At 73.3% G+C, this 57671-nt stretch carries 43 protein-coding genes, 1 tRNA gene and 1 pseudogene (1 of these 45 running past the window's edge); 17 read left to right on the top strand and 28 right to left on the bottom strand.

All coding sequences use genetic code 11. The annotated features are described in order from the left end of the window. Positions 1-353: the 3' end of a trypsin-like serine peptidase gene (locus ACI2LW_RS15350; RefSeq protein ID WP_404731675.1), read on the top strand. It extends 880 nt beyond the left edge of the window; 353 of the gene's 1233 nt are visible here — the last part of the coding sequence; the start codon falls outside the window, past its left edge; the stop codon is at positions 351-353. A 154-nt stretch (positions 354-507) separates the two neighbouring features. Here ACI2LW_RS15350 and hflX read toward each other — a convergent pair whose 3' ends face one another. The 6 genes from hflX to miaA all read right to left on the bottom strand — a co-directional run bounded on the left by hflX (position 508) and on the right by miaA (position 9385). Next, entirely contained in the window at positions 508-2007 is a 1500-nt protein-coding gene (hflX, locus tag ACI2LW_RS15345) for a GTPase HflX (protein WP_404731674.1), read from the bottom strand. 261 nt (positions 2008-2268) lie between these two features. Then, the gene (locus ACI2LW_RS15340; RefSeq protein ID WP_404731673.1) at positions 2269-3765 is read right to left on the bottom strand and encodes a M1 family metallopeptidase; all 1497 of its coding nucleotides are present in this window, start codon (positions 3763-3765) and stop codon (positions 2269-2271) included. A gap of 124 nt (positions 3766-3889) precedes the next feature. Continuing rightward, complete coding sequence (locus ACI2LW_RS15335) at positions 3890-6424, bottom strand: HD domain-containing protein (protein ID WP_404731672.1); 2535 nt, start codon at positions 6422-6424, stop codon at positions 3890-3892. 301 nt (positions 6425-6725) lie between these two features. Beyond that, positions 6726-7613: a diaminopimelate epimerase gene (gene dapF, locus ACI2LW_RS15330; protein WP_404731671.1), complete on the bottom strand. Its 888-nt coding sequence runs from the start codon at positions 7611-7613 to the stop codon at positions 6726-6728. 227 nt (positions 7614-7840) lie between these two features. Beyond that, complete coding sequence (locus ACI2LW_RS15325; protein WP_404731771.1) at positions 7841-8338, bottom strand: hypothetical protein; 498 nt, start codon at positions 8336-8338, stop codon at positions 7841-7843. Between the two features lie 108 nt (positions 8339-8446). Next, positions 8447-9385, bottom strand: coding sequence for a tRNA (adenosine(37)-N6)-dimethylallyltransferase MiaA (gene miaA, locus ACI2LW_RS15320; protein WP_404731670.1), 939 nt, complete (start codon positions 9383-9385; stop codon positions 8447-8449). 183 nt (positions 9386-9568) lie between these two features. On the opposite strand from miaA, the gene ACI2LW_RS15315 reads away from it, so the two are divergent. Together ACI2LW_RS15315 and ACI2LW_RS15310 are read left to right on the top strand one after the other, a co-directional pair. Then, entirely contained in the window at positions 9569-9907 is a 339-nt protein-coding gene (locus ACI2LW_RS15315; RefSeq protein ID WP_404731669.1) for a hypothetical protein, read from the top strand. Positions 9908-9931: 24 nt separating this feature from the next. After that, the gene (locus ACI2LW_RS15310; protein WP_404731668.1) at positions 9932-10213 is read left to right on the top strand and encodes an antitoxin; all 282 of its coding nucleotides are present in this window, start codon (positions 9932-9934) and stop codon (positions 10211-10213) included. A 120-nt stretch (positions 10214-10333) separates the two neighbouring features. Here ACI2LW_RS15310 and ACI2LW_RS15305 read toward each other — a convergent pair whose 3' ends face one another. Beyond that, positions 10334-11056 carry a class III extradiol dioxygenase subunit B-like domain-containing protein gene (locus ACI2LW_RS15305; RefSeq protein WP_404731667.1) on the bottom strand — a complete coding sequence of 241 codons (723 nt, stop codon included), beginning with the start codon at positions 11054-11056 and terminating at the stop codon, positions 10334-10336. Between the two features lie 47 nt (positions 11057-11103). Beyond that, complete coding sequence (gene miaB / locus ACI2LW_RS15300; protein ID WP_404731666.1) at positions 11104-12624, bottom strand: tRNA (N6-isopentenyl adenosine(37)-C2)-methylthiotransferase MiaB; 1521 nt, start codon at positions 12622-12624, stop codon at positions 11104-11106. A 348-nt stretch (positions 12625-12972) separates the two neighbouring features. Between miaB and ACI2LW_RS15295 the strand changes: the two genes are divergently transcribed. Next, positions 12973-14205, top strand: a complete 1233-nt coding sequence (locus ACI2LW_RS15295; protein ID WP_404731665.1) for a glycosyltransferase 87 family protein — start codon at positions 12973-12975, stop codon at positions 14203-14205. 513 nt (positions 14206-14718) lie between these two features. Here ACI2LW_RS15295 and ACI2LW_RS15290 read toward each other — a convergent pair. Next, a pseudogene (locus tag ACI2LW_RS15290) lies at positions 14719-15114 on the bottom strand (MazG nucleotide pyrophosphohydrolase domain-containing protein); the annotation flags it as partial. A 117-nt stretch (positions 15115-15231) separates the two neighbouring features. Here ACI2LW_RS15290 and ACI2LW_RS15285 point away from each other — a divergent pair. Further along, on the top strand, positions 15232-16230 hold the full coding sequence (locus ACI2LW_RS15285; RefSeq protein ID WP_404731664.1) for a TAXI family TRAP transporter solute-binding subunit: 999 nt from the start codon (positions 15232-15234) through the stop codon (positions 16228-16230). Between the two features lie 80 nt (positions 16231-16310). On the opposite strand, the gene ACI2LW_RS15280 is transcribed toward ACI2LW_RS15285, so the two are convergent. Both ACI2LW_RS15280 and ACI2LW_RS15275 read right to left on the bottom strand, forming a co-directional pair. Then, entirely contained in the window at positions 16311-17729 is a 1419-nt protein-coding gene (locus tag ACI2LW_RS15280) for an ATP-binding protein (protein ID WP_404731663.1), read from the bottom strand. Positions 17730-17743: 14 nt separating this feature from the next. Continuing rightward, a complete protein-coding gene (locus tag ACI2LW_RS15275; protein WP_404731662.1) occupies positions 17744-18430 on the bottom strand; it encodes a response regulator transcription factor in 687 nt (228 codons plus the stop codon). Positions 18431-18717: 287 nt separating this feature from the next. Between ACI2LW_RS15275 and ACI2LW_RS15270 the strand changes: the two genes are divergently transcribed. From ACI2LW_RS15270 to ACI2LW_RS15235, 8 genes are all read left to right on the top strand, one after another. Beyond that, the gene (locus ACI2LW_RS15270) at positions 18718-19494 is read left to right on the top strand and encodes an amino acid ABC transporter ATP-binding protein (protein ID WP_404731661.1); all 777 of its coding nucleotides are present in this window, start codon (positions 18718-18720) and stop codon (positions 19492-19494) included. Between the two features lie 224 nt (positions 19495-19718). After that, a complete protein-coding gene (locus tag ACI2LW_RS15265) occupies positions 19719-20558 on the top strand; it encodes a glutamate ABC transporter substrate-binding protein (RefSeq protein ID WP_404731660.1) in 840 nt (279 codons plus the stop codon). A 76-nt stretch (positions 20559-20634) separates the two neighbouring features. Further along, a complete protein-coding gene (locus ACI2LW_RS15260; RefSeq protein ID WP_404731659.1) occupies positions 20635-21300 on the top strand; it encodes an amino acid ABC transporter permease in 666 nt (221 codons plus the stop codon). Beyond that, complete coding sequence (locus ACI2LW_RS15255) at positions 21297-22214, top strand: amino acid ABC transporter permease (protein WP_404731658.1); 918 nt, start codon at positions 21297-21299, stop codon at positions 22212-22214. Before ACI2LW_RS15260 ends, ACI2LW_RS15255 begins: the two co-directional genes overlap by 4 nt. A gap of 175 nt (positions 22215-22389) precedes the next feature. Next, the gene (locus ACI2LW_RS15250) at positions 22390-24117 is read left to right on the top strand and encodes an FAD-dependent monooxygenase (RefSeq protein ID WP_404731657.1); all 1728 of its coding nucleotides are present in this window, start codon (positions 22390-22392) and stop codon (positions 24115-24117) included. A gap of 71 nt (positions 24118-24188) precedes the next feature. Beyond that, complete coding sequence (locus ACI2LW_RS15245; protein WP_404731656.1) at positions 24189-24476, top strand: putative leader peptide; 288 nt, start codon at positions 24189-24191, stop codon at positions 24474-24476. A gap of 88 nt (positions 24477-24564) precedes the next feature. After that, positions 24565-25113 carry a cysteine dioxygenase gene (locus ACI2LW_RS15240; protein ID WP_404731655.1) on the top strand — a complete coding sequence of 183 codons (549 nt, stop codon included), beginning with the start codon at positions 24565-24567 and terminating at the stop codon, positions 25111-25113. Further along, positions 25110-25526: a rhodanese-like domain-containing protein gene (locus tag ACI2LW_RS15235; RefSeq protein ID WP_404731654.1), complete on the top strand. Its 417-nt coding sequence runs from the start codon at positions 25110-25112 to the stop codon at positions 25524-25526. The genes ACI2LW_RS15240 and ACI2LW_RS15235 overlap by 4 nt, the downstream gene beginning before the upstream one ends. A gap of 129 nt (positions 25527-25655) precedes the next feature. On the opposite strand, the gene recX is transcribed toward ACI2LW_RS15235, so the two are convergent. From recX to ACI2LW_RS15215, 4 genes are all read right to left on the bottom strand, one after another. Then, positions 25656-26486 (bottom strand): recombination regulator RecX, encoded by an 831-nt coding sequence (gene recX / locus ACI2LW_RS15230; RefSeq protein WP_404731653.1) that lies wholly within the window; start codon positions 26484-26486, stop codon positions 25656-25658. A 3-nt stretch (positions 26487-26489) separates the two neighbouring features. Continuing rightward, positions 26490-27614: a recombinase RecA gene (gene recA / locus ACI2LW_RS15225; protein WP_404731652.1), complete on the bottom strand. Its 1125-nt coding sequence runs from the start codon at positions 27612-27614 to the stop codon at positions 26490-26492. 353 nt (positions 27615-27967) lie between these two features. Further along, positions 27968-29317, bottom strand: coding sequence for an AI-2E family transporter (locus ACI2LW_RS15220; protein WP_404731651.1), 1350 nt, complete (start codon positions 29315-29317; stop codon positions 27968-27970). Positions 29318-29377: 60 nt separating this feature from the next. Further along, on the bottom strand, positions 29378-29572 hold the full coding sequence (locus ACI2LW_RS15215) for a DUF3046 domain-containing protein (protein WP_404731650.1): 195 nt from the start codon (positions 29570-29572) through the stop codon (positions 29378-29380). Positions 29573-29651: 79 nt separating this feature from the next. Between ACI2LW_RS15215 and ACI2LW_RS15210 the strand changes: the two genes are divergently transcribed. Further along, positions 29652-30659, top strand: a complete 1008-nt coding sequence (locus tag ACI2LW_RS15210; protein WP_404731649.1) for a hypothetical protein — start codon at positions 29652-29654, stop codon at positions 30657-30659. 26 nt (positions 30660-30685) lie between these two features. On the opposite strand, the gene ACI2LW_RS15205 is transcribed toward ACI2LW_RS15210, so the two are convergent. The 3 genes from ACI2LW_RS15205 to ACI2LW_RS15195 are packed head-to-tail and all read right to left on the bottom strand — an operon-like array spanning position 30686 to position 32834. Next, a complete protein-coding gene (locus ACI2LW_RS15205; RefSeq protein ID WP_404731648.1) occupies positions 30686-30994 on the bottom strand; it encodes an AzlD domain-containing protein in 309 nt (102 codons plus the stop codon). Beyond that, a complete protein-coding gene (locus ACI2LW_RS15200) occupies positions 30991-31941 on the bottom strand; it encodes an AzlC family ABC transporter permease (RefSeq protein WP_404731770.1) in 951 nt (316 codons plus the stop codon). Before ACI2LW_RS15200 ends, ACI2LW_RS15205 begins: the two co-directional genes overlap by 4 nt. Beyond that, complete coding sequence (locus ACI2LW_RS15195; protein ID WP_404731647.1) at positions 31839-32834, bottom strand: AraC family transcriptional regulator; 996 nt, start codon at positions 32832-32834, stop codon at positions 31839-31841. The genes ACI2LW_RS15200 and ACI2LW_RS15195 overlap by 103 nt, the downstream gene beginning before the upstream one ends. A gap of 188 nt (positions 32835-33022) precedes the next feature. Between ACI2LW_RS15195 and ACI2LW_RS15190 the strand changes: the two genes are divergently transcribed. Further along, positions 33023-38080, top strand: a complete 5058-nt coding sequence (locus ACI2LW_RS15190; RefSeq protein WP_404731646.1) for an ATP-dependent helicase — start codon at positions 33023-33025, stop codon at positions 38078-38080. A 35-nt stretch (positions 38081-38115) separates the two neighbouring features. Continuing rightward, positions 38116-38961, top strand: coding sequence for an Fpg/Nei family DNA glycosylase (locus ACI2LW_RS15185; RefSeq protein ID WP_404731645.1), 846 nt, complete (start codon positions 38116-38118; stop codon positions 38959-38961). Here ACI2LW_RS15185 and ACI2LW_RS15180 read toward each other — a convergent pair. From ACI2LW_RS15180 to ACI2LW_RS15140, 9 genes are all read right to left on the bottom strand, one after another. After that, positions 38943-39374 (bottom strand): hypothetical protein, encoded by a 432-nt coding sequence (locus ACI2LW_RS15180; RefSeq protein ID WP_404731644.1) that lies wholly within the window; start codon positions 39372-39374, stop codon positions 38943-38945. The two genes, ACI2LW_RS15185 and ACI2LW_RS15180, sit on opposite strands and share 19 nt — an antisense overlap. 301 nt (positions 39375-39675) lie before the next feature. Continuing rightward, entirely contained in the window at positions 39676-40050 is a 375-nt protein-coding gene (locus tag ACI2LW_RS15175; RefSeq protein ID WP_129306211.1) for a helix-turn-helix domain-containing protein, read from the bottom strand. A gap of 109 nt (positions 40051-40159) precedes the next feature. Continuing rightward, positions 40160-40705: a CinA family protein gene (locus tag ACI2LW_RS15170; protein ID WP_404731643.1), complete on the bottom strand. Its 546-nt coding sequence runs from the start codon at positions 40703-40705 to the stop codon at positions 40160-40162. Next, on the bottom strand, positions 40702-41502 hold the full coding sequence (gene pgsA / locus ACI2LW_RS15165; RefSeq protein WP_404731642.1) for a CDP-diacylglycerol--glycerol-3-phosphate 3-phosphatidyltransferase: 801 nt from the start codon (positions 41500-41502) through the stop codon (positions 40702-40704). Before pgsA ends, ACI2LW_RS15170 begins: the two co-directional genes overlap by 4 nt. Beyond that, positions 41499-42971, bottom strand: coding sequence for a 30S ribosomal protein S12 methylthiotransferase RimO (rimO, locus tag ACI2LW_RS15160; RefSeq protein ID WP_404731641.1), 1473 nt, complete (start codon positions 42969-42971; stop codon positions 41499-41501). Before rimO ends, pgsA begins: the two co-directional genes overlap by 4 nt. 113 nt (positions 42972-43084) lie before the next feature. Continuing rightward, complete coding sequence (locus ACI2LW_RS15155) at positions 43085-43921, bottom strand: helix-turn-helix domain-containing protein (RefSeq protein ID WP_404731640.1); 837 nt, start codon at positions 43919-43921, stop codon at positions 43085-43087. 309 nt (positions 43922-44230) lie between these two features. Beyond that, on the bottom strand, positions 44231-47056 hold the full coding sequence (locus ACI2LW_RS15150; RefSeq protein ID WP_404731639.1) for a DNA translocase FtsK: 2826 nt from the start codon (positions 47054-47056) through the stop codon (positions 44231-44233). Between the two features lie 428 nt (positions 47057-47484). After that, positions 47485-48165: a two-component system response regulator gene (locus tag ACI2LW_RS15145; RefSeq protein ID WP_404731638.1), complete on the bottom strand. Its 681-nt coding sequence runs from the start codon at positions 48163-48165 to the stop codon at positions 47485-47487. Positions 48166-48484: 319 nt separating this feature from the next. Continuing rightward, a complete protein-coding gene (locus tag ACI2LW_RS15140) occupies positions 48485-54028 on the bottom strand; it encodes a HAMP domain-containing protein (RefSeq protein WP_404731637.1) in 5544 nt (1847 codons plus the stop codon). A gap of 423 nt (positions 54029-54451) precedes the next feature. On the opposite strand from ACI2LW_RS15140, the gene ACI2LW_RS15135 reads away from it, so the two are divergent. Next, positions 54452-57205 carry a SpoIIE family protein phosphatase gene (locus ACI2LW_RS15135; protein WP_404731636.1) on the top strand — a complete coding sequence of 918 codons (2754 nt, stop codon included), beginning with the start codon at positions 54452-54454 and terminating at the stop codon, positions 57203-57205. An 84-nt stretch (positions 57206-57289) separates the two neighbouring features. Here ACI2LW_RS15135 and ACI2LW_RS15130 read toward each other — a convergent pair. Continuing rightward, positions 57290-57362 (bottom strand) — tRNA-Thr (locus ACI2LW_RS15130). Between the last annotated feature and the right edge of the window lie 309 nt (positions 57363-57671).

Here is a 57671-nt window from a genome sequence, read left to right as displayed (position 1 = left end):
CGGCGCTGCCGGTGAACTTCGACGCCCCGGCGGTGCCCAAGGTGCAGAGCGTCACCGCGATCGGCTACCCGGCCGCGCCGCCGTACGACGGCCGGCTGCTGTACCAGTGCCAGGACAAGCCCGGCCGGCTGTCCCTGAACGCCTCGGACCCCACGATGTACCGCATCGGGTGCACCATGACCGGCGGTTCCTCCGGCGGCGGCTGGATCGGGAGGGGCGCGGACGGCAAGCCCGCCCTGGTGTCCAACACCTCGATCGGCCCGGTGACGGCGGGCTGGCTGGCGGGCCCCCGGCTGGGCCCGGTGGCCAAGGGGGTCTACGACTCGGTCAGCAGGAAGTTCGCCGGTCAGTAGCCGGTTCCGGCCGACGGACCCGTCAGGCGGCCGGCGGACCCGTCAGGCGGCCGGCGGGCGTACCCGACGGCCGCCGGGTACGCGGAAAGGCCCACCCCGCGCGATGCGGGGGCGGGCCTTCGTGCTTGCCGGCCGCGGGTTGTCGCGCGGCCGGTCAGAGGGCCGGAGCCGGTACGTACGGCGCCAGGTCCGCCGCCAGTTCCTCGTGCACCCGGGCCTTGAGCAGGGTGCCCTCCGCGGTGTGCTCCTCGGAGATCACCTCGCCCTCGGTGTGCGCACGGGCGACCAGCTTGCCGTGGGTGTAGGGCACGAGCGCCTCGATCTCCACGGACGGCCGCGGCAGCTCCTCGTCGATGAGCGCGAGCAGCTCGGGGATGCCCCGGCCGGTGCGGGCCGAGACGGCGATGGAGTGCTTCTCCACCCGCAGCAGCCGCTGGAGCACCAGCGGGTCGGCCGCGTCCGCCTTGTTGATCACGACGATCTCGGGCACGTCGGTGGCGCCGACGTCCCTGATCACCTCGCGCACGGCGGCCAGCTGCTCCTCCGGGTCCGGGTGCGAGCCGTCCACCACGTGCAGGATCAGGTCGGAGTCGCCGACCTCCTCCATGGTGGAGCGGAACGCCTCGACCAGGTGGTGCGGCAGGTGCCGGACGAACCCGACGGTGTCGGCCAGCGTGTACAGCCGCCCGCTCGGGGTCTCCGCCCGGCGCACGGTCGGGTCCAGGGTCGCGAACAGCGCGTTCTCGACCAGGACGCCCGCGCCGGTGAGGCGGTTGAGCAGGGAGGACTTGCCGGCGTTGGTGTAGCCGGCGATGGCGACGGAGGGCACCTTGTTGCGGCGCCGCTCCTGGCGCTTGATCTCGCGGCCGGTCTTCATCTCCGCGATCTCCCGGCGCATCTTCGCCATCTTCTCGCGGATCCGCCGCCGGTCCGTCTCGATCTTGGTCTCACCGGGGCCGCGGGTGGCGAGGCCGCCGCTGCCGCCGCCCATCTGCCGGGACAGCGACTGGCCCCAGCCGCGGAGCCTGGGCAGCATGTACTGCATCTGGGCGAGGGCGACCTGCGCCTTGCCCTCCCGGGACTTGGCGTGCTGGGCGAAGATGTCCAGGATCAGGGCCGTACGGTCGATGACCTTGACCTTGACGACGTCCTCGAGGTGGATCAGCTGGCCCGGGCTCAGCTCACCGTCGCAGATGACGGTGTCCGCGCCCGTCTCCAGGACGATGTCGCGCAGCTCGTCGGCCTTGCCCGAACCGATGTAGGTGGCGGCGTCCGGCTTGTCGCGGCGCTGGATCACACCGTCCAGCACCCGCGCGCCCGCGGTCTCCGCGAGGGCGGCGAGCTCGGCCAGGGAGTTCTCGGCGTCCCGCACGGTCCCCGAGGTCCAGACGCCGACGAGCACCACCCGCTCCAGCCGGAGCTGCCGGTACTCGACCTCGGTGACGTCCTCGAGCTCGGTGGACAGGCCCGCGACGCGGCGCAGAGCCGCGCGCTCGGAACGGTCGAACTGCTCGCCGTCCCGGTCCGTGTCGATCTCGTGGCTCCAGGCGACGTCCTCTTCCATCAGGGCATCGGCCCGAAGTCCTTCGGGGTACGTGTGCGCGAGGCGCTTGGTCGCCTGGGACGCCTGGGAAGAGGAAGAAGAGGAGGTCATTGGGTCCTTACGTCGTTGGAACACTCATGTGCGGCGTGGGAGCCGCGGCGGCGCCTCCGAGGAGGCCCGGCCGCCGTCCGGCGGCCTTTCCGTCACTGTCCACAACGCACGGGTGCCCCGGGGGATTCCCGTACGCCGTGCCGCGCCGACCGGACGATGGTCCCACGGCACGGCACGCTGCGTCACGGTGTTATTCGGGGGCGCCGCCGTCCGGGGGTGCCGTGGCCCGCGGGTGCCGTCGTCCGGGAGTGCCGCGGCCGGTCACTTCTTGGCCGTCCTCGGCCGCTCGGGCTTCCAGTCCGGGTGGCCGGGCATCGGCGGGGTCTTCTCGCCGTACAGCCAGGCCTTGAAGAAGGAGGTCAGGTCGCGTCCGGCGAAGTCGGAGGCCAGGCGCTCGAAGTCGGCCGTGGTGGCCGTGGAGTCCCGGTGGGCGCTCACCCAGGCGCGTTCCAGCCGCTCGAAGGCGGGCACGCCGATCTCCTGGCGCAGCGCGTACAGGACGAGCGCGGCGCCGTCGTAGACGTTGGAGCGGAAGATGCCGATCTTCTGGCCGGGCTTCGCCGGCTTCGGGAGCGCGGGCGGCCCGCCGGCGGCGCGCCAGCCGTCGGAGGAGGCGTAGGCGGCCTTCATCCGGGACTCCATCGACTGGTGCGCCTTCTCCTGCGCGTACAGCGCCTCGTACCAGGTGGCGTGCCCTTCGTTGAGCCACAGGTCGGACCAGGAGCGCGGGCTGACGCTGTCGCCGAACCACTGGTGGGCCAGCTCGTGCACCATCACCGACTCCACGTACCACTTCGGGTAGGCCGACCGGGTGAACAGGTCCTTCTCGAACAGGGAGAGGGTCTGCGTCTCCAGTTCGAAGCCGGTGGTGGCGGAGGCCATGAGCACGCCGTAGGTCTCGAACGGGTAGCCGCCGACCTTGCTCTCCATCCAGGCGATCTGGCCGGGTGTCCTGGCCAGCCACGGCTCGAGCGTCTTGCGGTCCTCGGTGGGCACGACGTCGCGCACGGGCAGGCCGTGCGGGCCGGCGCGGTGCAGCACGGTGGAGCGGCCGACCGACACCTGGGCGAGCTCGGTGGCCATGGGGTGCTGGGTGCGGTACGTCCAGGTGGTGGCGCCGGCGGCGCGCCGGGTGCCCTGGGGCAGTCCGTTGGCGACGGCCGTGTAGCCGTCGGGGGCGGTGACGCGGATGGTGAACATCGCCTTGTCGGAGGGATGGTCGTTGCACGGGAACACCAGGTGGGCGGCGTCGGCCTGGTTGGCCAGGGCGAGCCCGTCCGCGGTGCGCACCCAGCCGCCGTCGCGGCCCTTGGCCGCCACGGGATCGCTGGTGTGGCGCACGGTGATGCGGGTCCAGCGGTACTCGGGCAGCGGTGTGCGCGGGGTGATCACGAGGTCCTCGCCGGCGCCCGCGAACGTGGCCGGCTCGCCGTCGACCGTGACGGAGTCGACCCTGCCGTGCGCGAAGTCGAGGTTCACCCGCTCCAGTGCCTCGGTCGTCCAGGCGTCGATCGTGGTGACGGCCTGCAGGGGCTTGCGGTTGTCCCCCTGGTAGGTGAAGGACAGGTCGTACGACGACACGTCGTACCCCGGGTTGCCCAGGTGGGGGAAGAGCCGGTCGCCGACGCCCAGCGGGGCGGGCGGGGCGCTCGCCGCGACCAGGCAGGCGCAGAGGGCGGAGGCGGCCGAGGCGAGGAGGGCCGTCCTCGGCCGGCGGGGCACACGCGTACGAACACGGGAAGCGGGGGGAAGCGGCATGCCCCACCGCTACCAGCGCGCGTGCCCACCACGGCGGCGGCGCGCGACCGTCCCACCCGAACGGGTTCCCGCGCGGCACGCCGGAGGAGCGCGCGGGGACGGTGTGCGCCCCGGCGCGCGCGGCTCAGGCGCCCGGAGGCTGGGGCTGGGTGCGGCTCACGTCGTAGACGCCGGGGACGTTGCGCATGGCGCGCATGAGGGCGGGGAGGCCGGCGGCGTCGGGGAGCTGGAGTGTATAGGTGTGGCGGACCCGCTGCTGGGTCGGCGGGGCCACGGTCGCCGAGACGATCTCGACGCCCTGGAGGGCGATCGCCTCGGTGAGATCGGCCAGCAGATGGGGGCGGCCGAACGATTCGGCGAGCAGCGTGACCCGGCACGCGGTGGTGTCGCCCCAGCGCACGGCGATCGGTGCGCGCCCCGCGCTGGTCATCCGGGTGACGGCGGCGCACTCGACACGGTGCACGGTCACCATTCCGCCGCGCACGGCGAAGCCGGTGACCTCGTCGGGCGGCACGGGAGTACAACAGCCCGCGAGCCGTGCGGCCGTGCGCGGCCGGTCGACGACCACGACGCTCGCCCTGTCGGGCCGGGGCCACCGGGTGTCCGCCGCGGCGCCTTCCGCGCTGGGGGCGGGGCCGGGGGTGGTGGCGGCCGCGCTCGCGGTGTTCGAGCCGGTGGTGGTCGAGGCAGTGGGGCCGGTGGTGGTCGAGGCAGTGGGGCCGGTGGTGCCGGTGGGGCCGGGGCCGGCCGGGTCCGCGGCGGTCCGCGGGGTGGCGCCCGCCGTGCCGCTGACCACGCCCACGGCTTCCGCCCGGTCCGCCGAGTCCACCGGGCCCGGCCCGCCCGCCGCGCCCGCCCGGTCCGCCGGGGCCGCCGGGGCCGTCACGGCCGCGGGCTCCGCACGGCCGGTCCCCTCCCCCGGACGCGACCGGCCCGGCCGGTCCGCCGGGTCTCCCGGGGCGGAGGTCGCGCCGGCCCCGGCCGTGCCCGGCGCCGTGCCGGGCCCCGCGGCCGATCCGTCCGTCGCGCCCGTCGCGCCGGGCGCCTCGGGCGCCGGGGTCCCCGGTGCCGGCTGGGCGGCCAGGCGGCGCTGGATGGCGATGCGCGCGGCCGGGGTGTGGGCGTGCTCGAGCCATTCCCGGGAGGGCTCGGAGGCGGGGTCCTGCCCCATGAGGAGCTGGACCGAGTCCCCGTCCCGCAGGACCGTGCTCAGCGTCGCCAGCCGGCCGTTGACCCGGGCGCCGATGCAGGCGTGCGCGTCCTCGCCGTACTGGGCGTACGCGGCGTCCACGCAGGTGGCGCCCTCGGGCAGGCCGATGGTCCCGCCGTCGGGCCGGTAGACGGTGATCTCCCGGTCCTGGGCGAGGTCCTCGCGCAGCGTGGACCAGAACGTGTCGGGGTCGGGCGCCGCCCGCTGCCAGTCGAGGAGGCGGGAGAGCCAGCCGGGCCGGGTGGGGTCCACGCGCTCCCCGTCGCCGGCCGCGGACTGCTCCTCGGCGGGCGCGGCGTAGGGGTTGCCGAGCGCGACGACGCCGGCCTCCGCGACCTTGTGCATCTGGTGGGTGCGGATGAGCACCTCGACCATCTGGCCGTCCTCGCGGACGACGGCGGTGTGCAGCGACTGGTAGAGGTTGAACTTGGGTACGGCGATGAAGTCCTTGAACTCCGAGACGACCGGTGTCATGCACGTGTGCAGCTCGCCCAGCACGCCGTAGCAGTCGGCGTCCTCGTGGACGAGGACCAGCAGCCGGCCGAAGTCGCAGCCGCGCAGCCGGCCCCGCTTGCGGGCGACGCGGTGCACGGAGACGAAGTGCCGGGGTCTGATGAGCACTTCGGCGGTGATGTCCGCCTCGCGGAGCACCCCGCGGACCTGTTCGGCCACCTCGGCCAGCGGGTCGTTGGCCCGGGCGGTGTTCTCGGCGATCAGCTCGCGCGTGTGCGCGTACTCCTCCGGGTGCAGGATCGCGAAGACGAGATCCTCGAGCTCGGTCTTGAGCGCCTGCACACCGAGCCGCTCGGCGAGCGGGATGAGCACGTCCCGGGTCACCTTGGCGATCCGGGCCTGCTTCTCCGGGCGCATCACGCCGAGGGTGCGCATGTTGTGCAGCCGGTCGGCGAGTTTGATCGACATCACCCGCACGTCGTTGCCGGTGGCGACGAGCATCTTGCGGAAGGTCTCGGGTTCGGCGGCGGCCCCGTAGTCGACCTTCTCCAGTTTGGTGACGCCGTCGACGAGGTAGCGGACCTCCTCGCCGAACTCCTCACGGACCTGATCGAGCGTCACATCGGTGTCCTCGACCGTGTCGTGCAGCAGCGACGCCGTCAACGTCGTGGTCTCGGCGCCGAGTTCGGCGAGGATGAGGGTCACTGCGAGGGGGTGCGTGATGTACGGCTCGCCGCTCTTGCGCATCTGGCCGCGGTGCGAGGACTCGGCCAGCACGTAGGCGCGGCGCAGGGGTTCGAGGTCGGCGTCGGGGAAGTGGGCGCGGTGCGCCTCCGCCACGTGGCCGATGGCGTCGGGCAGCCGGTCGCGGGCGGCGGGGCCGAGCAGCGCGGCGCGGCCCAGGCGGCGCAGGTCGATCCGTGGGCGGGCCCTCCTGCGGGCCGGCGCGGGCGCCGCCGGTCCCGGGGCCGCGGGATTCGTGGCATCCGCACTCATGGGCACCTCCGGCTGCGTGGACCGGCGGACGGGGTGCCCCAGGGCGTACGCGGCTCAGGGGTTGGCGTCGGATCCCCCGTCCGGGCCGGTGCTTGATGCTACCGAGCCCAGCGCGTCCGGCAGACCGCCTCTCGGAGAGCGTGAAACGGATCACCCAATCGAGCGATGGCCTCGGAGGTTTACGGTTTCCGGCCATCTGACGGGCGGTCGGCCGTGGACCCACGGCCGCACCCCGCCCGCGGACCTGTATGTCCCAGGAGCGCACCGGCTCCTCGGACCGAGGAGCCGGCCGGGCGGCACGTCAGGCGACGGCGTTTTCCAGCCATCGCGCGTCGATCTCCCCCTCGGCGACGATCACCGCGGGGCCGGTCATCTCGATCTCGCCGTCCGGCCGCTCGGTGATCACGAGCCTGCCGCCCGGCACGTCCACCGTGTACGTCACCGGCGTCCCGGTGACGGCCGGGTCGGCGCCGTCGCGGCGGGCCGCCGCCACCGCGACGGCGCACGCGCCGGTGCCGCAGGAGCGGGTCTCCCCGGAGCCGCGCTCGTGGACGCGCATGGCGACGTGGCGGGGGCCGCGGTCGGCGACGAACTCCACGTTCACGCCGTCCGGGTAGGCGGCGGCCGGGCTGAACGGGGGCGCGGAGAGCAGGTCGCCGGCGTGCGCGAGGTCGTCGACGAAGGCGACCGCGTGCGGATTGCCCATGTTCACGTTGCGGGCGGGCCAGGTGCGCGCGCCCACGCTCACGGTGACCTCGCCCTCGGGCAGCCGGGCCCGGCCCATGCCGACGGTGATGTCACCGGCGCCGCCCGCGGACGACGGCTTGGCCAGGTGGACGGCCTTGACTCCGCCGCGCGTGGCGATCGCCAGGTCGCCCTCCGTCACGTGCCCGGCGTGCTGGAGGTAGCGTGCGAAGACCCGCACGCCGTTGCCGCACATCTCGGCGACCGACCCGTCGGCGTTGCGGTAGTCCATGAACCACTCGGCCTCGGCCGCCATCTCCCGCGCCTCGGGGTGCGCGGCCGACCGTACGACGTGCAGCACGCCGTCCCCGCCGATGCCGGCGCGGCGGTCGCACAGGGCGGCGACCGCGGCGGGCGGCAGATCGACGGCGTTCTCCGGGTCCGGGACGATCACGAAGTCGTTCTCCGTGCCGTGGCCCTTGAGGAAGGGGATGCGCGTGCTCATGCCTCGATCGTACGGGCTGGGCCGGGCGGCGGACGGCGCCGGACTCCCGGGCGGGCGACGGGCCCGGCGCAGCGTCGGGACCGCGCGGGGGCTGGTGGCCCGGGCCGAGCCGGGCGGTCCGGCGGAGGCGGGAGGCCCGGCCGGCCGGCGGAGGCGGGACGCCCGGGCTGAACCGGGCGGTCCAGCGGAGCCGGGAGGCCCCGGCTGAACTGGGCCGTCTAGCCTAGCTAGCGGAGGCGGGCGACGCGCCAGACGCCGAGGAAGACGACCAGGGCGACGAGCAGGACGTAGGCGCCGATCACCCGCCAGTCGGGGCGGCGTCCGCAGCCGCGCGGGGGCAGGCCGGGCAGCGTGTTGCCGACCCGGCGGGCGGCCATCATGCCCCAGCCCGCCGCGCAGAAGCAGATCAGCAGGCCCAGCATGGCGATCACGGCGCCGCTGTCGCCGTCGAAGGCCAGCGGGAAGGCGAACATCAGCGAACCGACCGCGGCCAGGCCCACGATGGGCGCGAGCTGCCAGATGCGCAGCCGCCGCTGCGGGCGCAGCTCGACCTCCACCTCGGGCCCGGGGAACATCTCCTCGGGCTCCGGTCCGTCCGCGGTCACTCCGCCCTGCGTCTCGTCCGGCCCGTCGGGGCTCAGGGAGCCCTCGTCCGGGTCCGTTCCGGCGCGCTCCACGGTGACGCGCTCGGTGTCTGCTGCGGTGTCGCGAGGGCCGGCCTCCATCGCCACGCGCCCTCCCAACTAGGACTCCACTTGGTCGATCGAAGCTCGATGATGGCACGGCGCCGGAGGTCGGGATGACGGCCTGGGCGTCCCGATGCCATCACGTGATCAGGCTGTGACCCGTCCTTCGACCAAGGCGAGGGCGCGCCCGGGAAGTTCCGTGGCGTCGGCGGCGGCGCCGCTCAGCCAGTGCACCCGCGGGTCGCGCCGGAACCACGAGTCCTGACGGCGGGCGAAGCGCTTGGTGGCGCGCACGGTCTCCGCGCGCGCCTCGTCGAGCGTGCACTCTCCGGCGAGCGCCGCGAGTACCTGCTGGTAGCCGAGCGCTCGGGAAGCGGTGCGCCCCTCGCGCAGGCCGCGCGCCTCCAGCGCGCGCACCTCGTCCACCAGTCCCGCCTCCCACATCCGGTCGACGCGGCGGGCGATCCGCTCGTCGAGTTCGGGGCGCGCCACGTCGACGCCGATCTGGACGGTGTCGTAGACCGAGTCGTGCCCGGGAAGGTTCGCGGTGAAGGGCCGCCCGGTGATCTCGATCACCTCCAGGGCCCGGACGACGCGGCGCCCGTTGCTGGGCAGGATCGCGCGGGCGGCCTCCGGGTCGGCGGCGGCCAGACGGGCGTGCAGGGCGCCCGAGCCGCGCAGGGTGAGCTCCTCCTCGAGGCGGGCGCGCACCTCGGGGTCGGTGCCGGGGAACTCCAGGTTGTCGACCGCCCCGCGGACGTACAGACCCGAGCCGCCGACGAGGACGGGCCAGCGCCCCTCGGCGAGCAGCGCGTCGATCCGCGCGCGGGCCAGCCGCTGGTACTCGGCGACGGAGGCCGCGACCGACACGTCCCAGATGTCCAGCAGGTGATGCGGTACGCCGCCGCGTTCCTCGGGTGTCAGCTTCGCGGTGCCGATGTCCATCCCCCGGTAGAGCTGCATCGAGTCGGCGTTGACGACCTCGCCGCCGAGGCGCTGGGCCAGGAAGACGCCGAGATCGGACTTTCCGGCCGCGGTGGGGCCGACAACGGCGATGACGCGGGGGGCGGGGGGTGCGCTGCTCACCGCACCAGTCTCCCAAACGCCACGGGGGCGCCACGAACGAGTTACGTGACGTCACGCTCGCGGGGTCGTTGCCCGTTGCGAGGTTTCTACGGCCGGTTCGCGGCGGGCGGTGGTCCGGGCCGCGCACAAGGGTGCGCCGGGCCACGCGGGGTCGTGCCCGCACGAGTAACGTATGGAGTTGATATGGGCGTATTTGCTCGGCTTTTCCGGAGGCCGAAGAGCGCGGGGCCGGGTGGCGCGCAGGAGGGCGCCGCCGCGCCGGAGGCGGAGCAGGGCGAGGTGGTGCGCCTCGGCTCGGAGGCGGCCGGCGCGGCAGCGGCGGCCGGGACGGCGAGGGAGGCGGCCGAGGGCCCGGCACAGGAGTCCGCGCGGGAGTCCCGGCAGGGCTCCGCGAGGGAGTCCGGGCGGGATTCCGCTTCCGGAGGCGCCGAGCCGTCCGGGGCCGAAGGGGTGGAGATCCCCAAGCAGCAGGCCGCGGGCGAGCCGGCCGGACAGGAGACCGGCGAGGGCGCCCGCACGTAACGGTCCCGCCAGGGAAGGTGAAGCATGGGTCTGCTGAACAACATGAAGGCCAGGCTCGGACCGGCCAGGGAGAAGGTGTCGGGCCTGGCACAGCGGCACGGTGGCTCGATCGAGCACGGTCTCGACAAGGCCGCGAAACTGGTCGACGAGAAGACCAAGGGCAAGTACAGCGACAAGATCCACGCGGGCACGGGCAAGGCGAAGCACGCCATGGACCGGCTCGCCCACAAGGACGGGACCGGCACGGGCACGGACACCGGCGGTGCCACCGCGCAGCCGCCGCAGGGCCCGCCCCCCATGTCCTGACCCGCGCGCCGGGTACGGCGGAGGGCCGGGTGCCGTCCGCCGTGCCCGCGGCCGGTCCCCCGGACCCGCCTCAGGGCCAGGTGGCGACGAACGCCTCAGGACCAGGCGACGGCGACCGCCTCAGGACCAGGTGGCGACGAGGTATCCCACCCCGTACGGCGCGTCGTCGTGCAGCAGGGCGCCGGAGAGGCCGGCGACTTCGGCGGCGCCCGCCAGCACCTGCCAGGGAGCCCGGCCCGCGGCCTTGAGTGCGGACGCCGTTTCCACGTCCAGGGCCTGGAGCGCGGCCACGTCCGCCGCGCCGAGGGCACGGGCCACCGCCGCGTCGAAGGGCTCGGCGCGGTCGTCGAGGTACCCCGGCGCCTTGACCGAGCGGCAGGCGCTGGCGTCGCCCATCACCAGCAGCGCCACCCTGCCGGAGCGCGCCGCGATCTCCCGGCCGGCCTCCGCGCAGCGCGCGGCCGGCAGCGTCCCGGCGACCGCCAGCCCCTCGACCGGGGCGTCGGACCACCCGGTCCGCTCCAGCAGCCACGCGCCGACCGCCAGCGAGAGCGGCAGCGGGCGCCCGGACCCCGCCCCGGTGTCCCGGCCCAGCCGTACGTCCAGCGCCACGCCGAACCCGCGGAACGAGCCGTAGGCGCCCTCCGCGTACGGGCCGTCCCGGCCGTCCTCGGACGGCCCGGTGGCTCCCACGACCACGAGCAGATCGGGCCGGGCGGCGGCGAGCACCCCCAGCGCGTCCACGCACGCGGCCCGCGCGGCGTCCATCTCCGGCGCGGCTCCCGCGGCGACCTCGGGCACCAGCAGCGGCGGGCAGGGGCAGACTGCGGCGGCGGCAAGCATGATCGGCAGCGTAACCCGCCGCGCCCGGCCACCGCACGGGCCGCGGCTCAGTCGCAGCCGCAGCCGCTGCCCGCCGTCGCCGGCAGGGGGGCGGGGGCGCCGATCTTCGGCAGGCCGAGCATGACACCCGCCGGCTTGGCGGCCTCGGCGGCGTTGCGCTTCTCCCAGGCGTCGCCCGCGCGGGTGCGGCGGACCCCGAGGACCGGGCCCTCGGCGAGCAGGTGGTGCGGGGCGGCGTAGGTGACCTCGACGGTGACCACGTCGCCGGGGCGCACGTCCTGCTCGGGCTTGGTGAAGTGGACCAGGCGGTTGTCGGGGGCGCGGCCGGACAGGCGGTGGGTGGCGCCGTCCTTGCGGCCCTCGCCCTCGGCGACCATCAGCTCCAGCGTGCGGCCGACCTGCTTCTTGTTCTCCTCCCAGGAGATCTCCTCCTGGAGCGCGACCAGCCGCTCGTACCGCTGCTGGACGACGTCCTTGGGCACCTGGTTCTCCATCTCGGCGGCGGGGGTGCCGGGCCGCTTGGAGTACTGGAAGGTGAACGCCTGCGCGAACCGCGCCTCACGCACCACGTGCAGGGTCTGCTCGAAGTCCTCCTCGGTCTCGCCGGGGAAGCCCACGATGATGTCGGTGGTGATCGCCGCGTGCGGGATGGCGGCGCGCACCTTCTCGATGATCCCCAGGTAGCGCTCCTGCCGGTAGGACCGGCGCATCGCCCTGAGCACGGTGTCCGAGCCGGACTGGAGCGGCATGTGCAGCTGCGGCATCACGTTCGGGGTCTCGGCCATGGCGGCGATCACGTCGTCGGTGAAGTCGCGCGGGTGCGGCGAGGTGAAGCGGACGCGCTCCAGGCCCTCGATGGTCCCGCAGGCGCGCAGCAGCTTGCTGAACGCCTCGCGGTCGCCGATGTCGGAGCCGTAGGCGTTGACGTTCTGGCCGAGCAGCGTGATCTCCGAGACCCCCTCGCCGACCAGGGCCTCGACCTCGGCCAGGATGTCGCCGGGGCGGCGGTCCTTCTCCTTGCCGCGCAGCGCGGGCACGATGCAGAAGGTGCAGGTGTTGTTGCAGCCGACCGAGATGGACACCCAGGCCGCGTACGCGCTCTCGCGGCGTGTGGGCAGCGTGGAGGGGAACGCCTCGAGCGACTCGGCGATCTCGACCTGGGCCTCCTGCTGCACCCGGGCGCGCTCGAGCAGCACCGGCAGCTTGCCGATGTTGTGGGTGCCGAAGACGACGTCCACCCAGGGCGCCTTCTTCACGATGGTGTCCCGGTCCTTCTGCGCCAGGCAGCCGCCGACCGCGATCTGCATCCCGGGCCGCCTGGCCTTCTTCGGCGCGAGATGGCCGAGGTTGCCGTAGAGCCGGTTGTCGGCGTTCTCCCGGACGGCGCAGGTGTTGAAGACGACCACGTCCGCGTCGCCGTCCGACCCCTCGGGCGCGCGCACGTACCCCGCGTCCTCGAGCAGCCCGGCCAGCCGCTCGGAGTCGTGGACGTTCATCTGGCACCCGTAGGTGCGGATCTCATAGCTGCGAGTGACGCCCACTTCATGGCTCCGGTCGATGCTGCTCATGCCCTAAGGGTAGGCGGTCGCCGGGGTGCACCCGGACGGCGTAACCCTCCGGGGTGGCGCGTACGGCGGCGCAGACGTGGCACGGGCTGCCGCCCACCGCGGGACGGGCCGCCGTACACCGCGACACGGGCCGCCGCTCACCGCGGCAGGGCGGCGATTGATCCACAATGGGGCGCATTCGTGCGGCGGTGCCGTTCCGTTCGCGGCGCCGGGCCCCGGCTCCACTCCTCCCGACTCCCGACTCGTCGACTCCCGACTCGTCAACTCTTGACCCGTCAACTCCCGACCCGTCGACTCCCGACTCGCGCGGCCGGCCCCCACGGCCCGGACCGCGGACAGGTGCCTGTGATGCAGCTTCGTGACGCGACGGGCCCGGCGGCCCCGGACGCGACGCCGGCCCCGGACGCCGCCGCGCCGCGCCGGTGGCTGCTGCGTCCGGCCGGGCCCGTCGCCCTGGCCCTGCTCGCCGGGGTCCTGCTGGCCCGGGCCGCGCGGGTGGCCGTCGCGTTCCCGCGGGGCGGCATGGACAACGCCTTCGTCGTGCACGCCGGCCGGGTGTGGCTGGACGGCGGCGCTCCCTACGCCGACCGGCGGTTCCTCTATCTGCCGAGCGCCGTGCCGTTCGCCGGGGCGCAGGCGATGCTGCCGGCGTCCGTGCTGCGCGTGGCCGCGCCGGTGGTGTGCGTGGGGCTGATCGCGGGCGGCTGGTGGTGTGCGGTACGGCTGTTCCGGGTGCCGGCCCGCAGCCGGTTCGCGGTGCTGGGACTGCTCGGGCTGGTGCTGGGCTGGGCGCCGGCCGGGCACCTGGTGAACCTGGGCAACTGGACGGCGGTGAGCGCCCTGGCGCTGCCGCTCGCGCTGCTCCTGGCCGACCGGGGGCGCTGGAACGCGGCCGGTGTGGTCCTGGGCGTCTCGGTGGCGGTCAAGCCGCTGCTGCTGCCGGTCGTGCTGCTGCTGGTGCTGGCCCGGCGGTGGCGTGCGCTGGTGTGGACGGTGGCGGTGCCCGTCGTCCTGTCGGTGGCCGCGGCGCTGGTGATGCCGGACCCGGGCGGGTTCTTCACCCGCACGCTGCCCTTCCTCCTGAAGGGCGGGGACGCCCTGATGCGGCCGTTCGACTGCTCCCTGCCCGCGGTGCTGCCACGGCTCGGTGTGCCGCCGGTGGCGGCCGAGGCGCTGGCCCTCGCCGCGGCGGCGGCCGCGGTGGTCTGCGCCTGCCGGCGGTGGCGGCGCGGCGATGCGGGTCCGGCGCGGCTCGCGGACACGGCGGCGCTGCTCATGCTGGCCTCGTTCCTGGTGTCCCGGCCGTCGTACGAGCACTATCTGGTCGTGGTCGTGCCGCTGCTGGTCGCCGGCGCGCTGGAGGCGGGCTCGGTGGCGCGCTCGCCGTGGTTCTGGGCCGCGCTGGTCCCGCAGGTGCCCGAGTTCGCCTTTCCCCACCTCGACGCCTCGACACGCAGGGCGTTCAAGGACGTGGCCGCGCTGTCCGCGCTCACGCTGGTGCTGGCCGTGCGGTGTGCCCGCGTCCCGCGCCCGGAGCGGCGACGGGCCGCGGTTCCGCCGGCGGACGCGGTGGTGCCATAGGAGGCGGGAACGACGGCGCCGTGGGGCGACGGCCCCGTGGCAGCCCGCGCCCCGGACACCCCTGCGCCGCTCCGCCCGCCGCCGGGAACGCCGCACCGCCGCCGTCCGGTCGGCCGCGGGCGGGTGGGGCTGCGTCCCCCGGTCGGCGGGCCGGCCGGTCGGCGTCGGGCACGCCCGTGTCCCGTGTCCCCAGCCACCGGGCACGCCCCTTCCGCTCAGCCGCCCCGCCGGGCCACGCCCCGCCCCGGTCAGCGGCCGCAGGCCGGGCGTGTCCCGGTCAGTCCGCGTCGGGCACGCCCGTGTCCCCCAGCCTGCCCGCGTCGGGCACGCCCGTGTCCCGTGTCCCCGGGGCAGCCACCGGGCACGCCCCTTCCGCTCAGCCGCCCCGCCGGGGCACGCCCCGCCCCGGTGAGCGGCCGCAGGCCGGGCGTGTCCCGGTCAGCCCGCGTCGGGCACGCCCGTGTCCCCCAGCCTGCCCGCGTCGGGCACGCCCGTGTCCCCCGGTCGGCCGCCGTCCGGGACCCAGCCCTGGCGGCGCAGCACCGCGGCGACGTCGGGCGCCCGGTAGTGCTCCCCCTTGAGGACCTTTCCGTCGTCCCGGCGCGCGACCTCGCCGTCGGGGCCGAGCTTGCTCATGTTGGAGCGGTGGATCTCGGCGATCACCTCGTCGAGGTCGATCCCGTGCACCAGCGCCGTGCCGTACGCCACGTACACCACGTCGGCCAGTTCGTGCGCCAGCCGGTCGAGCGGGCCGGTCACCGCGACCTCGGCCACCTCCGCCGCCTCCTCTGCGAGCAACTTGCCGCGGTGTGCGGCCAGTTCGGGCGACACCTCGGCGGGCACGGCGCGGGCGTGGAGCCCGAAGGCGCGGTGGAACTCACGGACGAGATCGGCGGGCGAGCTGCTCATACGGCGACTGTAACCGCCGCCGGTGACGGCGCCGGCCGGCCGTCCGCGCACCCCGGCCCGGTCAGCACCGCCCCCCGGCCTGGCCAGCACCGCGCCCCGGCTGGCAGGATCGCGCGCATGTCCAAGGTGTTCCCCCCGATCGGCAGACGGCGTGCCCTGCAGGGCTCGGCCGCCGGTGTCGTGGTCCTCGGGCTGCTGCTGTGGTGGCTGGCGCCGCTGGGCGACGAGCCGCCGAGCGGAACGGTCACGTTCAGCACCGGCACCCTCAGCGGGGTCTACCAGGAGTACGGCGTCCGGCTGCGCGCCGCGTTCCGCAAGGACATGCCGAACCTGAAGGTGCGGCTGCTGACCAGCGACGGCTCGCAGGAGAACGTCACGCGGGTGGCGACCGGCCGGGCCGACTTCACCATCGCCGCGGCGGACGCCGTGGAGACGTACGAGCTCAACAACAGCCCGAACGCGACCCGGCTGCGCGGGGTGGCCCGGCTGTACGACGACTATGTGCAGCTCGTCGTCCCGCGTGACTCGCACGTCACCTCGGTGGCGGGCCTGCGCGGCAAGCGGGTGGCGATCGGACCCCCGAAGTCGGGGGTGCGGCTGATCGCCGAGCGCGTGCTCAGGGCGGCCGGGATCGATCCGGAGAAGGACATCCGGCCGATGTCCGACGGCATCGACACCGGGCCCGGACGGCTGCGGCAGGGCGCGATCGACGCGTTCTTCTGGTCGGGCGGGCTGCCGACGGACGGTCTGAAGCAGCTCGCGGGCACGTTCGCGTTCCGGTTCGTGCCGATCGGGCCCGGCCTGGTGGCCAAGCTGCACGCGCAGGGCGGCGCCACCCGCTACTACCGCGCCACCAACATGCCCGAGTCCGCCTATCCGACCGTGCAGAACGGTTCGGCCGTGCCGACCATCGCCGTGTCGAACGTGCTGATGACGCGGCAGGACATGGATCCGCGGCTCACCGAGTGGGTGACGCGCGCCGTCATCAAGAGCCGCGACGGGATAGGCGCCCACGTCCACTCCGCCCAGCTGGTCGACGTACGCACCGCCATCTACACCGACCCGCTGATGCTGCACGAGGGGGCGCGGCGCTACTACCGGTCGGTCAAGCCGTAGGCCCGTACGGAACCGAGGGCGCCCGCCGCGCTCCCGCGCGCCCGGCAATCGTCCCGGCGCCGCGCCCAGCGCCCCGCGCCCTACGCCCCTCCCGGCTCGGTCCTCGGGACCGTCACCGTCACCTTCAGCCCGCGCGGCTCGTCCGGCAGATGGTGGTCGTAGGTGAGGGAGCCGCCCCCGGCCGCGAGCAGCGCGCGGGAGATGGACAGGCCGAGGCCGGAGCCGCTGATGTTCTGGTGGCGGCCGCTGCGCCAGAACCGGTCCCCGACGCGTGCCATCTCCTCGTCGGTGAGGCCCGGGCCGTGGTCGGCGACCACGATCGTCGAGGTGTCGCCGCCGCCCCGGACGCTCACCTCGACGCACTCGCCCTTCGGCGTGAACTTCACCGCGTTGTCGATCACGGCGTCCAGGGCCGAGGACAACGCGACCGGATCGGCCCAGGCGGTGGTGGCCGGGCAGTCCCCCCGCAGCCGTACGCCCTTGGCCTCGGCGGCCGGCGCCCAGGCGGCCACCCGCTCGGAGGTCAGCTCGCCGATGTCGATGAGCTGCAGGTCCGCCTCGGCGTGCTCGGCCAGCGCCAGGTCGAGCAGGTCGTCGAGGACCTGCGCCAGACGCTTGCCCTCGGTGCGCACTGAGGCGATCTCCTCGTTGCCCTCGGGCAGTTCGAGGGCGAGCAGCTCGATGCGCAGCAGCAGGGCCGCCAGCGGGTTGCGCAGCTGGTGCGAGGCGTCGGCGACGAAGGCGCGCTGCTGCTCCAGGACGTCCTCGACGTTGTCCGCCATCTCGTTGAAGGACCGGGCCAGTCTCCTGAGTTCCGGCGGCCCCCCGGCCACCGCCACGCGGGACTTCAGCCGGCCGGTGGCGATGTCGTGGGTGGTGGCGTCGAGCACCCGTACCGGCCGCAGCACCCAGCCGGTCAGCCGCAGGGCCGCCCCGACGGCGAGCAGCATGGCGGCGATCTCGCCCGCGCCGATGAACAGCCAGCCGTGCAGGGTGCGCGAGCGCATCTGACCGGTCGGGGAGTCGGTGACGACGACCGCGACGACGTCGCCGTCCCGGATGACCGGCGAGGCGACCACGAGGCGGTGCCGCTGCCAGGGCCACACCTGCTCGGGGTCGTGGCTGCGCCGGCTCAGCAGGGCCTCGTCGAAGGCCTCCCGGACCTCGCCGGTGGCGGGCAGGGACCAGTCGCCGGGGGCGTTGGCCATCGGGGTGCCGGTGCGGTAGAAGACGCCGGCCCGGATGCCGTAGACCTCGTAGTAGCTGACGAGTTCGCGGCTGAGGGTCTCCAGGCGCTCGTCCGGGACGGTCCGCCGGGAGCCGGTGGGCCGGTCGGTGACGAACTGGGCGAGGGCGGCGAAGCGCGCCGTGTCGTCGATCCGGTCGACGACGACCTTCTGCTGCTGCGCCTTGGCCACGCTGACGGCGAGCGGGACGCCGAGCGCGAGCAGTACGGCCGCCATCAGCACGATGAGCAGCGGCAGCAGACGTGTGCGCACCCGGTCCCGTCCCCCTACGCGGCCGGGGCGACGAGCCGGTAGCCCACGCCACGCACGGTCTCGATCAGCGCGGGCATGCGCAGCTTGGAACGCAGGGAGGCGACGTGCACCTCCAGCGTGCGCCCGGTGCCCTCCCAGCTGGTGCGCCAGACCTCGCTGATGATCTGCTCGCGGCGGAAGACGACACCGGGGCGCTGGGCGAGCAGCGCGAGGAGGTCGAACTCCTTGCGGGTCAGCTGGACGACCGTGCCGTCCACGCTGACCTGCCGGGTGGGCAGTTCGATGTGCACGGGGCCCAGCCGCAGCGCGCTCGCACCGGCGCCGGCGGCGTCCTCGTGGGCGGTGCGGCGGCTGACGGCGTGGATGCGGGCCAGCAGCTCGCCGGTGTCGTAGGGCTTGACCACGTAGTCGTCGGCGCCGAGGTTGAGGCCGTGGATGCGGGAGCGGACGTCGGAGCGGGCGGTGACCATGATCACCGGGGTGCTGGTGCGTTTGCGGATCTTGCCGCAGACCTCGTAGCCGTCCTGGTCGGGCAGGCCCAGGTCGAGCAGGACCACGCCGAAGCCGGTGCTCTCGGGGACGAGTGCCTGGAGCGCCTCCTCGCCGCTGCGGGCGTGGGTGACCTCGAAGCCGTGGCGGGCGAGCACCGCGGACAGGGCGGCCGCCACATGGTTGTCGTCCTCGACGAGGAGCAGTCTCATCCCGGCCCCCTCCGGTTTTCCCGTCGTATGGTCATGTGGTGTAAGGACAGCGCGCGCACGCGCGTGCACCATGGCAGTCACGCCGATGGACGAGGACTCCGTCAAGGGGGATCCGGTTGCGCCCCGCCGGTCGTTACCCAGCCGGTACGGACCGTGGCCGGTCCCGCTACGACATGTGTCCGGCCGCTACCGGATCGTGATGCTCAGATTCCCCTCAGATGTAATGACGCTGGTCGCACCGCGTGGCTATGGTCCACCGAAACCGAGGAGGACGGAGCCTGAGAGCGATGACCGAAGTATCGGTGGCCAAGGAGGACGTGGCCTCGACCGGCGATCTGGTCGTCCTGAAGAGCGTCAACAAGCACTTCGGCGCGTTGCACGTGCTCCAGGACATCGACCTGACGATCACCCGCGGCGAGGTCGTCGTGGTCATCGGGCCCTCCGGGTCCGGGAAGTCCACTCTGTGCCGCACCATCAACCGCCTGGAGACCATCGACTCGGGCACGATCACGATCGACGGCCGGCCGCTGCCCCACGAGGGCAAGGAGCTGGCCCGGCTGCGTGCCGACGTCGGCATGGTCTTCCAGTCCTTCAACCTCTTCGCGCACAAGACCGTGCTGGAGAACGTGACGCTGGGGCAGATCAAGGTCCGCCGCACCGACAAGAGGAAGGCCGAGGAGCGGGCCCGCGCGCTGCTCGACCGGGTCGGCGTGGGCGCGCAGGCCGACAAGTACCCCGCGCAGCTCTCCGGCGGCCAGCAGCAGCGCGTGGCCATCGCACGGGCGCTGGCGATGGACCCGAAGGTCATGCTCTTCGACGAGCCGACCTCGGCCCTCGACCCGGAGATGATCAACGAGGTCCTGGAGGTCATGCAGCAGCTCGCCCGGGACGGCATGACGATGATCGTCGTCACCCATGAGATGGGATTCGCCCGATCGGCTGCAAACCGGGTGGTCTTCATGGCCGACGGCCGGATCGTCGAAGAGGCTGCGCCCGACCAGTTCTTCAGCAATCCGCGCAGCGACCGGGCCAAGGACTTCCTGTCGAAGATCCTGCACCACTGACGCGGTGCGCGCCGCCCCGCGCGGCCGCACCTCCCGTACCGGCCGGTGCACCGCCGGCGTCACCGGTCCCGCCGGTGTCACCGGTACCACCGGTCCCGCCGGTGTCACCGCTGCCGGAGACGGCATCGAGTGCCACTGCGGCACCGGCGCCACCGGTCCCGCGTCGACCGCCGTCGTCCCGTTCCCGACGGCCCGAACCGCCTCAACACCAAAGGAAGTTCACCATGAAGCTCCGCAAGGTCACCGCCGCCTCGGCCGTCGTGCTCGCCCTCGCCGTCTCGGCGACGGCGTGCGGGTCGGGCGACAAGAAGGACGACGGGGGGTCGTCGGGCGGCGGCAAGAAGATCGCCATCGGCATCAAGTTCGACCAGCCGGGCCTCGGCCAGAAGACGCCGCAGGGCTACACCGGCTTCGACGTCGACGTGGCCAAGTACGTGGCCAAGAAGCTCGGCTACAAGGAGGACCAGATCGAGTGGAAGGAGTCGAAGAGCGCCGACCGCGAGACCATGCTGCAGCGTGGTGACGTCCAGTTCATCGCCGCCACGTACTCGATCACCCCGGAGCGCGAGAAGAAGGTCGACTTCGCCGGCCCCTACCTGCTCGCCCACCAGGACGTGCTGGTCCGCGCCGACGACACCTCCATCAAGTCGCCCGCCGACCTCAACAACAAGAAGCTCTGCTCGGTCACCGGCTCCACCTCGGCGCAGAACGTCCACGACAAGCTGGCGCCCAAGGCCAACCTGCAGGAGTACCCGACCTACTCGGCCTGTCTGAGCGGCCTGCAGAACAAGGCGATCGACGCCCTGACGACCGACGACTCCATCCTCGCCGGCTACGCCGCCCAGGAGCAGTTCAAGGGCAAGTTCAAGCTGGGCGGTCTGAAGATGACCAACGAGAACTACGGCATCGGCGTCAAGAAGGGCAGCGACCTCAAGGCCAAGATCAACAAGGCCCTGGAGGAGATGGTCGCGGACGGTTCGTGGCAGAAGGCCGTGGACGCCAACCTGGGTCCGGCCAACTACAAGAACGAGCCCGCGCCGAAGATCGGCGACATCAAGAGCTGAACCAGCGCCCACCGGGTGCGCCGCCCACGGGGGGTGGCGCACCCGGGGCCCATCACACGCGGAAGCACGGGAGATCGTGTTCGACTTTCTTGAAGGTTACGACCTGCTGGGAGCCTTCTGGGTGACCGTGCAGCTCACGCTGCTCTCGGCCGTCGGCTCCCTGGTCTGGGGCACCCTGCTGGCCGCGATGCGCGTCGGCCCGGTGCCCCTCATGCGCGGCTTCGCCACCGTCTACGTCAACATCGTGCGGAACATCCCGCTGACGGTGATCATCCTCTTCGCCTCGCTGGGCCTGAGCCAGACCCTCAACATCAACCTCGGTGCGCAGGCCTTCGAGAGCATCAACTTCCGGCTCGCGGTCCTCGGCCTGGTCGTCTACACCTCGGCCTTCGTCTGCGAGGCGATCCGCTCCGGCATCAACACGGTGCCCATCGGACAGGCGGAGGCGGCCCGCGCGCTCGGGCTGAGCTTCACCCAGGTGCTGACCCTCGTGGTGCTCCCGCAGGCGTTCCGCTCGGTGGTCGGCCCGCTCACCAACATCCTGATCGCGCTCACCAAGAACACCACCGTGGCCGCCGCGATCGGCGTGGCCGAGGCGGCCGCGCTGATGAAGAAGATGATCGAGAACGAGGCGGAGCTCATTCTGATCTCCGCGGTCTTCGCCTTCGGGTTCGTGTGTCTGACGCTGCCGACCGGTCTGATCTTCGGCTGGGTGGGCAAGAAGGTGGCGGTGAAGCGATGACCTCCGTGCTCTACGACGCCCAGGGCCCCAGGGCCAAGCAGCGCAACGTCCTCTACACGGTGGTGTTCCTCGCCGTGCTCGCCGCCGTGCTCTGGTGGGTGTACCGGGCCCTCGACGACAAGGGGCAGCTGGACTGGGAGAAGTGGAAGCCGTTCTTCGCCGGCACCGAGGCGTGGACCACCTACCTCCTGCCCGGCCTGAAGAACACGCTGATCGCGGCGTCCCTTTCCATGGTCATCGCGCTGCCCCTCGGCGCCTTCTTCGGCATCGCGCGGCTCTCCGACCACACCTGGGTCAGGGTGCCGGCCGCCGTGGTCGTGGAGTTCTTCCGCGCCATCCCGGTGCTGGTGCTGATGATCTTCGGCAACGCCCTGTTCGCGAAGTACAGCAGCGTCAGTTCCGACGACCGTCCGCTGTACGCCGTGGTCACCGGCCTGGTGCTCTACAACGCCTCGGTCCTGGCGGAGATCGTCCGGGCCGGCATCCTGGCCCTGCCCAAGGGCCAGACGGAGGCCGCCCACGCCATCGGCCTGCGCAAGACCCAGACCATGACGTCGATCCTGCTGCCGCAGGCGGTCACGGCGATGCTGCCGGCGATCGTCAGCCAGCTGGTGGTCATCGTGAAGGACACCGCGCTCGGCGGCGCGATCCTCACCTTCCCGGAGCTGCTGTCGTCCGTCTCCTCCATGAGCTCGTACTACGGCGCGAACGTCATCGCCAGCTTCACGATCGTGGCGCTGATCTACATCCTGCTCAACTTCAGCCTCACCAGCTTCGCGGGCTGGCTCGAGCAGCGGCTGCGGCGGGGGAAGAAGTCGACGGGGGCGGTGCTGGCCCCCGCGGCGGTGGCCGGCACCCAGGCGACGGGCGCGGCCGAAGACACGGGCGGGTACGCCGGAAAGACGCACACCTGACGGTACGTAACCCAACAGGTGAGACACGGGGGCAGTGGAGTGAGCGCCACTGCCCCCGTCGCTTGACGCAGGCAGCGGCAATGGGTTGCATACGTTCTGTGATCGTGCACCCTGCTCCAACCGTTTGTTCACGTCCGTCCGTCAGGACACCCCCGCGGGCAGGGAGCGCCGCGCCGTGGACCCGGTGATCGTCGTCGGGGCGGGGCCCGTCGGGCTCACGCTCGCCCTGGCGCTGGCGCGTCAGGAGGTCCCGTCCGTCGTGCTGGACGAGGGGCCGGGCGCCGACGCGCCGCGTGCCGCCCGCACCGTCGTGCTGCGCGAGGACACCGCCGCGCTCATGGAGCGGCTGTCCGGTGCGCCGCTCGCGCGGGCCGGGCTGCGCTGGGCCGGATGGTGGTCGATGCGGCGCAAGCAGGTGACGGGCGAGGTCGTCTTCGGCGACGAGAGCGGCGACGGCGGCGCGCGGTCCGCGGGCGGCGCCGGAGCACGGTCCACGGGCGGCGCACGGTCCGCGGGCGGCGCCGGATCCGTGGCGGCGGGCGCAGCCGAGGGAGCCGGCCCCGGGGCCACGGGACTCGCTCCGCTGCACATCGCCCAGCACGTCCTGACCGGCGCCCTGCGTGCCGCCGTCGCCCGTGAGCCGCTCATCGAGCTGGCCGTGAACAGCCGGCTGGACACCATAGAGCAGGAGACCACGGGCGTCACCGCGCACACGCGGGGCGCCAACGGCACCTGGTGGCGCGGCAGCTACCTCGTCGGCTGCGACGGTCCGCGGTCCACCGTGCGCAAGCTCCAGGACATCCGCTTCCCCGGCCGCACCGCCGTCGAACGGCACGCGGTCGCCGCACTGCGCACGGAGCTCCCCCGGGCCGGTGAAGCGTTCCTCCACCGTTCACCGCCGTGGCGGACCACCGGCCCCTCGGCCGGGGAGATCGCCGCCCGTCCGCTGCCGGACGGCGTCTGGCGGCTGGACTGGCTGCTGCCGCCCGGCAAGGATCTGGTCACCCCCGAACTGCTGATCGCCCGCATCCGGGAGACCCTCACCGGCTGGACCGGCGAGAGCTCACCGTCGTACGAGCTCCTGGACACCGGGGTGCACACGGTGCACCACCGGCTGGCCCGGCGCTGGCGTGCCGGGCGGGTGTTCCTCGCGGGGGACGCCGCGCACCTGCTGGGCACGCTGGGCACCCAGGGGCTGGACGAGGGACTGCGGGACGCCGACAACCTCGCCTGGAAGCTGGCGCCGGCCTGGCACCACGGGCCGCACGAGGCGCTGCTGGACAGCTACCAGACCGAGCGGCGGGCGGTGGTCGCCGCCCGGCTGCGCGCCGCGGACCAGGCGTTGCCGCTGCTGCGCGGCGGGGGCGGCCTGCGCTCCTACGTCCCCGGCGCGGCGCGGGGGCACGACGCCCTGCTGATGGACGGTCACCTGGGGCGCGGTGTGCTGGGCGCGCCGGGAACGTACGCCCGTTCCCCGCTCGCGCCCCCGCGCTCCGACTCCGACGTTCCCGTGGACACGCCGCCCGGCGCGCAGGTCGCGGATGTGGTGGTGACCGCGGAGGACGGCTCCTTCGTGCCCCTGCGGGACCGGCTGGGCCGGGGAGCGCTGCTGGTGGTGCTGGTCGCCCCCGGCACGGTGGTGTGGGAGCGCCGGCACTGGGTGAGCGCCGGGATCATGCCCCGCCTCGCCGCCGCGGTGGCCGCCCTGCCGCACCCGGCCGAGCTGCTGGTCGCCGAGAGCTACCCGGGCGCGGCCCCGCACACCGTGCTCCTGGTACGGCCCGACGGGCATCTGGTCACCGCGCTGGGCGGGGTGCGCCCGGCCGAACTGTACGCGGCGGCGGAGGCGGCGCTGGGCGGCGCGGCCCGCGCCGACGCCCGGGCCGAGGCGGGCGCCCACTGACGGTCCACGGACCTGGCCGTTCCCGGGCTCGTCCTGGGCCTGGGTTCCGGCCTGTCCTCGGCTTGGTCCGGGTGTGTGCCGGGACTGTTCCGGGTTTCCCGACGGCCTGTCCGGAGCGCTGTCCGGAGCGTCGGCCGAGGCGGCCGCACAGCCCGCCGGCCTGGACGGCCGCGGGCCGCCCCGAACCGGCGGCCGGGCACCCGCCGTCACCGGGCGGTCCACATGGTGACGGTGAGTTGACCGGTCCGGACCGGCATGGTGTACTCCGGATCGTGACCGACACCTGTGTACGCCTGTGGCGGAGGGTCCACATGGACCTCGTCCGCTACGCGGGCTGCGTGTGTCGCCCGTCCTGCTGAATTCGCGTTTCTTCTTCCCCATCCCCACTTTCAGGCGCGCGCCGCTTCCGCTGCCGTCGCGCGCCTTTCGCGAACCTTCTCCAGGACGGTGTACGTGTCTGTCTCCTCCTCCCTGCCCGTGTCCGCCGCCACCGACCGCGCCACGGCGCCCACGCAGGCGGACCTCCTCGACTTCGCCCAGCGCGTCGCCGCGGACGCCGAGCTGATCGCCTCGCTGCCCCTCGATCCGCAGGGCCGCACCTGGGTGCGGCTGGAAGGGCCCGGTGGCAGCGAGGCCTGGCTGATCGGCTGGCCGCCCGGCAGCGGCACCGGCTGGCACGACCACGCCGACTCCGTGGGCGCCTTCTTCACCGCGACCGGCGAGCTGACGGAGAACTCGCTGGCCGCGCGGCTGCCCACCGACGGCTGGAAGACCCTCGAACTCACCGACGGCGTGGACCGCGAGCGCCGGCTGCCGGCCGGCCGGGGTCGCACCTTCGGGCGGCATCACGTGCACGAAGTGTTCAATCCGTCCGCGGAGGGGCATGCGGTGTCCGTGCACGCCTACTATCCGCCGCTGCCGCGGATCCGCCGTTACAGCCGTACCGGACAGACCCTGCGCCTGGAGCAGGTCGAGCGCCCGGAGGACTGGAGTTGAGCGCGCGGCGCCCGCCGGTCGGGATCGACGAGCTGCTGGAACGGGTCCGGCAGAGTTACGAGCGCGTCGAGGCGTCCGAGGCGTACTCCGCCGCCCGGGCCGGCGAGGCCCTGCTGGTGGACATCCGCTACGCCGCCCTGCGCGAGCGGGACGGGCTGATCCCCGGAGCCCTCGTCGTCGAGCGCAATGAGCTGGAGTGGCGGCTGGATCCGCGGGGCAGCCACCGTCTTCCCGAGGCCACCGGCCACGACCTGCGGGTCGTGGTGGTCTGCAACGAGGGCTACGCCTCCAGCCTGGCCGCCGCCTCCCTGCACCAGCTGGGCCTGCACCGGGCGACCGACCTGGTGGGCGGCTTCCAGGCGTGGCGGGCCGCGGGACTGCCGGTGACGACGACGCGGGCGCAGTCGCTGTAGCCGCCCTCGCCGCGGGGACGCCGGCCGGGACGGCGGCGCTTCTCCGGGGCCGAGGGCCAGGGCTCGGGAACCCCAGGGGGCTCGAGGGGGCGGGTTCCGGCCGGGGGCCGGTGCGGTCCGGACCCGGTCTCAGCCGGCCCCGTCGCCCTCGTCGTACCCCGTGTCCTCGAGGAAGCCGGTGTCCTCGCCCTCCTCCTCCAGCGCCCGGCGGACCACCCGCAGGGCCAGGCCCTCGGAGTAGCCCTTGCGGGCGAGCATGCCCGCCAGCCGGCGCAGCCGCTTGTCCCGGTCGAGCCCGCGGGTGGCGCGCAGCTTGCGGTCGACGAGCTCGCGTGCGGTGGCCTCCTCCCGCTCGGCGTCGAGCCTGCCGACCGCCTCGTCGATCAGCGCGGCGTCCACGCCCTTGGTGCGCAGCTCCCGGGCGAGCGCGCGCCGGGCCAGTCCGCGTCCGTGGTGCCGGGACTCCACCCAGGCGTCCGCGAAGGCACCGTCGTCGATCAGCCCGACCTCCTCGAACCGCGACAGGACCTCCTCCGCCGCCTCGTCGGGGATCTCCCGCTTGCGCAGGGCGTCGGCGAGCTGCTTGCGGGTGCGCGGGGTCCCGGTGAGCAGGCGCAGACAGATCGCGCGCGCCCGCTCCACCGGGTCCCCCGGAGGCTCCTCCCGCTCGGCCCTCGACGAGGAGGAGGTGCCCCCGTCCTCCGCGGACGCCTCGCCGAAACCACGCCGGCGACGCCCGCGCCCGCCGCGCGACCCGCCGTCACGCGAGCCGCCCCGGCGGGAGCCGCCCATGCCCTCGTCCGCGCCGTCGCCCGGCCGGAACGGCCCGTCGGCGTCGGCGTCGTCCGCGCCGCCGTGACCCGGCCCGGAGTCGCGGCCGTCCCCGGTGCCCCTCCCCCGTGGGGCGCCGAAGGCGGCGTACTCGTGCTCGTACTCCGGCCAGTCGGTTCGTCGTGTCACGGGTCAGCTCTTGGCTGCGGCGGCCTTGGGCTTGGTGGCCTTGGCGGCCGCGGCGGGGGCCGTCTTGGCGGCGGCGTCCGGGGCGGCCGGGACCGCCGCGCCCGTGGCCGGCTCCGCGGCCGGCTCCTCGGGCCGCACGCCGACGCCCAGCTTCTCCTTGATCTTCTTCTCGATCTCGTTGGCCAGGTCGGGGTTGTCCTTCAGGAAGTTGCGCGCGTTCTCCTTGCCCTGGCCGAGCTGGTCGCCCTCGTACGTGTACCAGGCGCCGGCCTTGCGGACGAAGCCGTGCTCCACGCCCATGTCGATCAGGCCGCCCTCGCGGCTGATGCCCTGGCCGTAGAGGATGTCGAACTCGGCCTGCTTGAAGGGGGGCGCGACCTTGTTCTTGACGACCTTGCAGCGGGTGCGGTTGCCGACCGCCTCCGTGCCGTCCTTCAGGGTCTCGATGCGGCGGATGTCGATGCGCACCGAGGCGTAGAACTTCAGCGCCCGGCCACCGGTCGTGGTCTCCGGGGAGCCGAACATCACGCCGATCTTCTCGCGCAGCTGGTTGATGAAGATGGCCGTGGTCTTCGACTGGTTGAGCGCGCTGGTGATCTTGCGGAGGGCCTGGCTCATCAGCCGGGCCTGCAGACCCACGTGGCTGTCGCCCATCTCGCCCTCGATCTCCGCGCGCGGGACGAGCGCGGCGACCGAGTCGATGACGATGAGGTCGAGCGCGCCGGAGCGGACCAGCATGTCCACGATCTCCAGCGCCTGCTCGCCGTTGTCGGGCTGGGACAGGATCAGGTTGTCGATGTCGACGCCGAGCTTGCGCGCGTACTCGGGGTCGAGGGCGTGCTCGGCGTCCACGAAGGCCACCTGGCCGCCGGCCTTCTGGGCGTTCGCGACGGCGTGCAGGGTCAGGGTCGTCTTGCCGGAGGACTCCGGTCCGTAGATCTCCACGACACGGCCGCGCGGCAGGCCGCCGACGCCGAGGGCCACGTCGAGCGCGGTCGACCCGGTGGGGATGACCTCGATGGGCTCCTTCGACCGCTCGCCCATGCGCATGACCGCGCCCTTGCCGAATTGCCGTTCAATCTGTGCGAGCGCGGCGTCGAGCGCCTTCTCGCGGTCGGTACCTGCCATGGGTTCCACCCGGTTTGCTTGAGTCGATCGCTTCACGTCAAAGACGCTAACGCCTGCCACTGACAATGCGCCCCGACGTCCCTCCGGCCTGTGGACAACTCAGGCGCTTATCACCCCGAACCGGGGCGAAATCCCCCTCGTTGAGCCTCACCGGAGCCCCCATAAGAATAGATGTTCGATTTTCGTGTCAAGCGGGACCCCGCGGAACCGGCGGTCCGGGCCGATGCGGCCGCCCGGCGTTCGCCGTCGGCCGTTCCCCGCTCGCCGCTCGCCGGACGCCGGACGCCGGACGCCGTTCCCCGCTCGCCGGACGCCGCTCGCCGGACGCCGGACGCCGCTCGCCGGCCCCCTGCCTAAGAGCCGCTCTGCTCCCCGGGGGACGCCTCTCCCGCCGCGGCCGCGCCCCGGACGTCCTCCGGCTCGCCCGCGGCCGCGCCCCGGACCTCCTCCGGCGCCGTCCCGGACCCCGTCCCCGGCCGGCGCGTCCCCCACAGCCGCCGGGCCCGGCCGGCCAGGCCGCCGGGGCCGGCGGCCTGGCGCCGGCGGTGGCCGTGCACCCGGGGGTCGTCCGTGACGGCGTACCGCTTCACGTACGCCCCCAGGAACGCCTGCAGCGTGGCGACCGCCGGAATGGCGATCAGCGCGCCCACCGCGCCGAGCAGGGCGGTGCCCGCTATCACCGAACCGAAGGCGACCGCGGGGTGGATGTCAACGGTCTTCGAGGTCAGCTTGGGCTGCAGCATGTAGTTCTCGAACTGCTGGTAGATCACGACGAAGACCAGCACCCACACCGCGTACCAGGGGTTGACCGTGAACGCGATCAGCATCGGCAGCGCGCCGGCGAGGTAGGTGCCGATGGTGGGGATGAACTGGGAGACGAGGCCCACCCAGACGCCGAGCACGGGCGCGTAGGGCACGCCGAGGGCCTGGAGCAGGATGTAGTGCGCGACCCCCGAGATCAGCGCCATCAGGCCGCGCGAGTACAGATAGCCGCCGGTCTTGTCCACGGCGATCTCCCAGGCGCGCAGCACCTCGGCCTGGCGGGCGGGCGGCAGCACGGAGCAGACGGTGCGGCGCAGCCGCGGGCCGTCGGCGGCGAAGTAGAAGGAGAACAGCGCGATCGTCAGCAGCTGGAACAGCCCGCCGAGCACCTGCGCGGACACGTCCAGCACGCCCGCGGCGCTGTTCTGCGCGTACTTGCGCAGCCAGTCGGAGCGCAGCAGCCCCTCCTGGACGTCGACCCGTCTCAGCTCGGTGTGGAAGGTGGAGTTGACCCAGTGGATGACCGAGTCGAGGTAGTCGGGGAAGCCCTCGACGAGCTTGACGAGCTGGCCGGCCAGCATCGAGCCGAGCAGCGTGACGAACCCCGCCGCCACCACCGTCAGGCCGAGGAAGACCAGGAAGGTGGCCAGTCCCCGCCGCATGCCGCGGGCGGCCATGCGGCTGACCGCGGGCTCGATGGCCAGCGCCAGGAAGAACGCGATGAGAACGTTGATCAGCAGACTGGTCAGCTGGTGGAAGGCCCAGCTGCCGAACTGGAAGGCGGCGACCAGCGCCAGCGCGAGCACCATGGCCCGCGGCAGCCAGCGCGGCATACGGGCGGCCGGCCCGGCACCCCCCTCGGCCGGGGACCGGGGAGGCGGCGGCGTGCCGATCGTGGGTGCGTGCTGGGCCGTCCGCCCGGTCTCGTCAGTGGGTGCCACGGTGCAAGTCTCGCCCATGCCGTCGGTGATCCGGCACGGTCCCGCGCACTTCGCGACGGGTCAGCGCCGCTCCCCGGGAACATTCATGACCTGGCAGACCACGCGCCACACGTCCTTGGCGTCCCAGCCGGCCGCCAGCGCCTCGTGCACCGTGCGTCCGCCGAGCTCCGACATGACATGGTCGCGGGCGAAGGTGTCGGCGTACCCCGCGCCGAAGTGCTCCGCCATCCGCTCCCAGAAGACCGTCAACCGCATGCCCCCAGTATCCCGCCCGCGAGAGTGACCCCGGACCATGACCGCCTGCGGGGACGGCTCCGCCCCCTACGGTCTGACCATGGCCGAGACCGGAGCTTCCGCACTGCCCCCGCCGTCCTCGCCGTCCCCGGCGTCCTCGCCCTCACCGGCGTCCTCGCCGTCCCTGGCGTCCTCGCCGTCCCCGGCGTCCTCTCCGCTCTTCCGCGCCGAGCACTTCGTGTGGCTCACCGCGCGCGTGCTGGAGCAGCGGCTGTTCGCGTACCACTTCCTGCACGGCGACGCGGACCCGGTGGAGACCGCGCTGGACGCCTACCGCAACGAGGACGGCGGATACGGGCACGCGCTGGAGCCCGATCTGCGCGGCCCGGTCAGCCAGCCGCTGCACACCGCGCACGCGCTGCGGGTGCTGGACGCGGTGGGGCGCTGCGGCGGGCAGCGCGTGGAGCGCGTGTGCCGCTATCTGACCTCGGTGTCCACCCCGGACGGCGCGCTGCCCGCGGTCCATCCCGGCCAGCGCGGATATCCCGCGGCGCCCTTCGTGCCGGTCGTCGACGACCCGCCCAGCGACCTGCTGGCCACCGGCCCGGTCGTGGGCCTGCTGCACCGCAACGAGGTCTGGCACGCGTGGCTGTTCCGGGCGACCGACTACTGCTGGCGGCGGGTGGAGTCGCTGGAGACGTCCCACCCGTACGAGGTCGAGGCGGCCGTCACCTTCCTGGACTCCGTTCCTGACCGGCCGCGCGCCCTGGCGGCGGCCGAGCGGCTCGGCCGGCTCGTGCGCGAGCAGCGGCTGGCGGCGCTGGAACCCGACTGCCTGGACGCCTGGCCGGTGGCGCCCGGTTACGCATCCGGCGAGCACCACTTCCCGCACGACTACGCCCGGACGCCGGACTCCCTGGCGCGCGCGTGGTTCACCGACGCGGAGATGAACCGCTCCCTGGACTTCCTGGCGCGCCGGCAGCAGAAGGACGGCGGCTGGCCGATCACCTGGCGCCAGTGGGCTCCGGGCGTCGCCCTGGAGGCGCGTCCCCTGGTGACGATCGAGGCCCTGCGCACCCTGAGGGCGTACGGCCGCGCCATCGGCTGAGCCCGGCCGGGGCGGTCCGGCCCGGGTCAGCCGCCCATGGCCCGCACCCCGGCCGTCACCAGCACGGCCGCGCCGACGACGAGCAGGAACGGCGCACGCAGCAGCAGTGCCACGGCGGCGGCCGCGAGGCCGGCCGCCCGCGCGTTCAGCTCGAGCGCGTGGCCGTGGGCGAACGTCTGCTGCGCGGTGAGCGCGGCCAGCAGGGCCACCGGCAGCAGCGCGGCGAGCCGCTTCACCAGGGGCCGCTCCAGCGCGCCCGCCGGGACGAGCAGCCCGGCGAGCTTGACGGCGTAGCAGCCGAGGGCGGTCAGGGCGACCGCGATCCAGACGTTCAACGCTCCTCCTCCCGGCCGCCGTCGCGGGCGCCGTCGCGCACCGCGGCGTCCGCCGGCTCGTCCCGTACGTCGTCATGGGCGGGGCTGTCGTGATCGGCGCCCACGCCGTCACGGACGCCCACGCCGTCACGGACGCCCACGCCGTCACGGACGCCCACGCCGTCACGGACGTGATCGTCCTGGCCGCCGTCGTCGGCCAGGCCCGCGCCGCGGCGGCCCTCCAGGTCACGGTCCGCGCGGCGGCGGCCCTCCAGGTACAGCACGGCCGGAGCGGCGAGGGCGGCCGCCAGCACCGGCACCCCGGCGGGCAGCACGGGCAGCAGACCGAGCCCGAGCAGTACGGCGAGGGCGGCGACGGCCCGCTCGGTGGCCGTCCTCAGCATGGGCGCGAGCAGCGCCAGGAACACCGCGGGCCCGGCCGCGTCCAGCCCCCACGCGTCGGTGTCGCCGAGCGCCTCGGCGCCCAGGGCGCCGAGCAGCGTGGTGAGGTTCCACAGCACGTACAGGGTGAGGCCGGTCACGGTGAAGCCGATGCGCGCGCTGCGCCGGGTGGGCTGGGCGAGCGCCACCGCCGTGGTCTCGTCGATGACCCACTGGGCGGCCAGCGGCCGTACCCGGCGCGGCAGGGCCAGCAACTGCGACAGGCGCAGTCCGTAGAAGGCGTTGCGCACCCCGAGGAAGAAGGCGCCCGCGGCGGCCGTGAGCGGGTTGCCGCCGGCCGCCAGCGCGCCCACGAGCGCGAACTGGGAGGCCCCGGTGAACACCAGCAGGCTCAGCGCGCAGGTCTGCAGGACGGTGAGGCCGCTGCCCGCCGAGGTCACCCCGAAGGCGAACCCGGACAGTCCTACGGCGACTCCGACGCCGAGGGCGTCCCGGACGACGGCGGCGTCCGGCTTCCCGGCACCGCCCGTTCCTTCCCCGCCGTCTCCTCCTCCGTAGGGCCGTATGTCCGCGTGCGCTGTCTGTTCTGCCACGTCCCCAACGGTAGGACGAGCCCCGGCGGCGCGTCTTGTACGTTCTTGCGCTCACGCCGGTACGCCCCCGGGGGCACGCCCACGATCCGGGAGAAGTGGCGGCTGAGGTGGGACTGGTCGGTGAAGCCGACGGCGACGGCGGCCTCGGCCGGCGCGGTGCCCAGGTCCAGCAGGCGCCGGGCCCGGCGCACCCGGGCGTCGGTCAGCCAGGCGTGCGGCGGCATGCCGTACGCGGCCCGGAAGGCCCGCAGCAGCGCGAACGGGCTGACCTCGAGGCCGGCCGCCAGGTTCTCCAGACTCGGCGGGTCGGCCAGCCGCTCCTCCAGCACGGCCCGCGCGCGTGCCGCGACACGCGCCCCCGCCGTGCGCACCGCCCGCTGCGGCAGCGGGCCGCCGTTCAGCCGCAGCAGCCGGGTCACGGCCACCCGCAGCAGCGTGTCGGCGGCCAGCGCGTTGCCCTCGTCGGCGGCCCGCAGCACCTGGTGCACCAGGCGGGCCGCGTACGGATCGTCGAGCACCGGATCGACGAAACCGGGCGTTCCACGCAGGGCCGTGGTCTCCGCGGCGATCCCGGCCACCAGATCCGGCGCCGGGTACACCGCCCCGTACCGCCAGCCCTCGGGCACCCCCGCCCGCCCCGTGTGCGGTGTCTCCGGGTTGACCAGGGCGAGCGTCCCCGGCCCCGCGTACTGGTCGGACCCGCCGTGGTGGAAGACCTCGACGCCCTCCGCGATGGCGGCGATCACGAAGTGCTCGTGAGTGTGCCGGACGAACGCCTTGCGGACGTAGCGGGCGCGCAGAAGATCGACACCGGGCAGTTCCTCGTACCGCCAGTGCCGCGCCCGCTCCTCGCCGGATTCCGCCATACGCCCATTCTCCGCCGCCGTCGGCGCAGGCCGGGCCGGGGCCCCGGTCACAGCAGTGCGTCACAGGCAGTGCCTCACAGGCAGTGCCTCACAGGCAGTGCCTCACAGGCAGTGCGTCACAGCAGTGGATCACAGCGGAGAAAGCGCAGGCCGGCCGCTATGTCAGTGGCCGGGTGCAGGATGGACGCATGGTCAGCGACGCTCACCCGGCCCTCGGCGGCTTCTCCCCCGCGACCCGCGGCTGGTTCACGGGGGCCTTCCCCGCGCCCACCGCCGCCCAGGCGGGCGCGTGGCAGGCCATCGGCGCGGGCTCGGACGTGCTGGTCGTCGCGCCGACGGGCTCGGGCAAGACCCTGGCCGCCTTCCTGGCCGCCCTGGACCAGCTCGCCTCCACCCCGCCCCCGGCCGATCCGAAGAAGCGCTGCCGGGTGCTGTACGTCTCCCCGCTCAAGGCCCTCGCCGTCGACGTCGAGCGCAACCTGCGCAGCCCGCTGACCGGCATCCGCCAGGAGTCCGTCCGGCTGGGCCTGCCCGAGCCGGAGATCAAGGTGGGCATCCGCTCCGGCGACACCCCGCCGGCCGAGCGCCGTGCCCTGTCCACCCGGCCGCCGGACATCCTGATCACCACCCCCGAGTCGCTGTTCCTGATGCTGACCTCGGCCACGCGCGACGCCCTGACCGGGGTGGAGACGGTGATCCTGGACGAGGTGCACGCCGTGGCGGGCACCAAGCGCGGCGCCCATCTCGCGCTGTCCCTGGAGCGCCTGGACGAGCTGCTGCCCAGGCCCGCCCGGCGCATCGGCCTGTCCGCGACCGTCCGCCCGGTCGACGAGGTCGCCCGCTATCTGTCGCCGCGCGGCAAGGTGGAGATCGTCCAGCCGGAGTCCGGCAAGGAGTTCGACCTGTCGGTGGTCGTCCCGGTCGAGGACCTGGGCGAGCTCGGCGGCTCCCCGGTCGCCGAGGGCGACGGCGCGGCGGAGCGGCCGTCGATCTGGCCGCACGTGGAGGAGCGGATCACCGATCTGGTCCAGGCCCACCGCTCGACGATCGTGTTCGCCAACTCCCGCCGCCTGGCCGAGCGCCTGTGCAACCGGCTCAACGAGATCGCCTACGAGCGGGCGACCGGGGAGTCCCTGGACGAGCACCACTCCCCCGCCGAGCTGATGGGCGGCTCCGGGGCGGCGCACGGCGCCCCGCCGGTGATCGCCCGGGCGCACCACGGCTCGGTCTCCAAGGAGCAGCGCGCCCTGGTCGAGGAGGACCTGAAGGCGGGCCGGCTGCCCGCGGTCGTCGCCACCTCCAGCCTCGAGCTGGGCATCGACATGGGCGCGGTGGACCTCGTGGTGCAGGTCGAGTCCCCGCCGTCGGTGGCCTCCGGTCTGCAGCGCGTCGGCCGCGCCGGACACCAGGTCGGCGCGGTCTCCACGGGCGTGGTCTTCCCCAAGTACCGCGGCGATCTGGTGCAGGCGGCGGTGGTCACCGAGCGGATGCGCACCGGCGCCATCGAGGCCCTGAAGGTGCCCGCCAACCCGCTCGACGTCCTCGCCCAGCAGCTCGTCGCCATGACGGCGATGGACACCTGGCAGTTCGACGACCTGCTCGCGGCGGTCCGCCGGGCGGCCCCGTTCGCCTCCCTGCCGGAGTCGGCGTTCACGGCCGTCCTCGACATGCTCGCCGGCCGCTACCCCTCCGACGCGTTCGCGGAGCTGCGTCCGCGTGTCGTGTGGGACCGCGTGACGGGCACGGTCACCGGCCGCCCCGGCGCGCAGCGTCTGGCCGTCACCTCCGGCGGCACCATCCCCGACCGCGGCCTGTTCGGGGTGTTCCTCGCCGGCTCCGATCCGAAGAAGGGCGGCGGCCGGGTCGGCGAGCTGGACGAGGAGATGGTCTACGAGTCGCGGGTCGGCGACGTGTTCACCCTGGGCACGAGCTCCTGGCGCATCGAGGACATCACCCGCGACCGGGTCCTGGTCTCCCCCGCGCCGGGTGTGCCGGGGCGGCTGCCGTTCTGGAAGGGCGACCAGCTGGGCCGCCCGCTGGAACTGGGGCGGGCGGTGGGCGCCTTCCTGCGCGAGGTCTCCGCCCTGTCCAGGGAGGACGCCCGGCTCAGGCTGCTCACCGCCGGTCTCGACGCGTGGGCCGCGGACAACGTCCTGTCCTACCTGGACGAGCAGCGCGAGGCCTGCGGTCACGTCCCCGACGACCGGACGATCGTGGTGGAGCGGTTCCGCGACGAGCTGGGCGACTGGCGGGTCGTGGTGCACTCGCCCTTCGGGGCCCAGGTGCACGCCCCGTGGGCGCTGGCCCTGGGCGCCCGCCTGTCCGAGCGGTACGGCATGGACGCGCAGGTCATGCACGCCGACGACGGCATCGTGCTGCGCCTGCCGGACGCCGACCTGATGGGCCTGGACCTGCTCGACCAGGAGCCCGCGAAAGGGGGCCTGGAGTACGACGCCGAGCAGGCGCCCGTGGGCGCGGCGGACGTCGCCTTCGACAAGGGCGAGGTCGACCAGATCGTCACCGACCAGGTCGGCGGCTCGGCCCTGTTCGCCTCCAGGTTCCGCGAGTGCGCGGCCCGGGCGCTGCTGCTGCCGCGCCGCAATCCGGGCAGGCGCACCCCGCTGTGGCAGCAGCGCCAGCGCGCGGCGCAGCTGCTGCAGGTGGCGAGCGAGTTCGGGTCGTTCCCCATCGTGCTGGAGGCGGTCCGCGAATGCCTCCAGGACGTCTTCGACGTCCCGGGCCTGGTCGAGCTGATGGGCGACATCGAGTCCCGCCGGGTGCGCCTGGTCGAGGTGACCACCCCCGAGCCGTCCCCCTTCGCCCGCTCCCTGCTCTTCGGGTACGTCGCCCAGTTCCTGTACGAGGGCGACTCGCCGCTCGCCGAGCGCCGCGCCGCCGCCCTGTCCCTGGACTCGCGGCTGCTGGCCGAGCTGCTGGGCCAGGCGGAGCTGCGCGAGCTGCTGGACGCGGAGGTGCTGACCGAGCTGGAGCGGGAGCTGCAGTGGCTGACCGAGGACCGCCGCGTCAAGGACGTGGAGGGCGTCGCGGACGTGCTGCGGATGCTCGGCCCGCTCACCGACGCGGAGCTGGCCGAGCGGGGGGCCGAGCCGGGCTGGGCCGAGGAACTGGCCCGGGCCCGCCGGGCCATCCGGGTCCGCATCGCCGGGGCCGACCACTGGGCGGCGATCGAGGACGCGGGCCGGCTGCGGGACGCGCTCGGCACCGCGCTGCCGGTGGGTGTCCCGGAGGCGTTCACCGAACCGGTGAAGGACCCGCTGGGCGACCTCCTCGCCCGCTACGCCCGCACCCACGGCCCGTTCACCACGGCCGCCGCCGCGGCCCGCTTCGGCCTGGGCGTGGCGGTGACCGAGGGCGCGCTGCAGCGGCTCGCCGCGAGCGGCCGGGTCGTACAGGGCGAGTTCCACCCCGCGGGCAGCGGCCAGGAGTGGTGCGACGCGGCGGTCCTGCGCCGGCTGCGGCGCCGTTCCCTGGCCGCGCTGCGGCACGAGCTGGAGCCGGTGCCGCCGGCCGCTCTGGCGCAGTTCCTGCCCCAGTGGCAGCACATCGGCAGGGGGCACAACCTGCGCGGGATCGACGGACTGGTGCGCGCCGTCGAGCAGTTGCAGGGCGCGTCCGTGCCGGCGTCGGCGCTGGAGAAGCTGGTCCTGCCGTCCCGGGTGACGGACTACACGCCGGCTATGCTCGACGAACTCACCGCCGCGGGAGAGGTGGTGTGGGCGGGCGCGGGCGCCCTTCCCGGCAAGGACGGCTGGGTCTCGCTGTACCTGGCGGACGCGGCGCCCCTGCTGCTGCCCTCGCCGCACCCCCTGGAGCTGACGCCGCTTCACCAGTCCGTCCTGGAGGCGCTGTCCGGAGGGTACGGACTGTTCTTCCGTCAGATCGCCGACCGGGTCCGCGCCACCACCCACCCGGAGGCCACCGATCCGCAACTGGCCGACGCGCTGTGGGACCTGGCCTGGTCGGGCCGGCTCACCAACGACACGCTCGCGCCGATGCGCTCCCTGCTGGGTTCGGGCCGCACCGCCGGATCCACGGCGCACCGCGCCAAGCGCGCGGTGCCGCGCGGGCGTTACGGCTCGCTGACGGCCGCCGCGCGCGCCGCCTCCCGCAGCGGCCCGCCGACGGTCGCCGGCCGCTGGTCCCTGCTGCCCGCGCGCGAAACCGACCCCACCGTGCGCGCCCACGCGCTCGCGCGCACTCTCCTCGACCGGCACGGCGTGGTCACCCGGGGCGCGGTGGCCGCGGAGGGAGTCGAGGGCGGTTTCTCGGCGGTGTACCGGGTGCTGTCCGCCTTCGAGGACAGCGGCCAGGCCCGGCGGGGGTACGTGGTGGAGGGGCTGGGCGCCGCCCAGTTCGCGATGGACGGTGCCGTCGACCGCCTGCGCGCGGTGGCGACCGCCCGTGAGCGGGGCGAGGCCCTGCCCGGCGCGGGCCCGGGAGGCGCTGGAGGGGACGGTTTCGGCGCTCCCGGCGGGAGCGGTCCCGGGCGGGCCGACGGGTTCGGGAGCCCCGACGCGTTCGGGCCGGAGCACGGCTTCGGGCCGGAGCACGGCTTCGGGCAGGCGGACGGCTTCGGGCGGGCAGACGCGTTCGGCGTGCCGGACGAGCCCGCTGGGCCCTTCGGCGCCGGCCGGGGTCCCGGTGCCGGGAACGGCGGCGGCTCCGGGAACGGCCGCGGCGCCGGGTTCGGCCCGGGGGACTACGTCTCGCCCCGGGACTACGACTCCCCCGGTCAGGGCGGCCCCCGAGGCGGCGGACAGACCGCGGCGTACGCGTTCCCGTACGGGACCGGCTCCGGTTACGGCGACCGGCGCGGCCGGGCCGTCTCCGACGGCTCACGTGCGGTCGTCCTGGCCGCCGCCGACCCCGCGAACGCCTACGGCGCGGCCCTGCCCTGGCCCGAGCCGCCCACCGACGCGGGCCACAAGCCCGGGCGCAAGGCCGGTTCGCTCGTGGTGCTCGTGGACGGCGAGCTGACCCTCTACATGGAGCGCGGAGGCAAGACGCTGCTGGCCTGGCCCGCCGATCCGGAGGCCGCGGCCCCGGACGACCCGCGCCTGCGGGTGGCCGCCGAGGCGCTCGCCGCGGCCGCCCGCGCCGGCTCCCTGGGCACCGTCACCGTGGAGCGCGTCAACGGCGCCCAGGCGCTGACCTCCCCCATCGGCGCCCTGCTGGAGAGGGCGGGTTTCATCGCGACCCCGCGCGGCCTGCGCCTGCGGGCGTGAGGCGGCCGTGCGTGGGCGCGTGTCACCCTTGACGCATGCCCGAAGGTGACACGGTCTGGCAGGCCGCGAGGCGGTTGCACGACGCCCTCGCGGGCGAGGTGCTGACCCGCAGCGACTTCCGGGTGCCGAAGTACGCCACGGTCGACCTCTCCGGCCGGACCGTGCTGGACACGGTGTCCCGCGGCAAGCACCTGCTCACACGGTTCGAGGGCGGACTGACGCTGCACTCGCACCTGCGGATGGAGGGCGCCTGGAAGGTGTACGGCCACGGCGAGCGCTTCAGGGGCGGTCCCGCCCATCAGATCCGGGCCGTGCTCGCCACCGCGGACCGGGCCGCCGTCGGATACCGCCTCCCGGTGCTCGAGCTGCTGCGCAGCTCCGAGGAGGAGCGGGCCGTCGGCCACCTCGGTCCCGATCTGCTCGGCCCCGACTGGGACCCGGACCTGGCGCTCGCCAATCTGCTCGCCGACCCCGGCCGCCGGCTCGGCGAGGCCCTGCTCGACCAGCGCAATCTCGCGGGCATCGGCAACATCTACAAGAGCGAGCTGTGCTTTCTGCTCGGTGTCACACCGTGGCTGCCCGTCGGCGCGCTGCCCGCCGACCGTGCCGCGAAGCTGCCCGCGCTCGCCAAGAGACTCCTGGAGGTCAACCGCGACCGTGTGGTCCGCAGGACCACGGGCCTGCGCAACCAGGATCTGTTCGTCTACGGGCGGGCGCCCCGGCCCTGTCTGCGCTGCGGCACGTCCGTCCGGGTGGCCGACCAGGGCGACGGTTCGCAGGAGCGGCCCACCTACTGGTGCCCGAGCTGTCAGGCCGGTCCCGCACCGGCACCGGGCTCCCCGCAGAGGTGGCGGGAGCGGTATCACCGTACGCCGAAGTGACGGCCAGTCGGCTCCCCGGGATCACCCCCGTCGGGCGCTTCGGGCGCTTCGGGCGCCTCGGGCATCTCGGGCATGTCGGGCATGACGATCGCCTCGGCCGCATCCGCCGCTTCCGCCGCCACGGCCGCCTCCGTCTGCGAGGCCACCCCCACCGCCGCGTCGCCGCCGCCCGTTCCACCCCGACCCCGCTTGCGCGCCGTCTTCCGGTCCCGGCCCGTACCGCCCGTACCGTCCGTCCCATCCATCCCGTCCGGCACGCAGTGGACGGGAAGCACGCTCAGACCCCAGCCGCCGGCCGCCACCGCCCCCTCCAGCAGCCCGGCGTCCCGCGCCAGCACCAGCCGCAGCACGGCCCACCACCACAGCGCCCCGAGCCCCAGAGCGGCCCCCCAGCGCACCGCCGGCCCCGCCATCGCTCCACCTCCAGACCGACCCAGCCCGACGCTAGAACTCCGCCCTCGCGCGCAGGAGGGCGCACCGGGGCACACGGAGGCGCGCGGCGCACTTCCCGGCGCCGGATCACCCGAACGCGACCCGGCCTCCACCATCACCGCGCGGTACCGCACCGGCAAACGGGACGCAGCGGGCAGGGCGAGGGGACAGGGCGAAGGGCCCGGAAACGCCAAAACCCCGGCCGGGCCCCTCCGGATCCACCGGAGCGGCCCCGGCCGGGGCCTCGCACATCTGGGTCAGTTCACGCGGGCGTGCGGCAGCTCACGCGGCCACCACGTCCACGGCCTCGGCGGGTGCCTTGATGGTCACCCGTTCCGGTGGCACACCCGTCACCGACACGGAGCCCAGCATCGGGCGAACCGGCGCGGGTACCGGATCGGTGGCCGCAGCAGACTGGGCCAGCTCGGCGAGGGCGAGCTCGTCGCTCACTTCCCGCATGAGCTCGGACATCCGTACGTCCAGCGCGTCGCAGATGGCGGAGAGCAGCTCGGAGGAAGCCTCCTTCTGCCCCCGCTCCACCTCGGAGAGATAGCCGAGCGAGACTCGGGCGGACGAGGAGACTTCGCGCAGAGTACGGCCCTGGCGTTGGCGCTGCCGACGCAGCACGTCACCCAGCAGGCGACGGAGCAGAATCATCGGTGGCTCCCTCCTCGGACCGCGTAGCCGCATCCTTCACGCCCCACCGTACCGCCTCGCGCCGCGGCCGTGCGGGGAGCGATGTCGTGTTCACTCAGGGCTGCAAACATCAAAACCCCCCGTTCCGTTCCGTATCCTGTGCCCGCTCATTCCCGGTCTGTTCGCCCGCGATCCGCTCGAGGAGCAGCGCGAGTACGCTCCGTACACTCTCCATACGAATTTCCGCCCGGCCGCCGTTCAACCGCAGTGCGGCGGTTTTCCCGCCGCGCGGGGCGCCGGGCTCCGTTCCTCCGGGCCCGTCCACGGCCACGAAGACCGTGCCCACGGGCTGTCCGTCCTGGGGGTCGGGGCCGGCCACGCCGGTGGTGGCCACGCCCCAGTCGGCGTGCAGCGCCCTACGCACGCCGGCCGCCATCTGGGCGGCGACCTGCGGATCCACCGCTCCCCGCTCGGCCAGCAGGGTGGCGTCGACACCCAGCAGCTCGTGCTTGAGCTCGGTGGCGTAGGCGGTGATCGAGCCCCGGAAGACCTTGGAGGCGCCCGGGACCGAGGTGATCTCCGCCGCGACCAGCCCGCCGGTCAGCGACTCGGCCACGGCGACCGTCTCGCCCCTCACCGTGAGTAGTTGCACGACTTCGGTGGCCGGCGAGGTCACGCCTGCGACTCCTCCAACGCGGCGCGGCGCTCGGCGATTCCCCGCCTGCGCAGCACGATGGCCTGTCTCACATAGTCGAGTCCGGTCACCACGGTCAGGACGACGGCGGCCGCCATCACCCAGAACCGGAGGGTGGCCAGCCAGCCGGTCAGCGCCAGCACGTACATCCCGACGGCGACGCCCTGAGTGAGCGTCTTGAGCTTGCCGCCGCGGCTGGCGGGGATGACGCCGTACCGGATGACGAGGAAACGCAGGAGGGTGATCCCGAGTTCCCGGCCGAGGATCACGGCGGTCACCCACCAGGGCAGATCGCCGAGCCCGGAGAGACAGATCAGCGCCGCCCCCATGATCGCCTTGTCGGCGATGGGGTCGGCGATCTTCCCGAAGTCGGTGACGAGGTTGTAGGTCCGCGCCAGATGCCCGTCGAACAGGTCGGTGATCATGGCGATGGCGAAGGCCGCCCAGGCCAGGGACCGCCACGCGGGGTCGTACCCGCCGTCGGCCAGCATCAGCGCCACGAAGCCGGGCACCAGCAGCAGCCGGAGCATGGTCAGCAGGTTGGCGACGTTCCACACGCTGGCCTGGTTGACGGCCGCGGCCGCGATCTTCCCGCCGCGGGCCGGCCGGCCGCTCTCGCGCTGCGCACCGGGCGCGCCGTCCCGCCGCGCACCGGGTGCGGGCGCGCCGTCGCCGTGGGCGCCGTGAGCCCCGTCCGCGCCGGTACGGCCGGAGGCCGGGACGGCCGCCCCGTTCGCGCCGGAGGAGCCGCCTGCCGCGGATGCCGGGACTCCGGTCATCTGCCTGCCTCCTCACTCCACGCGAGCGAGCCGGTCAGCGGCTCGGCCACCAGGTCGACACCCTCCGTGCCGACCACCTTCGCCTCGACCATACGGCCGACGCCCAGTCCCTCGCCGCCCCTGAGCAGCACCTGGCCGTCCGTCTCCGGGGCCTGGTGCTCGGCGCGGCCCTGGGCGCCCTCCTCGGCGTCCACGGACTCCACCAGCACGTGCACCGTCTCGCCCAGGCGCTCCTCGGCGCGCTGGGAGACGAGTTCGTCGGCCAGCCGGGAGACGCGCGCCAGCCGGGCGGCGACCACGTCCTCGTCCAGCTTGCCGTCGTAGGTCGCCGCCTCGGTGCCCTCCTCGTCGGAGTACCCGAAGACACCGATGGCGTCCAGCCGCGCGCCGTTCAGGAAGCGCTCCAGCTCGGCCAGGTCGGCCTCGGTCTCGCCGGGGAAGCCGACGATGAAGTTGGAGCGCACCCCGGCCTGCGGGGCCTTGGTGCGGATGGTCTCGAGCAGTTCCAGGAAGCGGTCGGTGTCGCCGAAGCGGCGCATCGCGCGCAGCACGCCGGGCGCGGAGTGCTGGAAGGAGAGGTCGAAGTAGGGGGCGACCTTCGGGGTGGAGGTCAGCACGTCGATCAGCCCGGGGCGCATCTCGGCCGGCTGGAGGTAGCTGACGCGGACACGCTCGATCCCGTCGACGCCCGCGAGCTCGGGCAGCAGCGACTCCAGCAGGCGGATGTCGCCGAGGTCCTTGCCGTAGGAGGTGTTGTTCTCGGAGACCAGCATCACCTCCTTGACGCCCTGCTCGGCCAGCCAGCGGGTCTCGTTCAGCACGTCGGCCGGGCGGCGGGAGATGAAGGAGCCGCGGAAGGAGGGGATGGCGCAGAAGGAGCAGCGCCGGTCGCAGCCGGAGGCGAGCTTGACCGAGGCGACCGGGGCGCCGTCCAGGCGGCGGCGCAGGGGCGCGCGCGGCCCGGAGACCGGGGCGACGCCCTCGGGCAGGTCCGCGGGGCCGTGGCCGGGGATCGCCACCTCGGTGCCCGCCTGCTGCCGCTCGGCCGGGCTGATGGGAAGCAGCTTGCGACGGTCGCGGGGGGTGTGGGCGGCGTGGACGCCGCCGCTCAGGATCGTCCGCAGGCGGTCGGAGATGTCCGCGTAGTCGTCGAAACCGAGCACGCCGTCGGCCTCGGGCAGCGCCTCGGCGAGTTCCTTGCCGTACCGCTCGGCCATGCAGCCGACCGCGACGACGGCCTGGGTTCTGCCGTGGTCCTTGAGGTCGTTGGCCTCCAGGAGGGCGTCGACGGAGTCCTTCTTGGCGGCCTCCACGAAGCCACAGGTGTTGACCACGGCGACGTCCGCGTCCGCGGCGTCCTCCACGAGCTGCCAGCCGTCCGCCTCCAAACGGCCTGCGAGCTCCTCCGAGTCCACCTCGTTGCGGGCGCAGCCAAGAGTGACGAGTGCGACGGTACGGCGTTCAGGCATGGGCTCAAGACTACTTTGTTCCTCGCGCCCCGGACGTCGACGGGGTCGGCCGTCCCCGGCCGGCCCCGCATCCGTATGCCTGTTCGGAACCCCGCTGTCACCTGGGGGCTTGATCACCCGGCCTGCGGGTCGCCCTTGGTGTACGTGAGGTGCTCCACGGCGCCGGGCTGGAACTGGTCCTCGATCTTCTTGCCGTTGACGAACAGCTGGATCGCGCCGGCGTCACCGAGGATCAGGTTGATCCTGGTGCTGTCCTGGAAGGTCTTGGCCTCGCCCCTCTTGAGCAGGCCGTCGAAGAGCAGCCGGCCGTTGTGGTCCTTGGCGGAGATCCAGCTGCGTCCGTTGGCCGCGCTCACCTTGACGGTCACCTTGTCCTGCGGGGCGGCCGCGATGGCGCTGTCGGAGGGCACCGGCTTCTGGTCGGCGGGCTTGCTGCTCTTCGGGGTCGGCGTGGCCGGCGCGCTGGTCGTGGGCGTGGTGCCCTCGGCGACCGCCGTGCCGTCGCCGCCGCTGCCGCCCTTGAAGGCGGTGAAGCCGACGAAGCCGACGACGGCGACGATCGCGGCGACCATGGCCGCGGTCCAGTTCGGGCCGCGCCGCTCGGGCCGGATGCGTTCCGCCTCGAACAGAGGCGCGGCCGGGGTGGGGGCGGGACGGCCGCCGTGCTCGGCGTCGTACTGGGCGAGCAGCGGGGCCGGGTCCAGGCGGACGGCCTTGGCCAGGGTGCGGATGTGCCCGCGGGCGTAGACGTCGCCGCCGCAGGGGGCGAAGTTGTCGGCCTCGATGGCGTGCACGATGGCGATGCGGACCCGGGTGGCGCTGCTGACGTCGTCGACGGTCAGGCCGGCGGCGATCCGTGCCTGTCGCAGGGCATGGCCGATGGAGGGGCGGGCTTCCTCGGAAACGTCTTCGAAGGGACGCTCGTCTTCAGGGGAGTTGCCGATGGACACGGGGGCGCCTTTCGAGCGTGTAGCCGCCTGTGCTGGACGTTCAGTCTAGGGTGGTGCCAAGGGGTGGAGCGACCCGGCGGAAGGACTTTGTACGCCATCGGTATGGCCGGGCAATCCGACGGCGGGACAGGCGCCGGGCCCCTCCCGGGACCGGCACCGGCCCTCTCGCTCAACTTGACGTACGGCCAGGGGAAACGGTTGCCCGCCGCTCGCTAACGGGTGGATCACGGCGCCGGGCCGCCGCCCGCACGCCTCCCCGGACGGATGCCTTACCGCTGCCGCGCGCCTCCCCGGGCGGACCCCTTCCTGCTACCCCGCCGACTCGCCCCGAATCACGGCCAGCACACCGTCCAGGTCGTCGGGCTTCACCAGCACGTCACGCGCCTTCGAACCCTCGCTGGGCCCGACGATGTTGCGCGACTCCATGAGGTCCATGAGCCGGCCGGCCTTGGCGAACCCGACGCGCAGCTTGCGCTGGAGCATGGACGTCGAGCCGAACTGGGTGGAGACGACCAGCTCGGCCGCCTGGCACAGCAGGTCGAGGTCGTCGCCGATGTCCTCGTCGATCTCCTTCTTCTGCTTGGTGCCGACGACGACGTCGTCCCGGAAGACGGGCGCCATCTGGTCCTTGCAGTGCCGGACGACCGCCGCGACCTCCTCCTCGGTCACGAACGCGCCCTGCATACGGGTCGGCTTGCTCGCGCCCATCGGCAGGAACAGCCCGTCGCCCTTGCCGATCAGCTTCTCGGCGCCGGGCTGGTCCAGGATGACCCGCGAGTCCGCGAGGGAGGAGGTGGCGAAGGCGAGCCGAGACGGCACGTTCGCCTTGATCAGGCCGGTGACGACGTCGACCGAGGGCCGCTGGGTGGCGAGCACCAGGTGGATGCCGGCCGCGCGCGCGAGCTGCGTGATGCGCACGATGGCGTCCTCGACGTCCCGCGGCGCGACCATCATGAGGTCGGCGAGCTCGTCGACGATGACCAGCAGATAGGGATACGGCTGCAGTTCCCGCTCGCTGCCCTCGGGGGCCCGCACCTTGCCGCTGCGCACGGCCTGGTTGAAGTCGTCGATGTGCCGGAAGCCGTACGCGGCCAGGTCGTCGTAGCGCAGGTCCATCTCGCGCACGACCCACTGGAGCGCCTCGGCGGCCCGCTTGGGGTTGGTGATGATCGGTGTGATCAGGTGCGGGATGCCCTCGTACGCCGTCAGTTCGACGCGCTTGGGGTCGACGAGGACCATCCGCACGTCCTCCGGGGTCGCCCGCATCATGACCGAGGTGATCAGGCAGTTGATGCAGGAGGACTTGCCGGAGCCGGTGGCGCCGGCCACCAGGACGTGCGGCATCTTGGCGATGTTGGCCATCACGTAGCCGCCCTCGACGTCCTTGCCGAGCGCGACCAGCATCGGGTGGTCGTCCTCGGCGGCGTCCGCGAGGCGCAGCACGTCACCGAGGTTGACCATCTCCCGGTCGGTGTTGGGGATCTCGATGCCGACCGCGGACTTGCCGGGGATCGGGCTGATGATCCGCACGTCGGGGCTGGCGACGGCGTAGGCGATGTTCTTGGTGAGGGCGGTGATCCGCTCGACCTTGACGGCGGGGCCGAGTTCGACCTCGTAGCGGGTGACCGTCGGCCCGCGGGTGAAGCCGGTGACGCGGGCGTCGACCTTGAACTCGGTGAAGACGTTGGTGAGCGAGTCGACGATGGCGTCGTTGGCGGCGCTGCGCGCCTTGCCGGGGCCGCCCCGCTCGAGCAGGTCGAGGGAGGGCAGGGCGTAGGTGATGTCGCCGGACAGCTGCAGCTGTTCGGCGCGCGGCGGCAGTTCGCGGGTCTGGGGCGGCGGGGTCTTGGTGAGGTCGGGGACGCCCGCGGTCGGCCGGTCCCCGCCCGGGCGTCCGGCCGGTGCGCCGTCCCCGGCGCCGGTGGCCGGGGTTCGAGGGGCGGCCGGGGCGGCCGTCGTGTCCTGGGCGGCGCGCGGGGCCGGGCCGTCCTGGCCGGGCCGGGCGCCCGGCACCGGGGTCGGCGTGGTCGTCTCCCGGTCGCCCACGCTCACGCCCTGGGTGAGGTCCGCGACGACGGGCGAGGGCGGCATGCCGTGCAGCACCGCGCCGTCCAGCGCGGCGGCCGCGGCGGCGGCGACGTCCACGGCGTCCATCCGCCGTCCCATGTCGGGCTGCGGCACGGCCGAACGCCGGGGCCGGCCGCGCCTCTTGGCGAGGGCCTCCTGCTCGGCGGAGTCGGGGTCGAAGTCCTGCGGGGCGCCCCGGCGCCGCCGGGAGCGCGCGGGCAGCGTCTCCCGCCACTGCTCGTCGTAGCGCGCGTCGTCCTCGGTGTACTCGCCGAACTCGGCGCTGTCGTCCTCCGGGTCGGGCAGCAGGCCGAGTTTCACGCCCAGCAGCCGCAGCCGCTGCGGGATCGCGTTGACCGGGGTGGCGGTGACGACCAGCAGCCCGAACACCGTGAGCAGCACCAGCAGCGGTACGGCGAGCACCGCGCCCATGGCGTACGTCAGCGGGGTCGCCGCACCCCACCCGATGAGGCCTCCGGCGTCCCTTATGTCCTGCATGCCGCCGCTGCGGGCGGGCGAGCCGCAGGCGATGTGGACCTGTCCGAGCACCCCGATGACGAGCGCGGACAGGCCGATGACGATACGGCCGTTGGCCTCGGGCTTCTCGGGGTGCCGGATGAAGCGGACGGCGATGACGGCGAGCAGGATCGGGACGAGCAGGTCCAGGCGGCCGAAGGCGCCGGTGACCAGGATCTCCACCAGGTCCCCGACGGGGCCGCGCAGATCGGCCCAGGTGCCGGCGGCGACGATCAGGGCGACGGCGAGGAGCAGCAGGGCGGTGCCGTCCTTGCGGTGGGCGGGGTCGAGGTTCTTCGCGCCCTGCCCTATGCCGCGGAAGACGGCGCCGACGGCGTGCGCGAGCCCGAGCCACAGGGCGCGCACGAGCCGGTACACGCCTCCGGTCGGACTCGGCGCGGGTCTGGGCGCGGGCCTGCCCGCCGCGGCCTTCTTGGCGGGCGCCTTCCTGGCGGGTGCCTTCTTCGCAGCGGCCTTCTTCGCCGGAGCCTTCGCGGGAGCGGCCGCTTTCTTCGCGGGCTGCTTCTTGGCTGCGGAGGAACGTGAGGCCATGGGTGTGAGGTTACCGGGGGAGGCGACGACGGACACGTGTGCGCAGGGCTTCACCCGTTCGTGTCGTGACGGGCGGGACGGAGAACTGACGCCGGCTCATGAACCGGCCGCAGGCGGCCGGTGAACACGGAGCGGGAAGCGGGCCCGTCACCACCGGCCGGAGAACAGCCGGCCTTTCACCACCCGGCCAGAGAACAGCCTTTCACCGCCCGGCCAGGGATCGGCCCGTCACCATCGGCCGGGAAGCGGCCCGTCACCACCGCGCGGGAGGGGCCGGTCACCGGCACGGGCCGCAAGGCCCGTCACCACCGGGCCGGGAACGGGCGGCCGGGCGGCCGGTGCGCCGTGCGGCGGAGCGCCCTGCGGCCGCCGGCGCTCCCCCGGGTCCCCGCGCGGCGCTCGGCAGGCGCTCGGCGGGCGAGAGCGGCTCAGCCCTGCCGCGAGACGGAGGAGGCGCTCCCGGTGCCCGGCTCCAGCGCGTCCAGCGCCCGCCGCAGGCCCGTCAGCTTGCGTTCCAGATGCGCGGCCGTCGCCACCGCCGCCGCGTCCGCGGCCTCGTCGTCGAGCTGCTTGGACAGCGCCTCGGCCTGCTCCTCCACGGCCGCCAGGCGCGCGGACAACTCGGCGAGCAGGCCCGCCGACTCCTTGCCCTCGCCGACGCCGCCCTTGCCGCCGCCCTCCAGTTGCAGCCGCAGCAGTGCCGCCTGCTCCTTCAGCTGGCAGTTCTTCATGTACAGATCGACGAAGACCGAGACCTTCGCGCGCAGCACCCACGGGTCGAACGGCTTGGAGATGTAGTCCACCGCGCCCGCCGCGTAGCCGCGGAAGGTGTGGTGCGGGCCGTGGTTGATCGCGGTGAGGAAGATGATCGGGATGTCCCGGGTCCTCTCCCGCCGCTTGATGTGCGCGGCCGTCTCGAATCCGTCCATGCCCGGCATCTGGACGTCCAGCAGAATGACCGCGAAGTCGTCCGTGAGCAGTGCTTTGAGCGCTTCCTCCCCGGACGATGCCCGCACCAGCGTCTGATCGAGCGCCGAGAGGATGGCCTCCAGCGCCAGCAGATTCTCCGGCCGGTCATCGACCAGGAGGATCTTGGCCTTCTGCACCATGGCCCGCCCTCCTCGCCCCGGCTTGGGGCCGCCCCTGTCCGCAGGAACCGGGATGGCACCGGCGGGTGCCGTCCCGGGGGACGACTCCCTTGCGCCGCCCGTCCTTGTGCCGGTCATCGTAGCCGCACCCCGCCTGTCGCCACACCCTGTCACCGCGATGTCACTGTGCACGTACCAGAAACGCGGCGGGGGACCAGAAGGTTCCCCGAATCCCGCACTTCTACACGGCCCCCGGCACCCCGGATCGACACCCCGACCACCCGGTTCCGGCCACTTCGGACCGGCCGGGCGCACCCGTGCCGGGCAGCCGCCGGCGCCCTCACTTCCCGTGCATCCACTGCTCCATCACGGCGAGCAGATGGTCGGGGTCGACCGGCTTGGTCACGTAGTCGGAGGCGCCCGACTCGATCGCCTTCTCCCGGTCGCCCTTCATCGCCTTCGCGGTCAGCGCGATGATCGGCAGGCCCGCGAACTGCGGCATCCTGCGGATGGCCGTGGTCGTGGCGTAGCCGTCCATCTCGGGCATCATGATGTCCATCAGGACGACCGCGACGTCGTCGTGCTGTTCCAGGACCTCGATGCCCTCGCGGCCGTTCTCGGCGTACAGCACGGACAGCCCGTGCTGCTCCAGGACACTGGTCAGCGCGAAGACGTTGCGGATGTCGTCGTCGACGATGAGCACCTTCTCGCCCCCGAACCGGACGTCCAGGTGGCCCGTGGACGCCGTGTCCGTGCCGGACGCCGGGCCGGCCAGCCCGGTGCCCGCCGGCGAGGCGGGCCACTGCTCCCGGGCCTGCTGCTCCTGCGACTCCTGGCGGCCCGGGCGCGGCTGGGCCGCCGGCAGGGCCCTGCGGCGGCGGCGGAAGAGCGCCGCGGCGCCGTTCTGCGTCTCCTGGTACGACTTCACCTCCGCCGGGGTCTCGATCTCCGCGGCGGACAGCTCCGACACCTCCGACGGGTGCGGCTCGGCCGCCGCCACCAGCTCGTCGGCGTCCAGCGCCGAGCCCGGCTGCTGGTAGCCGTGCGGCGGCAGCTCACCGGGGTGCAGCGGCAGGTACAGGGTGAACGTCGAGCCGCGGCCCGGTTCGCTCTGCGCGTGGATCTCGCCGCCGAGCAGCTGCGCGATCTCCCGCGAGATGGACAGCCCGAGCCCCGTACCGCCGTACTTGCGGCTGGTGGTGCCGTCGGCCTGCTTGAACGCCTCGAAGATCACCCGCATCTTGCTGGCCGCGATGCCGATGCCGGTGTCGGTGACCGAGAACGCGATCATCTCCGCGTCCGGGTCGGTCAGCGAACCCGTCTCCAGCAACTGCTCGCGGATCGCCTGGGGTACGTCGCCCCGCGCCGGGCGGATGACCAGTTCCACCGACCCGGAGTCGGTGAACTTCACCGCGTTGGACAGCAGGTTGCGCAGCACCTGCAGCAGCCGCTGCTCGTCGGTGTGCAGCGTGGCGGGCAGCTCCGGCGACACCCGCACCGACAGGTCCAGGCCCTTCTCCGCGGTCAGCGGCCGGAAGGTGGCCTCCACGTAGTCGATGAGCTGGACCAGCGCGATGCGCGTCGGCGAGACGTCCATCTTGCCCGCCTCGACCTTCGACAGGTCCAGGATGTCGTTGATCAGCTGGAGCAGGTCGGAGCCGGCGCCGTGGATCGTCTCGGCGAACTCCACCTGCTTCGGGGAGAGGTTGCCGTCGGCGTTGTCGGCGAGCAACTTGGCCAGAATCAGCAGGGAGTTCAGCGGCGTACGCAGCTCGTGCGACATGTTGGCCAGGAACTCGCTGCGGTAGCGCATGGACACGGCGAGCTGCTCCGCACGCTCCTCCAGGACCTGGCGGGCCTCCTCGATCTCGGAGTTCTTCGCCTCGATGTCCCGGTTCTGCTGGGCCAGCAGCTCGGCCTTCTCCTCCAATTCGGCGTTGGAGGCCTGCAGGGCCTTCTGCCGCTGCTCCAGCTCCTCCGACCGCAGCCGGAGCTGCTCGGTCAGCTCCTGGGACTGCTTCAGCAGCTGCTCGGTCTTGGTGTTGACGGAGATGGTGTTGACGCTGGTGGCGATCATCTCCGCGATCTGGTTCAGGAAGTCCTTCTGGATCTGGGTGAACGGGGTGAAGGAGGCCAGCTCGATGACGCCGAGCACCTTCCCCTCGAACAGCACCGGCAGCACGATCACCTGCGCGGGCGGCGCCTCGCCGAGCCCGGAGGAGATCTTGAGATAGCCGCTGGGCGCGTTCTCCACCAGGATGGTGCGCTTCTCCTGGGCGGCCGTCCCGATCAGCGCCTCACCCGGCCGGAACGAGGTGGGCATGGAGCCCATGGAGTAGCCGTAGGAGCCGAGCATCCGCAGCTCGTAGGCGTCGTCCGGGTCGGCGGCGGGGTCGGTGTCGTCGACCCGGGGCATGGCGACGAAGAAGGCGCCGTGCTGCGCGGAGACCACCGGCGTCAGCTCGCTCATGATCAGCGAGGCCACGTCCTCCAGGTCCCGGCGGCCCTGCATCAGCGCGGAGATGCGGGCCAGGTTGCCCTTGAGCCAGTCCTGCTCCTTGTTGGCGATCGTGGTGTCGCGCAGGTTGGCGATCATCTTGTTGATGTAGTCCTGCAGTTCCTGGATCTCGCCGGACGCGTCGACGTCGATCTTCAGGTTGAGGTCGCCGCGGGTCACCGCGGTCGCCACACGCGCGATGGCACGCACCTGCCGGGTCAGGTTCCCGGCCATCTCGTTCACGGACTCGGTCAGGTCCCGCCAGGTGCCGTCGACGTCCCGTACGCGTGCCTGTCCGCCGAGCTGGCCCTCGGTGCCCACCTCGCGGGCCACGCGCGTGACCTCCTCGGCGAAGCTCGACAGCTGGTCGACCATCGTGTTGATGGTGGTCTTCAGCTCGAGGATCTCCCCGCGCGCGTCGATGTCGATCTTCTTGGTGAGGTCGCCCTTGGCGATGGCGGTGGTGACCATGGCGATGTTGCGGACCTGGCCGGTCAGGTTGGACGCCATCTGGTTCACCGACTCGGTGAGGTCCTTCCAGGTGCCGGCCACGCCGGGCACGTACGCCTGGCCGCCGAGGATGCCGTCCGTGCCCACCTCGCGGGCCACCTTGGTGACCTGGTCGGCGAACGAACTCAGCGTCTTGACCATGGTGTTGAACGTGTCGGCGAGCTGCGCGACCTCGCCGCGCGCCTCGATGGTCACCGTCCGCGTCAGGTCGCCGTTGGCGACCGCGGCGGCCACCTGGGAGATGTTGCGCACCTGCATGGTCAGGTTGTTGGCCATCAGGTTGACGTTGTCGCTGAGGTCCTTCCAGATGCCCACCACGCCGGGCACGTGCGCCTGGCCGCCGAGGATGCCCTCGGTGCCCACCTCGCGGGCCACGCGGGTCACCTGCTCGGCGAAGCTCGACAGCTGGTCGACCATCGTGTTGACGGTGGTGACGAGCTCGAGGATCTCGCCCTTGGCGTCGACGGTGATCTTCTTGGACAGGTCGCCCTTGGCGACGGCGGTGGTGACCTCGGCGATGTTGCGGACCTGGATGGTCAGGTTGTTCGCCATGAAGTTCACCGACTGGGTGAGGTCCTTCCAGGTGCCGGCCACCCCCTGCACCTCGGCCTGGCCGCCCAGGATGCCCTCGGTGCCCACCTCGCGGGCCACGCGCGTGACCTCCTGGGCGAACGACGACAGCTGGTCGACCATCGTGTTCAGGGTGTTCTTGAGCTCCTGGATCTCCCCGCGGGCGTCCACGGTGATCTTCTGCGAGAGGTCGCCGCGGGCCACGGCGGTGGCGACCTGGGCGATGTTGCGCACCTGCGAGGTGAGGTTGCCGGCCATGCCGTTCACCGAGTCGGTGAGGTCGCGCCACACACCGGCCACGCCGGGCACCTGCGCCTGGCCGCCCAGCCGGCCCTCCGTGCCCACCTCGCGGGCCACCTTGGTGACCTGGTCGGCGAAGGCGGAGAGCTGGTCGACCATCGTGTTGATGGTGTTCTTCAGCTCGAGGATCTCCCCGCGGGCGTCCACGTCGATCTTCTGCGACAGGTCGCCGCGCGCCACCGCCGTCGTCACCTGGGCGATCTGCCGCACCTGGGAGGTGAGGTTGCCGGCCATGAAGTTGACGGAGTCGGTGAGTTCCTTCCAGGTGCCGGACACGCCGTCCACGCGGGCCTGGCCGCCCAGGCGGCCCTCCGTGCCCACGTCCCGGGCCATCCGGGTCACCTGGTCGGCGAACGAGGAGAGCTGGTCCACCATGGTGTTCACGGTGTTCTTCAGCTGAAGCATCTCGCCGGAGACGTCCACGGTGACCTTCTGCGACAGGTCGCCGTTGGCCACCGCCGTCGTCACCTGGGCGATGTTCCTCACCTGCCCGGTGAGGTTGCGGAACGCGGTGTTGACGGAGTCGGTGAGGTCCTTCCAGGTGCCCGCCGCGCCCGGCACCTGCGCCTGGCCGCCGAGCTCGCCCTCGACGCCGATCTCCCGCGCCACCCGGGTCACCTCGGCGCCGAAGGCGGACAGCTGGTCCACCATGCCGTTGACGGTGTTCTTCAGCTCCAGCATCTCGCCGGCCACGTCGACGGTGACCTTCTGCGACAGGTCGCCGCTGGCCACCGCCGTCGTCACCGCCGCGATGTCCCTCACCTGAGTGGTGAGGTTCCGGAACACCGTGTTGACGGAGTCGGTGAGGTCCTTCCAGGTGCCCGCGACCCCGGGCACGGTCGCCTGACCGCCCAGCCGGCCCTCCGCGCCGACCTCGTTGGCCACGCGGGTGACCTCGTCCGCGAAGATCCGCAGCGTCTCGGTCATCTGGTTGATCGTCTCGGCGAGCTGCGCCACCTCGCCGCGGGCCGGGACGGTCACCTTCTGCGACAGGTCGCCGTTGGCCACCGCCGTGGTCACCTGGGCGATCCCGCGCACCTGGGCCGTCAGATTGCCGGCCATCAGGTTCACCGAATCGGTGAGTTCCTTCCACGTCCCGTCCACGCCGGGCACATGCGCCTGGCCGCCGAGGATGCCGTCCGTGCCCACCTCGCGGGCCACCCGCGTGACCTCGGAGGAGAAGGCGGACAGCTGGTCGACCATCGTGTTGACGGTGTTCTTCAGCTCCAGCATCTCGCCGGCCACGTGCACGGTGACCTTGCGCGACAGATCGCCCTTGGCCACCGCCGTGGTCACCAGCGCGATGTCCCTCACCTGCGCCGTCAGCCGGGAGGCCATGGTGTTGACGGAGTCCGTGAGGTCCTTCCAGGAGCCGGACAGGCCGCGCACCCGCGCCTGCCCGCCGAGCTTGCCCTCGGTGCCCACCTCGCTGGCCACCCGCGTGACCTCGTCGGTGAACGTGGACAGCTGGTCGACGAGGTTGTTGACCGTCCGCCCGACCTTCAGGAACTCGCCGCGCAGCGGATGGCCTGCCCCCTCCTGCCCCTGCGTGCGCAGCTCCATGCGCGGCGAGAGATCGCCCTCGGCGACCGCGGACAGCACCCGGCCGACCTCGGAAACGGGGCGTACGAGATCGTCGACGAGCGCGTTGCAGTTGTCGATCGCGGTGGCCCAGGAGCCCTCGCAGGCACCGGTCTCCAGCCGCTCGGTGAGCTTGCCCTCACGGCCCACCATGCGCCGTACCCGCGCCAGCTCGCCCGTCAGGTGCAGATTGCGGTCGGCCACCTCGTTGAAGACGGCCGCGATCTCCGACATCACGCCGTCGCCGGCCACCGTGAGCCGCTTGCGGAAGTTGCCGTCGCGCATGGCGAGCAGGGCGGCCAGCAGCCGGTTCAGCGCGGCCGTGTCCACCGCGGTGGTGCCACCGCGCGGTGTGCGTTCGCCGCTCAGGGACCGTCCGCCTTTCGCGCGCGTCTTCGTGCCCCGCGTCGCTGCGCCAGACTCCACTGTGTCCCTCCCGCAGGGATCGACCGTTACCGCCGTGCTCCGGTATTACTCTTCGTACTTCCAGCACTACCATTCGTACTACTGACCGGTGTTCCGGTTACCGTGCGTATCTCCGCACGGCGCATTCACGCCACACGAGGACGGCACACGGAGAGCTGCTGCCCTGCGTACCGAGAACGCACTCGGCCCGCCAGGCACCTTCACCGGAAGCCTGCCCAGTGTTTCACCCCTGCCGAACCAGGCCATAACAGTTCGGCAGCTTCGCACACGGTCCGCACACCCTCCGGGCGGAAACACTGCTGACCGGCATCCTCACGGACGGCGAAGGTAAGTAACCTTGCATGCGGCTGTCCAGCCACGCCGGTCCGACCGGCCTGGGCGGTGGCACGGGAACGAGCGGGCATCGGAGGGCGGCCGCACACAATGACCACCGGAGTGATTCCCGGGGGACAGTCCCCGGAGCCTCGGCCGAGAGGCCCGCGGCTGCCCGAGCAGCGCCGCGAGCCGTTCGGCCACCAAGGCCTGCACGTCGACAACCGGACGAGGAGTTCTGTGATCACCGCGCGCGCGGCCGCCAGTTTCGAGCCCCTCGGGCGATCCGTCGCGACCGCCCGGTCCTTCGTCCGCGACACCCTCCAGGGGTGGGGCTTCGGCGACATCGTCGACGACGCGGTGGTCCTCACCAGCGAACTGGTCACCAACGCCGTCGTGCACGCCGGCACCGCCGCCGACGTCCTGTGCCTGCGCAGCGACGACGGGGTGCGGATCGAGGTCTCCGACCGCTATCCCGAGCGCGAGGTCCCCGTCCAGAGCGCGGCCGTCACCATGGGCAGCCCCGACCGCGAGGGCGGCCGCGGACTCCAGCTGTGCGCGGCCCTGGCCGGCCGCTGGGGCGTGGAGTACACGCCCACCCACAAGAACGTCTGGTTCCAGCTCGACCTGCCCGAGCGCCCGGTCGGCACCCGCGCCGCCGGCCCCTCCCTGCCCGCCGACCTCCTCCCGGTCGCCGACGGCCGGGTCCGCGTCGCCGTCGTCCAGATCGACCGCGGCAGCGCCATCACCGCCTGGAACGAGGACGCCGAGGAACTGTTCGGATACGCCGCCGAGCAGGTCACCGGCAAACCTCTCACCGACCTCGCGGCCTGGCCGCACACCCCCGGCACCGGCACCGGCATCGCCGAGGCTCTCCAGCTCTCCCGCTGGGAGGGCAGCTACGGCATCCGCGGCGCCCACGGCCGGGTCATCCCGGTCTACGCCTCCCACCTGCGGGTGCGCGACACCGACGGCGAACCGTCAACCGTGTGCCTGCTCGTACGGGACCACGAACGGGCCGTGCTCCAGACGCCCCTGCGCATGAGCACCGGCACGGACACGGGCACCGCCGCCGACGGGACCGGCACCGAGGCGTTCGAGGTGTTCATCGGCTCCCCCGCCCCCGACGACCTCGACGGCCTGCTGCAGCGCACCGTGGAGCGCGCCCGCGACATGCTCGACGGCGACGCCGCCTTCCTGCTCCTCGCCACCGACGACGAGACCGAGCTGGAGGTCCGCGCCTCCACCGGCCTGCCCTCCGCCCGCCAGCGGTTCGCCCGGGTCCCCGTCGAGGCGGGCCCCGGCCGCTACGGCTCGGCCCGCATGCCGGCCGTCCACGACGACCTCGCCGCCGTCCCCGGCGCCGTCCCCCTGCTGGGCGGCACCGGCATGCGCTCGGTCGTCACCGTCCCGCTCAAGGTCGAGGGCCGCCTGACCGGCTCCCTCGGCGTCGCCGCGGAGGCGCCCGGCCGGTACTCCAACGAGGAGGCGCTGCGCCTGCAGTTCGCCGCCGACCGGATCGCCCTCGCCGTGGAGTCGGCCCGCCTCGGCGAGCTGGAACGGCTGCGCCGCGGCTCCCTGAGCTTCCTCGTGGAGGCCTCCGACCTGCTGGCCGGCACCCTGGACCGGGACCAGACCCTCGCCCTGATGGCACAGATGACGGTCCCCACCCTGGCCACCTGGTGCGCCGTCTACACGATCGCCGACCAGGCCTCCGAGCCCTACCTCTCCTACGTCCTGCACGAGGACGAGGAGCTGATCGACGGCATCAAGTCGCTGCTGTCCAAGATCCCGCCGCCGGACCCGGTACCCACCCCCGGCGCCCGCGTGTGGTCCGCTCCCGGCGAGGCGGCGCACCAGGCGGCGCTGCGCACATCCATGCGCAGCCTCGGGCTCGACGACTCGCACCACCGGATCGGCACGACCATCGGCCCGACCCTCGCCACGGCCGCCGCGGTCGGCGGCGAGACCGTCGTGCTGCCGCTGGTCGCCCGCAACCGCGTGATCGGCATGCTGACCCTGGGCAAGCCCACCGACGAGCACTTCCGCCAGGAGATCCTGGAACTGGCGGAGGACCTCAGCCGCCGGGCCGCCCTCGCCCTGGACAACGCCCGCCTCTACTCCGAGCGCACGGCCATCAGCCAGTCCCTCCAGCGCAGCCTGCTGCCGCCGGGACTGCCGCAGATCGAGGGCGTCGAGGTCGAGGTCATCTACCGCGCGGCCGGCGAGGGCAACGAGGTCGGCGGCGACTTCTACGACCTCTTCCCGATCCGCGACGGCGCCTACGGCTTCGCCATCGGCGACGTGTGCGGCACGGGCCCGGAGGCCGCGGCGGTCACCGGACTCGCCCGGCACGCCCTGCGCCTGCTCGCCCGCGAGGGCTTCGGCGGCCCGGCGGTGCTGGAGCGCCTCAACTCCGCGATCCTCGACGAGGGCGCCCGCAGCCGCTTCCTCACGCTTCTGTACGGCGAGCTGTGGCCGCAGGAGGACGGCAGCGCGGTCCTGAAGGTGGTGTGCGCCGGCCATCCGCTGCCGCTGCGGCTGCGCCAGGACGGCACGGTCGAGCCCGCGGCCGAACCGCAGCCGCTGCTCGGTGTCATGGAGGACCTGGAGCTGTACGAGCAGACGGTCACGCTGGACCTGGGCGACGTGCTGCTGTGCGTCACGGACGGCGTCACCGAGCGCCGTGAGGGCACGCGCATGCTGGGCGACGACGGTCTCGCGGACGTCCTGACCACCTGCACGGGCCTGACGGCCGGCGCGGTGGCCGCGCGCATCATGCGCGCCGTGGAGCGCTTCGCGTCGGACGCGCCGTCGGACGACATGGCGATCCTGGCGATGCGTGTGCCGGGACTGCATCCGTGACGCCATGGGACGGACACCCTAGGACAAAGATCCTGGGACAAAGATAAGGACCCCGCCCACCGGGCGGGGTCCTTTCTCGTGCGGAGCCCCCAAACGGAATCGAACCGTTGACCTTCTCCTTACCATGGAGACGCTCTGCCGACTGAGCTATAGGGGCCGGTCGCCTTTCGAGGTTTCCCTCGCGGCAACGGAATAGATCATACCCTGAACCAGGCAGTGCTCCCAACCACGACCGGCCTCGGACTCGCCCGTGCTCGCCGTCTCCGGCACCAGCGGTGCATGCCGCCCACGCCGGCGGCTCCGAGCACGGCGGCAGTACCCACGGCGGCGATGCCCACCGGGCGACGTGGACGTCGAGTGACGGCAAAAAGAAAAAGGCCCACACCATTTCTGGTGTGGGCCTTTTTCAAGAATTGTTCGGCGGTGTCCTACTCTCCCACAGGGTCCCCCCTGCAGTACCATCGGC

The sequence above is a fragment of the Streptomyces sp. NPDC004065 genome (assembly GCF_044903565.1).
Lineage (GTDB): Bacteria > Actinomycetota > Actinomycetes > Streptomycetales > Streptomycetaceae > Streptomyces.
Note: the sequence above shows the minus strand (reverse complement) of the source record. Positions and strands in the feature narration are given on the sequence as shown.

Coding starts and splice junctions, on each gene's coding strand:
- hflX (WP_404731674.1), bottom strand. CDS start 2,007: ATGACCTCCTCTTCTTCCTCTTCCCAGGCGTCCCAGGCGACCAAGCGC.
- ACI2LW_RS15340 (WP_404731673.1), bottom strand. CDS start 3,765: ATGCCGCTTCCCCCCGCTTCCCGTGTTCGTACGCGTGTGCCCCGCCGG.
- ACI2LW_RS15335 (WP_404731672.1), bottom strand. CDS start 6,424: ATGAGTGCGGATGCCACGAATCCCGCGGCCCCGGGACCGGCGGCGCCC.
- dapF (WP_404731671.1), bottom strand. CDS start 7,613: ATGAGCACGCGCATCCCCTTCCTCAAGGGCCACGGCACGGAGAACGAC.
- ACI2LW_RS15325 (WP_404731771.1), bottom strand. CDS start 8,338: ATGGAGGCCGGCCCTCGCGACACCGCAGCAGACACCGAGCGCGTCACC.
- ACI2LW_RS15315 (WP_404731669.1), top strand. CDS start 9,569: ATGGGCGTATTTGCTCGGCTTTTCCGGAGGCCGAAGAGCGCGGGGCCG.
- ACI2LW_RS15310 (WP_404731668.1), top strand. CDS start 9,932: ATGGGTCTGCTGAACAACATGAAGGCCAGGCTCGGACCGGCCAGGGAG.
- ACI2LW_RS15305 (WP_404731667.1), bottom strand. CDS start 11,056: ATGCTTGCCGCCGCCGCAGTCTGCCCCTGCCCGCCGCTGCTGGTGCCC.
- miaB (WP_404731666.1), bottom strand. CDS start 12,624: ATGAGCAGCATCGACCGGAGCCATGAAGTGGGCGTCACTCGCAGCTAT.
- ACI2LW_RS15295 (WP_404731665.1), top strand. CDS start 12,973: ATGCAGCTTCGTGACGCGACGGGCCCGGCGGCCCCGGACGCGACGCCG.
- ACI2LW_RS15285 (WP_404731664.1), top strand. CDS start 15,232: ATGTCCAAGGTGTTCCCCCCGATCGGCAGACGGCGTGCCCTGCAGGGC.
- ACI2LW_RS15275 (WP_404731662.1), bottom strand. CDS start 18,430: ATGAGACTGCTCCTCGTCGAGGACGACAACCATGTGGCGGCCGCCCTG.
- ACI2LW_RS15270 (WP_404731661.1), top strand. CDS start 18,718: ATGACCGAAGTATCGGTGGCCAAGGAGGACGTGGCCTCGACCGGCGAT.
- ACI2LW_RS15265 (WP_404731660.1), top strand. CDS start 19,719: ATGAAGCTCCGCAAGGTCACCGCCGCCTCGGCCGTCGTGCTCGCCCTC.
- ACI2LW_RS15255 (WP_404731658.1), top strand. CDS start 21,297: ATGACCTCCGTGCTCTACGACGCCCAGGGCCCCAGGGCCAAGCAGCGC.
- recA (WP_404731652.1), bottom strand. CDS start 27,614: ATGGCAGGTACCGACCGCGAGAAGGCGCTCGACGCCGCGCTCGCACAG.
- ACI2LW_RS15215 (WP_404731650.1), bottom strand. CDS start 29,572: ATGCGGTTGACGGTCTTCTGGGAGCGGATGGCGGAGCACTTCGGCGCG.
- ACI2LW_RS15210 (WP_404731649.1), top strand. CDS start 29,652: ATGGCCGAGACCGGAGCTTCCGCACTGCCCCCGCCGTCCTCGCCGTCC.
- ACI2LW_RS15195 (WP_404731647.1), bottom strand. CDS start 32,834: ATGGCGGAATCCGGCGAGGAGCGGGCGCGGCACTGGCGGTACGAGGAA.
- ACI2LW_RS15190 (WP_404731646.1), top strand. CDS start 33,023: ATGGTCAGCGACGCTCACCCGGCCCTCGGCGGCTTCTCCCCCGCGACC.
- ACI2LW_RS15185 (WP_404731645.1), top strand. CDS start 38,116: ATGCCCGAAGGTGACACGGTCTGGCAGGCCGCGAGGCGGTTGCACGAC.
- ACI2LW_RS15180 (WP_404731644.1), bottom strand. CDS start 39,374: ATGGCGGGGCCGGCGGTGCGCTGGGGGGCCGCTCTGGGGCTCGGGGCG.
- ACI2LW_RS15175 (WP_129306211.1), bottom strand. CDS start 40,050: ATGATTCTGCTCCGTCGCCTGCTGGGTGACGTGCTGCGTCGGCAGCGC.
- pgsA (WP_404731642.1), bottom strand. CDS start 41,502: ATGACCGGAGTCCCGGCATCCGCGGCAGGCGGCTCCTCCGGCGCGAAC.
- rimO (WP_404731641.1), bottom strand. CDS start 42,971: ATGCCTGAACGCCGTACCGTCGCACTCGTCACTCTTGGCTGCGCCCGC.
- ACI2LW_RS15150 (WP_404731639.1), bottom strand. CDS start 47,056: ATGGCCTCACGTTCCTCCGCAGCCAAGAAGCAGCCCGCGAAGAAAGCG.
- ACI2LW_RS15145 (WP_404731638.1), bottom strand. CDS start 48,165: ATGGTGCAGAAGGCCAAGATCCTCCTGGTCGATGACCGGCCGGAGAAT.
- ACI2LW_RS15135 (WP_404731636.1), top strand. CDS start 54,452: ATGACCACCGGAGTGATTCCCGGGGGACAGTCCCCGGAGCCTCGGCCG.